Origin of the sequence: Paractinoplanes globisporus DSM 43857 (genome assembly GCF_000379645.1) — a bacterium.
GTDB classification, from domain to species: Bacteria; Actinomycetota; Actinomycetes; order Mycobacteriales; family Micromonosporaceae; genus Actinoplanes; species Actinoplanes globisporus.
The window spans coordinates 1482403-1539306 of the sequence record NZ_KB903294.1; the positions used below are offsets into that span (position 1 = coordinate 1482403).

Genomic DNA, 56904 nt, shown 5'->3' on the forward strand with positions numbered 1-56904 from the left:
GTCCACATCGCCGACCTGGGCGGCTCGGCGCGCCTGCTGGGTCTCTTCTGGACCGTCTTCGGCGTGGGCGCGACGATCGGCGCCCTCTCGGCCGCGCTCCTTCGTTCCCGCCCGCCGTGGCTCGTGGTCATCGCCATCATCATCGGCTGGGGCGCCGCCCTGTTGCCCCTGGGCCTGACCGACGCCATACTTCCCGGCCTGATCGGGCTGGCCGTGGGCGGCCTGATCTACGGCCCCTTCAACGCCATCGTGACGGCCCTCTTCCAGCGAACCGCCCCACCCGAGTCCCTGAGCCGAGTCCTGGCCACCCGTGCCGCCCTGACCATCCCTTCCGCCTCCATCGGCACCCTCCTGGGCGGCCCGCTGGTCACCGCCATCGGCGCCCGCCCGACGATGCTGGCCTCGGCCCTGCTCACGATCGCCCTGGGCCTCGCGGTCGCGGCCGCCCTCCGCGCCCGCACCGCCGCCGCTTAACGCCCGCCTGGTTGCGCGCGGTGAATCGGTCACGGTGGCCGGGTGGCTGGGCTGGCTTGCCATGGCCGGGCTCGCCCATCGCCTCTGTCCAGATCGTGAAGACTTCCCTTCATCCGTCGAGAAGTAAGCATTCGAGTGGCGCATTTAGCCTTCAAAGTCGCGCGATGAGCTCGAGGAATGCCAACCGCGAGCGGCCGCGCCGCCGCAACCAGGCACCCCGGGCCATGGCAAGCCCGGCCCAGTCACCCGCCCACCGCGACCGGCCCGACCCACCACGACCGGCCCAGCCCACCGCGACCGGCCCGGCCCAACCGCAACCGGCCCCGCCCGACCGCGACCGGCCCCGCCCAACCGCAACCGGCCCCGCCCGACCGCGACCGGCCCCGCCCAACCACGACCGGCGCCGCCCAACCGCAACCGGCCCCGCCCGACCGCAACCGGCCCCGCCCAACCACGACCGGCGCCGCCCAANGCGCCGCCCAACCGCAACCGGCCCCGCCCGACCGCAACCGGCCCCGCCCAACCACGACCGGCGCCGCCCAACCGCAACCGGCCCCGCCCGACCGCGACCGGCCCCGCCCGACCCGCGACGGTCACGTCCGACCGCGACCGGCCCCCGAACCGTGACCCGGCCCCGCCCCGCGCGCCGAGGTAAGCAGAGCAGCGCGTATGGGTGCGCAGAGCAAAGCGGCCTGGAGCGGTACGGCAGCACGGGCGCGATCGGCGCGGGCGCGTGCAGCGGCGCGCCGGCCCCGCCCAACCATGACTGGCCCCCCAACCACGACCGGCCCCGCCCAACCGCGACCGGCCCCCGAACCGTGACCCGGCCCCGCCCCGTGCGCAGAGGTAAGCAGAGCAGCGCGTATGGGTGCGCAGAGCAAAGCGGCCTGGAGCGGTACGGCAGCACGGGCGCGATCGGCGCGGGCAGGACGGGCGCGTGCAGCGGCGGGCGCGAGAAGCGCGGGCGGCGCGGGGGCCTGGGCGGCGCGGTGTTTGGCGGCGCGGGGCGCGCGATCGACGCGGGCGGCGTGGGGCCCGGCGGCGCGGGGTGCGCGGGCGGGGCGGGACTGCGGCGTTGCGGTCAGATGAGGTTGGCGGTTGCGAGTTTGGCTATCAGCAGTTGGATCGCGGGGGCGCAGCGGGTGGCGTCGGACGGGGTGAACCAGGCGAGCTCGCCTATCTCGGCGGCCGGCTTGGGGTCGCCGTCGGGGGTGCCGCCAGTAAAGCAAATCAGGCGGACCTCGGTGCCGGGTGGGCGGTTGTGGGCGGGGGCCACAATCTCCGTGTAGAGGGTGAGATCGGCGGGGTTCAGGACTAGGCCGACCTCCTCGCGCACCTCGCGGGCGGCCGCCTCGGGGTAGGACTCGCCGGGCTCGGGCTTGCCGCCGGGGAGGTAGAAGGCGTCGGTGTAGTGGGGGCGCACGACGAGGACGCGGCGGTCCCGCACGCATACCCAGGCCGTCGCGATGATCGTGCTCACGAGGGTGAGCCTACGAGAGGCGGCGAAACGGGCAAACCTTCGCGCCGCGGCTACGATGTGGACTTTCCGGGGGAGGGAGGCCAGTGACGGGACCGGTATCGGATCCGTGGACGCTGGCCGTGCACGGCCGGGAGCGGGACGGCGATCGCGGCTTCGAGCCGTTCGGCACGGCGGTGGCGATCTCGCCGCGGCGGGCCCTGACCTGCGCGCACGTGGTGGCCGGGCGGGACTCGGTCTGGGTGTCGTTTCCGCGGGTCACCTCGCTGTGGAAGGTGCGGCAACTGGTCGAGCGGGTCGAGTACGACCCGGATGAGCCGGGCATCGCCGACGTGGCCGTGCTGCACTTCGCGGAGGACCTTCCGGCGGCGGTCGAGCCGGCGCGGCTGCGGGCGCCCGAGCCGGAGGCGCTGCTCGGCCTGCGCTGGTGGGCGTTCGGGTTCCCGCACAGCAGCCTGCCGCACGGCAACGAGGCGCAGGGCGTGGTGGGCGCCCGGCTCGCGCACGGCTGGGTGCGCCTGGACACCGACTCGCCGTACCCGGTCGAGCCCGGTTTCAGCGGCGGCGGCCTCTGGGTGCCCGACTACGGCGTGGTCGGCATCGTGGGGCGCGCGCGCCTGAGCGGTGACCGGCGCGGCGACGCGCAGGCGCTGACGATCGCGCAGGCCGACGTCTTCCTCCCGGGCGAGAAGCTGCGCGTGCTGGTCGACTGGCGGGCCGCCGACGCGGGACCGGTCGCGATGGCCTCCTGGGGCTGGGAACTGGCCGCCGACCGCGAGGCGGGCCGGCACTGGGTGCCGCGCGGGCGGGGCGTCACCACCGAGGCCGAGCGCGGATACCGCTTCCGCGGGCGCACCGCGGCCCTGCGGCAGATCGTGGAGTGGCTCGACCGCGCCGAGCCCGACCGGCGGGTGCTCGTGGTGACCGGGTCGCCGGGCGTCGGCAAGTCGGCGGTGCTGGGCCGGGTCGTGACGACCGCGGACGCGAAGCTGCGGGCCCGGCTCCCGGCCGACGACGTGGCGGTGCGCGCCTCGCTCGGCTCGGTCGCCTGCGCCGTGCACGCCAAGGGCAAGACCGCGCTCGAGGTGGCCAAGGAGATCGCGACCGCGGCCTCGATCCCGCTGCCGCGCGAGCCCGAGGAACTCGCCGCCGCCATCAAACAACGACTCACCGCGCAAAACACCCGGTTCAACGTCGTCATCGACGCGCTCGACGAGGCCGACACCGCCGACGAGGCCCGCCTGATCATCAGCAAGGTGGTGCTGCCGCTCGTGCAGACCTGCGCGTCGCTCGGCGCGCAGGTGGTGCTCGGCACCCGCCGCAACGACTCGCGTGGGCCCCTGCTGCCGGGGCTGAGCGGCGCCGCCGAGGTGATCGACCTCGACGAGACGCGCTGGTCGGCGCTCGATGACCTGCGCGCGTACGCGTCGGCCACGCTGCGCCTGGTGGGTGACGAGCGCCCGGGTAACCCGTACGAGAATGAGTTGATTGCCGACCCGGTGGCGCGCCGGATCGCCGAGCTTGCGGAGGGAAACTTCCTGGTGGCCGGGCTGGAGGCCCGCCGCCGGGGGATGTACGACGCCGTCGCCGCCGGCCCGTCGAGCGTGACCCTGACCCCCTCGGTCGACGCCGCGCTCGACGCCTTCCTCACTCGGCTCTCCCCGGTCGGCGGCATGCCGGCCCGCGAGGTGCTGACCGCGCTCGCCTACGCGGAGGCGCCGGGCTGGACCACCGCGCTCTGGCGGGTCGCCGCCGAGGCGCTCGGCGGCCGGGTCACTGAGCCGACGCTCGACCGGTTCGCCCGCTCGGCCGCCGCGAACTTCCTGGTGGAGACCTCGCAGGAGGGGCACGAGTCGGTGTTCCGCCTGTTCCACCAGGCGCTCAACGACGCCCTGCTGCGCCCGCGCGGCCAGGGCGGCGCCCGCGCCGACGAGCGGGCCCTGACCGGCGCGTTCCTGGCGCTCGCCCACGAGCACGGCTGGGAGTCGGCCCCGCCCTACCTCCGGCGCTCGCTGGCCGGGCACGCCGGCCGGGCGGGGCTGATCGACGACCTGCTCGCCGACGACGACTACCTGCTGCACGCCGACCTGCTGCGCCTGATCCCGGCCGCGGCCGACGCCACCCGCGAACGCGAGCGCGCCCACCTGCTGCGGCTCACCCCGCAGGCGGTCGCCGCGCCGGCCCCGGAGCGGGCGGCGCTGCTCAACGTCGTACAGGCGCTGCAGCTCTTGCCACCGACGATCACCCACCCGGAGATGCCGTATCGGGCGCGCTGGGCGCACACCGCGCCGCGCATCGAGCACGCCGCCCTCGAGGGCCACACCGACTGGGTGAACGCGGTGTGCGCGGTCAAGGGCCTGCTCGCCTCGGCAGGCGACGACGCGACGATCCGGCTGTGGGACCCGGCCACCGGCCACGAGCAGGCCGTGCTGACCGGGCACACCGGGCCGGTGAACAGCGTCTGCGCGGTCCGCGGGATGCTCGCCTCGGGCGGCAACGACGGCACCGTACGGCTGTGGAACCCGGCGACCGGCCGTCAGCAGAAGTTGCTGCGGGCACACACCGGCCCGGTCACCACGGTCTGCGCGGTCAAGGGCCTGCTCGCCTCGGCCGGCGGCAACGTGGTGCGGCTGTGGGACCCGGGCACCGGCCACGAGGTCGCCGTGCTGACCGGGCACACCGACTGGGTCAAGGCGCTGTGCACGGTGCGGCTGCGCGGCCGCGACCTGCTGGTGACCGCCAGCAAGGACCTGACCGTGCGGCTGTGGGACCCGGAGACCGGCGCCCAGGAGACGATCCTCGAGGAGGACGCGGCCTGGATGACGACGCTGCGCTCGGTCACCGTCGACGGCCGGTCGCTGCTCGCCGCCTCCACGATCGACGGCACGGTGCGCCTGTGGGAGCCGCTGAGCGGCCGCGACCACGCCGTGCTGCGCGGGCACACCGGGCCGGTGAACGCGGTCTGCACCATCCAGGGCCTGCTCGCGACGGCCTCCAACGACACCACCGTACGGCTGTGGGACCCGCACACCGGCCGGCAGGAGGCGATCCTCGAGGGCCACGCCGACTGGGTGAGCAGCGTCTGCGCCGTCGACGGGATGCTCGCCTCGGCCGGCGGCGACCGCACGGTCCGGCTGTGGGACCCGGCGACCGGCCACCGGCACGCGGACGCGGAGGGCCACGGCGACCACGTACGGGCAGTCTGCGCGGCCGGTGCGGACGTGCTCGCGGCGGCCGGCGACGACGGCATCGTGCGGATCCGCGACGCGGCGGACGGCCGCGGCCGGCTCGACCTGCGCGGTCACCACACCGGCGGGGTCAACGCGCTCTGCACGGTCCCGGTGCGCGGGCAGACCCGGCTCGCCTCGGCCGGCGACGACGGCACGATCCGGCTGTGGGACCCGGCCACCGGTCGCCAGCTGATCGCGCTGCGCGGCCACACCGACGTGGTGCGGGCCGTGGCGCCGGTGCTCACCAACGGCCGGGTGCTGCTCGCGTCGGCCGGCGACGACCGCACGGTCCGGCTGTGGGACCCGGCCACCGGCCATCAGCAGAGCGTCCTCAAGGGGCACAACGGCGGCGTCAACTCCGTCTGCGCGATCAACGTGGCCGGCCGGGTGATGCTCGCCTCCGGCGGCGAGGACCGGACGATCCGCCTCTGGGACCTGGCGCCCGGCCGCCGCCCGCGGGTGCTGCCCGGTCACGCCGGCCCGGTCACCAGCGTGTGCGCGATCAACGGCCTGCTCGCCTCGGCCGGCGACGACACGACGGTCCGGCTGTGGAACCCGGAGACCGGCCTGCAGGAGGCCACCCTCGACGGCCACACCGGTCCCGTGCGCGCGCTGTGCGTGATCGACGGCCTGCTCGCGTCGGCCGGCAACGACGGCACGGTCCGCTTGTGGGACACCCGGACCGCGCGCGTCACCACCACGATCCCCATCCATTTCCCGGTGAGCTCCTGCGCGGCGGCCGGCGGCGGTCTGGCCGTCGGCATCACCGCGGGCTTGCTGGTCCTCGAGTCCGTCACGCCATGATCCCGGCGATCCCGTTCAACGAGTTCGTGGTCAAGGTCGCCAGCCGCTGCAACCTGGCCTGCGACTACTGCTACGTCTACGAGGCGGCCGACCAGTCGTGGCGCGACCAGCCGCGGGTGATGACCGACGAGACGTTCGCGCGGGTGTGCGCCGCGATCGCCGCGCACGCCGACGGGCCGGTCAGCCTCGTGTTCCACGGCGGGGAGCCGCTGCTGGCGGGGGCCGCGACGATCGAGCGGTTCGCCGCGCTCGCGCGCGACATCATCGGCCCGGTGACGCTTCGCCTGCAGACCAACGGGACTCTGATCACCGCCGGGTTCGCCGCGGCGTGCGCACGGCAGGGCATCCGGGTCGCCGTCAGCTTGGATGGTGGTTCCGCCGCCAACGACAAGCATCGTGTACGCCCCGACGGAGGCTCGAGCTTTTCCCGCGTACGGGATGGAGTGGCCCTGCTTGCCGCCGAGCGTGACGTTTTCGCGGGGTTTCTGTGTGTCGTGGACGCGTCGAACGACCCGGTCGAAACCTATGAGGCGCTCCTCGAGCACCGTCCGCCGGCCGTGGACTTCCTGCTGCCGCACGCGAACTGGGCCGCACCGCCGCCGCATCCGGGCGCGTACGGGGACTGGCTCGTGGCGGTCTTCGAGCGCTGGTACCGGGCGCCCACCCGTGAGACGCGGGTGCGGCTGTTCGACGACATCGTGACGCTCGTGCTCGGTGGCAGCGTCGCCTCGGAGACGGTCGGGCTCGCCCCGGTGCGGGTGGCGGTCTTCGAGACCGACGGCTCGATCGAGCAGGTGGACGCCCTGAAGACGGCCTATCCGGGCGCGGCGGCGCTGCCGATCGCCTCTCTCGACGCGGCGCTGCGCGAGCCGGGGATCGTGGCCCGGCAGATCGGTGTCTCCGCGCTCGCCGACGAATGCCTGCGCTGCCCGGTGCGCGACGTCTGCGGCGGCGGGAACTACGTGCACCGCTACGATCCGGCCCGCGGCTTCCGGGCACCGTCGGTCTACTGCGCCGACCTGCTCCGCCTGATCACCCACATCGCCGCGGCGGTACGGGCCGACGTGTCCCGCCTCAGTCGAGCACGATGACCGGCGTCCCCGGGCCGATGTTGTCGAGCAGCGCGCGCTGACCGTCCTTCGGCACCCGGATGCAGCCGTTGGAGATGCTGCGGCCGAACGCGGACGAGCTGTACCAACTGTGGATGCCGGTGTGCGCGTCCCGCAGGCCGGGTGCGACCGCGTCCCGATCGTCCGGCACCGCCCCCAGCACCAGGGCGTCCAGCCCGGCGTAAACGCTGCCGTGCGTGCCGGTGCGCCCCAGCACGAAGGTCCGGCCGAGCGGCGTCGGCGTCCGGTCACTCCCGGTCGCGACCGTCCAGCTTTCCTGGCGTACGCCGTCACGCAGCCAGGTGAGCTCGTGCCGTGCCCGATGCAGGACGAGTTGGTCGCGCAGTGCCCGCGCATGCCATCCGGAGTCCGGCAGCCAGCCCACCCGCCGGTTGACCGACGGCAGCAGCACGGCGACCCAGCCCGGGCGGCGCTCGACGATCGGCACGGTGATCTCGACGCCCCGGATGTGCGCGGGCAGGAACGCCCGCGGTTTGCCCCCGGGCGCGTCGTAGAGCGGCAGCCGCCGCGGCGCGTGCAATCCCTCGGTGAGCGGCGCCGCGTCGGCCGGCCCGGGGTCGGCCGGGAAGCCGCGCGGCACATGCCGATAGGTGATGACCGGCAGGTCCTTCGGCGCGGCCACGGCTCTCATCGTGCGCACCGGCGCCGGTTCCACCCGCGGTTCCGGCTGGACGACGACGTGCGCTCGCACCGGCTCGGGGGTGGTCATCCTGCTCAGGCCGGCGATCACGCAGAAGGACAAGACCACCGCGCACACCGGCTTTGTCCGTCGGGTGCGGGCCAGGCTCACTCGGACACCCTAGGTGCCACCCCGTCCGTCGCGTGGGATTTTCCCGAGAGGGGCCATGTCACCATCACGAACGGTCCGCGTGATCGCCGCCGTCACGGCCGGTGCCCTGTCCACGCCGACGTGGTGACCGGCTACTACACCCCCGGCTGCACGCCCTACCACTTCTGACCGTCCCGGCCGGTGGTCCACCCGACCACCGGCTCGGACGCTCGACGGTCAGATCTCGCCGATCAGCTCGGCGACCGAGTCGACGATGCGGGACGGGCGGAACGGGTAGCGCTCCGCCTCCTCGCGGGTGCTGATGCCGGTCAGCACCAGGATGGTCTCGAGGCCGGCCTCGAGCCCGCAGAGGATGTCGGTGTCCATCCGGTCGCCGATCATCGCGGTGCTCTCGCTGTGGGCCTCGATGGTGTTCAGCGCGGAGCGCATCATCATCGGGTTGGGCTTGCCGACGAAGTACGGGTCGACGCCGGTCGCCTTGGAGATCATCGCGGCCACCGAGCCGGCCGCGGGCAGCGCGCCCTCGTTGGACGGGCCGGTCGCGTCGGGGTTGGTGCAGATGAAGCGGGCGCCGCTGTCGATCAGCCGAGTCGCCTTGGTGATCTGCTCGAAGCTGTAGTTGCGGGTCTCGCCCAGGACCACGTAGTCCGGGTCGAACTCGGTCAGCACATAGCCCGCCGCGTGCATCGCCGTCGTCAGACCCGCTTCGCCGATCACGTACGCGGTGCCGCCCGGCCGCTGGTCGGCGAGGAACTGGGCGGTGGCCAGCGCCGCCGTCCAGATCGACTCCTCCGGCACGTCGAAGCCCATCCGGTTGAGCCGGGCCTGCAGGTCGCGCGGGGTGTAGATGGAGTTGTTGGTGAGGATGAGGAAGGGCTTGCCGGACGCCTTCATCCGGTTGACGAACTCGGGCGCGCCGGGGACCGGCTCGCCCTCGTGGACGAGAACCCCGTCCATGTCGGTGAGCCAGCTCTCGATCGCCTTACGCTCAGTCATTGTGCTCCTCGTCGCTGGGGTGCGGGGCAGCAGCCGCCCGGGCAGTCGTCCCAGATCGGGAGCGTACCGAGTCGCTTTCGCGGCTGCCCGGCGGTGCGCTCCTGGACCAACTCGCGGACCATGGTGACGAAGCGCGGGTCGGTGCCGGGGGTGGCCGCGCGGAAGTAGCCCAGGCCGAGCCGTTTCGCCGTGTCGGCGGCCTCATTGTCGAGGTCCCAGATGACCTCCAGGTGATCGGAGACGAAACCGATCGGGCTGACCACGACGTCGGTGACGCCCTCCTTGGCGAGGATCGCGAGGTGGTCGTTGATGTCGGGCTCGAGCCACGGCACCTGCGGCGGGCCGGAGCGGGACTGCCAGACCAGGTCCCACGGCAGGTAGTCGGCGGCCCTCGCGCCGACCAGGCCGGCGGTCTCGCTGAGCTGCGCCGTGTACCGGCCTCCGTCGGGGCCCGCCGTGTCGGCCATCGACACCGGGATCGAATGCGCGGTGAAGACCAGGCGAGTGGTTCGCCGCCGGCTGGGTTCGATCTTTTCCAGAGCTTGCCGTACGGCCGAGACGTGCGGCTCGACGAAGCCCGGGTGATCGTGGAACTGGCGGAGCTTGGAGATCATCGGCGCGCCGGGGCCGACCCTGGCCCGGGCGCGCGCGATGTCCTCCCAGTACTGCCGGCACGACGAGTAGCCGCCGTACGCGCTGGTGGCGAAGCCGAGCGCGTGGGTGACACCGTCGTCCCGCATCCGCGCCACGGTGTCCTCGAGCATCGGATACCAGTTCCGGTTGCCCCAGTAGGTCGGTAGGTCGACGCCGTGGGCCGCGAAGTCGGCGCCGACCGCGGCCAGCAGATCGCGGCACTGCTGGTTGATCGGGGAGACGCCACCGAAGTGCAGGTAGTGCTCGGCCACCTCGGCCAGGCGCTCCTCGGGGACGCCGCGCCCGCGCACCACGTTGCGCAGGAACGGCATCACGTCGTCAGGCTTCTCGGGGCCGCCGAAGGACAGCAGGACGAAGGCGTCGTAAACCACCCGGACATCCTTGCACCAGCTCAGGTGCCGATCGCGTGGAAGCCCCCGTCGACGTGGATCACCTCACCGGAGGTGGCCGGGAACCAGTCGGAGAGCAGGGCGCAGACGGCACGGGCGGCCGGCTCGGCGTCGTCGAGGTCCCAGCCGAGCGGGGAGCGCTCGACCCACGCCTTCTCGAACTGCTCGAAGCCGGGGATCGACCGGGCCGCCATCGTGCGCAGCGGTCCGGCCGAGACCAGGTTGCTGCGGATGCCCCTGGGGCCGAGGTGCAGCGCCAGGTAGCGGGAGGCGGACTCGAGACCGGCCTTGGCCACGCCCATCCAGTCGTAGACCGGCCAGGCCAGGGTGGCGTCGAAGGTGAGGCCGACGATGCTGCCGCCCTTCGTCATGAGCGGCAGGCAGGCGGTCGCGAGCGACTTGTACGAGTACGTCGAGACCTGCAGCGCCTTGGAGACGTCCTCCCACCCGGCGGTGAGGAACTCGCCGCCGAGCACGCTCTGCGGTCCGAACGCGATCGAGTGCACGATGCCGTCGAGCCCGTCGACGTGCTCGCGCACGCGGTCGGGCAGCGAGGCGAGGTGCTCGTCGGAGGTGACGTCGAGCTCGATCACGGGCGCCGGCGTGGGCAGGCGCTTGGCGATCCGCTCGACCAGGGACATCCGGCCGAAGCCGGTCAGCACGACAGTGGCGCCGCTCTCCTGGGCGACCTTGGCCACCGAGAACGCGATCGAGGCGTCGGTGATGACGCCGGTGACTAACAGCCGTTTACCGGCCAGCAAACCAGACACGGAAATACGCTCCTATATCCCGAGAAATCCTCAGTGCCCCATACCGAGGCCGCCGTCGACCGGGATCACGGCACCGTTGATGTACGCGGCGGCGTCGGAGGCCAGGAACGTCACCGCGGCCGCCACCTCGTCCGCGCCGGCCAGCCGACCGGCGGGGACGGCCTTGATGATCTCCGCCCGGCGGTCGTCGGACAAGACCGAGGTCATCTCCGTGTCGATGAATCCGGGCGCCACCACGTTCGCCGTGATGTTGCGGCTACCCAGCTCACGAGTAATGCTGCGGGCCATGCCGACCAGGCCGGCCTTGCTCGCGGCGTAGTTCACCTGACCGGGTCCGCCGTACAGGCCGACCACGGACGAGATGAAGATCATGCGACCCCACTTGGCGCGCAGCATCTTCGAGCTGGCCCGCTTCGCGACGCGGAACGAGCCCTTGAGGTTGGTGTCGACGACCCGCTCGAACTGCTCGTCGCTCATCCGCAGCAGCAGCGTGTCGTCGGTGATGCCGGCGTTGGCCACCAGCACCTCGACCGGCCCGAGCTCCTTCTCGATCTCGGTGAACGCGGCGTCGACCTGCGCGGAGTCGGTGATGTCGCACTGGACGCCGAACAGTCCCTCGGGCGCGCCGCTGCCCCGGTGCGTCACCGCGACCCGGTCGCCCTGCTTCGCGAACGCCTGGGCAATGGCCAGGCCGATCCCCCGGTTTCCTCCGGTCACCAACACCGTGCGAGCCACGACGAAAACGCTCCTCATACCCAGGTAGGGGGTGCCGGTTGGCACCGTGGGGTCACGACGGCACGGCAACACCGCCGTAACCTGCCCGGGTGGAGACTATCGGCCCGGCGACGAGGCGCAACGCCACGGGGCCGTTGCGCCGCCTGTTCTGGCGCATGGAGGATGCCCGGCCCGCGCCGAGGCGCCGTTTCTGGACGTACCTGGCACCGCTCGGCCTGCTGGCCCTGATCGGTCTGGGTTTTACCGCCAACGAGTACTACCAGGACAACCGGGTCCTGCCGGGCATCGTCATGGGGCTCCTCGCGGCCGGCTCGGTGCTGCCGGTCGCCGTGTGCGTCCGCTGGCCGGTCCTGGCCTGGCGGATCGCGTTCCTGATGATGTTCCTCGGGGTGATCAATCAGGGTCGCGTCGAGCCCTGGCCGTGGAACCCGGTACAGATCGTCGGCTTCCTCCTGGTCCTCGCCCGGCTGGCGGTCACCCAGAGCTCGGCCGTCACCGTCTGGGCGACCACGTTCAGCCTGGTCCCGGTCTTCCTCTACACCAAGAGCGCGAACACGGGCGGCGCCGCGGTGCTGCTGGTCGCGATCGCCGCGCTCGGCAACATCGTCTATCGCCGCCGCCGCACCCTCGAGCTGGTCGCCGAGCAGGAGGTGCTCACCGAGCAGGAGCGGGGCAAGCGCGCGGTGCTCGAGGAACGCGCCCGGATCGCCCGCGAGATGCACGACGTGGTGGCCCACCACATGTCCATGATCGCCGTACGCGCCGAGACCGCCCCCTACCGCGTCACCGGCCTGCCCGACGCGGCCCAGGAGGAGCTGGCCGAGATCGCCAAGGCGGCCCGGTCGGCGCTGACCGACATGCGCCGGCTGCTCGGGGCACTGCGGGCCGAGGACGGCGAGTCGCCCACCGTGCCGCAGCCGGGGCTGGCCGACCTCGACGATCTGGTGTCGACCGCACGGGAAGCCGGCGTCGACGTGACGCTGACCGCCGACGGCCTTGCCGCCGTGCCCGGGACGGTCGGGCTCGCGGCGTACCGGATCATGCAGGAAGCCCTGGCCAACGCGGCCCGGCACGCGCCCGGCGGCCCGGTGTCCATCGATGCTCGCGGCCTCGATGACCGGCTCGAGCTGGTCGTGCGCAACCGGCGCACCGGGCCGGCCACCCCGGGCGGCGGGCATGGTCTGATCGGGATGCGCGAGCGGGCCGCCCTGCTCGGCGGGGAGCTGACCGCCGAGCCGGACCAGCTCGATTTCGTGGTGCGCGCCACGCTGCCGTTCGGGAAGGTTGACGAATGATCAAGGTCCTGATCGCGGACGACCAGGCGATGGTCCGCGAGGGTTTCGGCGCGCTGCTCGCCGCCCAGCCCGACATGCTGGTGGTGGGCGACGCGCCGGACGGCGAGACCGCGGTGGCCAAGTCGCGCGCGCTCGGCCCCGACGTCGTACTCATGGACATCCGGATGCCGGTGATGGACGGCCTGGAGGCGACCCGGCGGCTGGCCGACGGCCCGAAGATCCTCATCCTCACCACCTTCGACCTCGACGACTACGTCTACGAGGCATTGCGCGCCGGCGCCAGCGGCTTCCTGCTCAAGGACGCCCCCGCCGCCGACCTGATCAACGCGGTCCGGGTGGTCGCGGCCGGCGAGGCGCTGCTGGCGCCCTCGGTGACCCGGCGCCTGATCGCCGAGTTCGCCTCCCGCGCGCACGGCGACCGTCCCCGCCCGGCCGCGCTGAACGCCCTGACCCCGCGCGAGACCGACGTGCTGCGGCTGATCGCCCGCGGCCTGTCCAATCAGGAGATCGCCGCCGAGCTGGTGGTGGCCGAGCAGACGGTCAAGAGTCACGTCGGCCGCATCCTCACGAAATTCAACCTCCGCGACCGGGCCCAGGCCGTCGTCTTCGCCTACGAGACCGGCTTGGTCATACCTGGGTAGGGGTCCGAAGTGGGCTCTGCGGGGTGACGATCGCGGGGGTTTCGGGGCCGGACCGTGCGGCTCATGCGAATCCTGCCGAGCTTCCTCTCCCTGGCCCTGCTGCTGCCGATCCCGGTCACGCCGGTGGTCGTTGCCGCCGCGCCCGCGGAGACGCACCTGCCCGCGTTCACCGAGGCCTACCGCGAGACCGCGGTGCGCATGCTCGCCACCGGCTGCCCGTACGCGACGTGGGCCGCCGAGGGACGGCATTTCCTGTTCTTCGACCCGGCCGGGGACGGGCGTACCGCCGAGGTCTTCGGCGACCTCAACCAGGCGTCGCGGATCGTCGTTCTGGTGCCGGGCGTCGCCAGCACGCTCGTCGACTTCGACCGGGGGCTGGGCGGGGTGGCCCGGCGCGCACCGGGCGTGCAGGGGCGCACGCTCTACCAGCAGCTCAGCAAGCGGGACACCGACGTCGCGGTGATCTCCTGGCTCGGGTACGACCCGCCCGACGGCCTGGGGCTGGCCGCGGCCACCGAGGGCCGGGCGCGGTCCGGCGCGGCGAAGCTGGTCGCCTTCGTGCGGGACGTGCTGCACCAGCGGCCGGAGGCCTCGGTCACGCTGGTCGGGCACAGCTACGGCTCGCTCGTGGTCGGGCTCGCCGCCCCCGAGCTGCCCGAGGTGCACGACGTGATCGCGCTCGGCTCGCCGGGCATGGGCGTCGCGCACGCCGCCGACCTGGGCGGGGCGCACGTCTGGTCGGCGCTCGCGCCGCACGACTGGATCCGCCGGCTGCCGCAGCTGCGGGTGCTGGGGCTCGGGCTGGGCCGCCGGCCGTCGTCCCCCGGATTCGGCGCCACGGCGCTGCCGACCGGCGGCGTCGACGGGCATGACTACTACCTGGTCGAGGGCAGCGCCACCCTCCGCGCGGTCACCGACATCGTCCTCTCGGGTGGTCCTCGCCACGAGGTGCCGACCCGCGTTTATTAAGTTGAGCTTAAGGGGTACAGTTTCCGACGGCCCGAAAACCGCCGATGCCTTGTCGGCCAACGGATTTCGGGCCGTGAGGCACCCGGCCGCCGGCGATCACGCCGACATTGACCCAGGGAGGTGATCGCTGTGCGAGATAGCGATCCTCCTAGTCGTGGCCGGGCCCCTCGTCAGCCTGTCCGCTGACGTCATCCGCCCCGCATCCCCCGGTCCGCCGCCGCAGTGGCGAGGCCGGCTCGAGTCGTGAGCGCCGCGACAAAGGGATGCGGAAGCGCCGGCCGCGACGTGATCTGAGCGCGTTCCATCGCCAGTTCACCCGAGCGGAGTCTGCCGTGAAGAACTTCGTCGCACCATTGAGCTTCACCATTGCCGCGGCCTGGGTCGTCATCCTGTTCGTGCTCGTGCACAGCAACCCGTGACCGACGCCGCGATACGCCCCTGACCCTCGACCGCGCGCCCGGCGCACGGCCGCCGCTGCCGCGCACGGTAAATCGACTTGATCGATGCCCGGCGGGACCTCGTCCCGCCGGGCATCCGCGTTTTCGCGGCCTCAGCCCAGCCCAGGGAATGCGGTGACGAAGGTGCTGGTGGGGGTGCCGATGCCGGTCACCGGGCCGGTGGCCGCGATTCGTTGCGTGGTCAGGGCAGGCGGGAGGTCCACACCAGACTCATGGCGGCCGCGACCAGCCCGAACAGCAGGGCGGCACCGGCGTACCACTGGGTCACCTCGCGCGGCTCGACGCGGTGGCCGATCGAGCTGCCCATGTCCTCGTAGACCTTCTTGAGCTCGCTGACCGAGGCCGCCTCGTAGAAGTAGCCCTTCGTGTTCTCGGCGAGCTGTTGCAGCGACAACCGGTCGACCGGCACCCGCTGCAGGTTGCCTCGGATGTCTACCACGCCGGTGTCGGTGCCGAACGCGATCGTGGAGACCGGGACGTTCGCCTGCGAGGCAGCGCTCGCCGCGTCCTCGATCGAGCGGCCCGACGTGCGGTAGCCGTCGGAGAGCAGCACAATCCGGGCCGGTGGGGCGCCGTCCGCGCCGTCGGCCGGCACCGTGCGGATCGCGTCCAGCGAGGTGAACACGGCCTCGCCGGTGGCGGTCGCCTCGGCCAGGGTCAGCCCGTCGATCCCGGAGATCACCGCGGACCGGTCCTTGGTCGGCGAGACGAGCACGTTCGCCGATTTCGCGAAAGACACCAGACCCAGGTTGTACGTCGGCGGCAGCTCGTTGACGAAGGCCTTGGCCGCTTCCTGCGCCGCCTCGATGCGGGTCGGCTGCACGTCGTCGGCCTCCATCGACAGCGACACGTCGATCGCCAGCATCACGGTCGCCCGCTCGAGCGGCTCTTTCTTGTCGACCGAGGGCCTGGCCATCGCGGCGCCCAGGATGAACAGGGCGAGCAGGAACGCGGTCGCCGACACGTGCCGGCGCCAGCCCAGGCCCTTCGGGGCGATCGTGCGCAGCAGGTTGACGTTCGTGAAGCGCATCGCGTACGTGCGCTTGCGGAACTGCCGCCACACGTACACGCCGGCCAGGGCGAGCACGGGGAGCAGCGAGAGCAGCCACGCCGGCTGAAGGAAGCGGATCATCGCGTGGTCCCCCGGGTACGTGCGTGTCGCTGGGCGGCCACGAATCGGACCATGTCCAGCAGCCAGTCGGTGTCGGTGCGGAGGCGGAGGTGGGCGGCGCCGGCCGCGCGCAGGGTGCGGGCGATGGTGCCGCGCTGCTCGGCCGCCGCCTCGGCGTAGCGCTGTCGCAGCTTGGCGTCGGAGGTCTGCACCTCGTGCAGCTCACCGGTCTCGGGGTCGGCGAGGGCGAGCACGCCCACGTCGGGAAGTTCCAGCTCGCGCGGGTCGACGACCTCGATGGCGAGCACGTCGTGCCGCACGCCGAGCTTGCGCAACGGGCGTTCCCAGCCCTCGACCGGCGCCAGGAAGTCGGAGATGACCACGGCGACGCCGCGGCGGCGAGGCGGGCGGTTCAGCATGTCGATCAGCTCGCCGAGATCGGCGCGGCCCGGCCGGACCTGGGTGCGGGCGATCGCCCGGAGCAGGCCCTGTGCCTCCTTGCGGCCCGGGCGGGCCGGCAGCCGGTGCACCGGTGGGGTGTCCGGCTGGGCGTTTCGCCGCCGGCCCTTTTCCGGTACGCCCGGGCCGGTGCCCACAACCGCACCGATGCGGTTGCCGCCGCGCACGGTGAGGTGGGCCATCGCGGTGGCGGCGGCGATCACGAGATCGCGCTTGAGCCAGTGCGCGGTGCCGAAGTCGAGGCTGGCCGACAGGTCGATCGCCATCCACGTCTCGAGCTCGCGGTCGGCGACCGTCCGGCGCACGTGCGGCAGCGTGGTGCGGGCCGTGACCGGCCAGTCCATCCGCCGCACGTCGTCGCCGGGGCGGTACTCCCGGGACTCGCCGGCCTCACTGCCCGGGCCCGGCAGCAGGCCGACGTAGTCGCCCTGGAGCAGGCCGTCGAGTTTGCGGGTGACCAGCAGCTGCAGCCGCCCGAGCACCGCCTCCGCCCGGGCGGCACCCTCGATGGGCGACGGCTCTAGCGCTGGCCCGGCCATGCGCCACCTGCCTGGGGAGCGCCCGCGGCCACCGGCTGGCCACCGTTTGGCGAGGTGCCCTGCCGGGACGCCACCGACGGCATCGGAACGCTCTGCATGATCCGGGCGACGATCTGGTCGGCCGGGATGTCGTCGGCCAGGGCGTCGTAGCTGAGCACGAGCCGGTGGCGCAGGATGTCGGGCGCGATGTCCTGCAGGTCCTGCGGGAGGGCGTAGTCGCGGCCGCGGAGCAGGGCCAGGGCGCGGGTGGCACGGACGATGCCGAGCGAGGCGCGCGGGCTGGCGCCGTACTGGATCAGCTGGGCCACGTCGGGCATGCCGTGCTGCGCCGGGGCGCGGGTGGCCAGCACCAGCCGGACCGTGTAGTCGACCAGGGCGTTGTGCACGAACACCTGGTCGGCGCGACGCTGCAGGCCGAGCAGGTCTTCCGGGGTGAAGACCTGCTTGGGCTCGGGGGCGCTCACGCCCATCCGGTAGACGATCTCGCGCTCCTCGGCGTCGGTCGGGTACCCGACGAGGATCTTCATGAGGAAGCGGTCGCGCTGCGCCTCGGGCAGGGGGTAGACGCCCTCCTGCTCGATCGGGTTCTGCGTGGCCATGACCAGGAACGGGTCGGGCACCTCGTGGGTCTGGCCGCCGATCGACACCTGGTGCTCGGCCATGACCTCGAGCAGCGCGGACTGCACCTTCGCCGGCGCGCGGTTGATCTCGTCGGCGAGCAGGAAGTTCACGAAGACCGGGCCGAGCTCGACGTCGAACTTCTCCGACGTCTGCCGGTAGATGCGGGTGCCGACGATGTCGGCCGGGACGAGGTCGGGCGTGAACTGGACGCGGGAGAACGTGCCGCCCACGACCTTGGCGAGGGTCTCGACCGCGAGCGTCTTGGCGACGCCGGGAACGCCCTCGAGCAGGCAGTGGCCGCGGGCGAGCAGCGCCACGAACATCCGCTCGACCATCCTGTCCTGGCCCACGATGACGCGCTTGACCTCGAACATGGCCCGCTCGAGCTGCGTCGCGTCCTGGGCGGGAGGCACCGGGGCGCCTGACGTCGGCTCGTTCTCGGGCGTGAGCGGCTGGGCCACCGGTCCTCCACAGCGGGTCGGCAAAGAGCGGCTATGACGAACAAGACTTACACGACGCACCTGAAAGCGCGCTCGGTGTCCCCGCATAACGCGCTGACGGCGGGCGCCACCATGGTCCGCTTGTGTCGATCTTTCTGCGCGATACGCCGGAACGGGCACCGACGGCGGGAGGATGCGGTTCCGCCGGAACCGTGTAACATCGTCCCCGTCGCCGGGCGACTTCCCCCGTGGTCGCCCGGCGTTCAATCTCTCACCCGCACTAAAGTTGCCGGGTGATCGAGGAGCTTCCACCCCAGTGTTCGGCCAAGGGCTGTCGCGCGGCCGCCGTGTGGGCCCTGCGGTGGAACAATCCGAAACTGCACACGCCCGACTATCGCAAGACGTGGCTAGCCTGCGACGAGCACCGGGAATCGCTGGGCAGCTTTCTGGAGGTGCGTGGTTTCCTGCGGGAAGTGACGCCCTTCGGTGCGATCTCTTAGGCTTCCGGTGTGACTTCGCCGCCCGAGCACGCCGTCGACGCCCTCACGCCCTGGCCCGACACCGTCGCCTGGCGGCCCGTGTCGCCGAAGCTGATCACAGTGGAGCTGATCACCCGGGTCGTCTGGGTCGTGGTGCTGCTCGCGGCGCTGGCCGTCGGCTGGGCGCTCTGGCCCTACTGGCTGTGGCCCGCGGGCATGGCCGTCGTCGTCGCGTACGCGATCTGGCGGTCGTTCGTCACCGTCCGCGCCGTCCGGGCCTGGGGGTACGCCGAGCGCGACCAGGACCTGCTGGTCAAGCACGGCCTGCTGATCCGGCGACTGTCGATCGTGCCGTACGCGCGGATGCAGTTCGTCGACGTCACGGCCGGGCCGCTCGAACGCGCGTTCGGCCTGGCCACGGTGCAGCTGCACACGGCCGCGGCGGCCAGCGACGCCAAGGTGCCGGGGCTGCCGCCCGGGGAGGCTTCCCGGCTGCGCGACCGGCTCACCGCCCTCGGCGAGGACCGGGCCGAGGGCCTGTGACCGGCTTGCCTGCCTCCCCCGAAGCGCCGGGCTCGCCCGAAGCGCCGGGACCGCCCGCCAACGGCGCGGTCGAGGAGCCCCGGCGCCGGCTGCACCCGCTGAGCCCGGTGCTGCACGGCGCCAAGAGCATCGCCGTGGTGGTGGCCGCGCTCTCCTGGCAGACCCTCTCGCAGGTGGGGCTGGAGCGGTTCGCGCTGGTCGTGGCCGTCCTCGCGCTCGGCGTGGTGGTCTTCTCCCTGATCAACTGGCTCACCACCGGCTACCACGTGGTCGGGCGGGAACTGCGCATCTCCGACGGGCTCCTCTGGCGGCGCAACCGGGCCATCCCGCTCGAGCGGCTCCAGGCCGTCGAGCTGCGCCGGCCCCTGCTCGCCCAGCTCACCGGGCTGGCCGAGCTGCGCCTCGAGGTGGTCGGCGGGAGCAAGACCGAGGCCCCGCTGGCCTACCTCACGGTCCGGGACGCGGCCGCCCTGCGGGAACGCCTGCTCGCGCTGGCCGGGCGTACGCCCTCGGTGGAATTGCGACCCGACGCCGGACCGCAAGTCGCGGCACCCAGCCTGGAACAGCCACTGCTCCGCGTCTCGAACCGGGACCTGGTGATCAGCCAGCTGCTCACGCCGCAGGCCTTCCTGCTGCCGGTCGGCGTGGCGTTCGTGGTCATGCAGTTCGTGATCGAGGCGCAGTGGAGCTTCATCGGGATCGCGAGCACCGTGACCGCCATGGCGGGCGTGCTGCTCCAGCCAGCCCGGCGGATCCTGCAGGACTGGGACTTCCGGCTCGCGCGCGACCCGGGCGGGCGGCTGGTCGTGCGGTTCGGCCTGCTGGAGACGCGCAGCCAGGTCGTGCCGCTGCACCGGGTGCAGTCGGTGGGGATCACCTGGCCGCTGCTGTGGCGCGCGCAGAAGTGGCTGCACCTGCGGCTCGACATCGCCGGATACGCGGGCGAGCCGGGCTCGGACAGCAAGCGGTCCGACCGGCTGCTGCCGGTCGGCGACGTGACGACGGCCCGGCAACTGGTGTGGGACGTGCTGCCCGGGGTCGACCTGCTGACGCTGGCCACCTCGCCGCCGCCGGCCCGCGCCCGCTGGCTGCACCCGTTCGCCCTGCGCTACCTGGGGGCCGGCCTCACGCCCGAGGTTTTCGTCTCGCGGTGGGGGCTGCTCACCCGGGAGATGAGCGTCGTGCCGTACGCGCGACTGCAGAGCGTGCGGGTCGTGCAGGGGCCCCTGCAGCGGCTGCTCGGGCTCGCCACTGTTTACGCCGACACGGCGGGCGGACGGTCCGGGCAGGCTCGCGACCGGGACCTGGCCGAGGCATGGGCGCTCGCCGAGCAACTCGCCCTGCGGGCTCGGCATGCCCGCGCGACGTTCAGCCAGCCTTAAGCTCTCTCCATGGAGCTTCCGGAGTTCGCGCCCGGTCTCAGTGCCCGGGTGGAGTTGACCGTCACCGACGCCGACACGGCCCAGGCCCTCGGCTCGGGCGACGTGCCGGTGCTGGGCACGCCGCGGGTCCTCGCGATCGCCGAGGCCGCCACCGTCGCCTGCACGGCCCGGCAGATCCCCGGCGGCGTGACCACCGTCGGCGTCCGGGCCGAGGTGGAGCACAAGGCGCCGACCCCGGTCGGACGGCACGTCACGGCGCTGGCCACGCTCGCCAAAGTGGACGGCCGCAAGCTGCTCTTCGAGGTCGTCGTGCGCGACGGGGAGGACCTGGTCGCCGAGGTCCGGGTCGAGCGGATCATCCTCGACCGTCAGCGGTTCATCGCGAAGGCCCTAGACCAGGGCGCCCCAGCGGGCGACTAGCTCCTCGTTCGTCGGCATCGCGGTGGCGCCGCCCCGGCGCTCGCAGACCAGGCCGGCCACGGCCAGCGCGAAGCGCACGTAGCGGTGCCAGCCGGCCAGGCCCTCCGGGAAGCCGTCGGCGAGCAGCCGGCGGATCAGGGCGCCCATCACCGAGTCGCCGGCGCCGGTCGCGTCGATCGCGGCCACGCTCGGCGCCGGGAGCATCTCGCCGCCGTCCTGGCAGGCGACGTAGGCGCCCTTGGAGCCGCAGGTCACCACCACCGCCCGGGCGCCCAGCTTGCGGATGTGCTCGGCGGCGGCGGCCGGGTCGGCGCCGTCGTAGAGGACGACCGCGTCGGCGGAGCTCAGCTTGACCAGGTCGGCGGTCGCGAAGAACTCCTCGACCAGCTCGCGCAGCTCGTCGACGGACCGCGCGTCGGGCAGCAGCGTCGGGCGGGCGTTGGGGTCGAAGACGCGCAGCGGGCCGGGCGTCTGCCAGGCGGCGCGGGCCGCCGCGCGGAACGGCTCCCGCAGCAGCGCGATCGAGCCGGCGTAGAGCACGTCGGCGCCGGAGACGTCGCCGGCGCTCTCGAGCAGCGAGTACGAGGGCGGCTCGCCGTAGAACGTGAAGGTCGGCTCGGCGCCCACGAACGTCGTCACGGCCAGCGTCGTCGGCGCCGGGACGCGCTGGACGGCACGCATGCCGACGCCGGCGTCGCGGAGGAACGCGGCCAGCCGGTCGCCCAGGATGTCGTTGCTGAGCGAGCCGCCGAACTGCACGTCGCCGCCGAGCTGGGCGATCGCGACGGCGACGTTGAGCGGACCGCCGCCGATCGCCTGCCGGTAGATCAGCTCGCCGTCCAGGTCGGCTTCCTGCAGATCGACCAGTGCCTCGCCGAGCACCACCGCGTAACCCATGCCGACCCCTTCCGCCGTACGGATTCTCAGCCTTCCGTCCCCGGAGGTTTCACGCCAGTGGCCACCCTTTAGATCCACTTTTGGGATGATTTATCCATGATGATCCGCGCTCTGGCGCTGGCTTTGCCGCTGGCCATCCTTCCGCCGCCCTCGGGGACGCTCCTGTCCTACGACCCCGCGGTGGTTCCGCCCGGCGCGACCGCCACGCTCACCATCATCGAGACGGGGTACGGGACCCAAGTGCGTCTCGCGGTCGCCGGGCTCATTCCGAACCGGATGTACGGGGCTCACCTGCACGTCGATCCGTGCGGGGCGGATCCGGCCGCGGCCGGCGGGCACTACCAGAACCACAAGGATCCGGCGGCCACGCCCACGGCGCCGTCGGCGAACCCGGTCTACGCCAACCCGCAGAACGAGGTCTGGCTGGACTTCACGACGGATGCCGCCGGAGCCGCGACGTCGAGCACCAGCCACGGGTGGAATTTCGATCCGGTCTCGCCGCCCCGGGCGCTGGTGCTGCATGCGGATCACACCAAGACCGGGCCCGGGGAAGCGGGAAAGGCGGGAGCTCGGGTGGCCTGTCTCACGCTGCCGCCGCAACCATGATCACGATGGGACGGCGGTCTGCTGTTCGGTAGGGCCAGGCGGTAACGTCGAGGGCGGATCGACGAGCGGAGGCACCATGGCCGAGCAGGGCGCGAAGCAGGCGGCGGCGAAGACGGAGTCGCACGACCCCGACTTTCCGGAGGCGTTTCTGCAGTTCATGCGGGGTGGCTGGCGGGACGATCCGCTCGATGTCGCGGCTCTGCCGGAGGCGCCGAACTACGAGAAGCGGCGCGCGCAGCTGTCGGAGGCGTTCCCCGGCGAGACGCTGATCATCCCGAGCGGGAACGAGAAGGTCCGGGCCAACGACACGGAGTACCCGTTCCGCCCCGGCAGCGACTTCTTCTACCTGACCGGCGACCGGGACCCCGACAGCGTGCTGGTGCTGCGGCCCACCGGCGCCGGGCACGACGCGATCCTGTACACGCGGCAGCGCAACTCGAAGGAGACCGACGCGTTCTTCCGCAGTCGCAACGGCGAGCTGTGGATCGGGCGTACGCACACGCTCGCGGAAAAATCGACCGAGCTGGGGCTGCAGACCGCCGCGCTGGGCTCACTCGGCGAGGTGCTCGCCGACTCGGCGCCGGGGCGGACCCGGGTGCTGCGCGGCTTCGACGCGAACGTGGACCGGGCGATCCTCGCGTTCGAGCCCGACAAGCAGAAACCGCGGGACCGCGAGCTGGCCTGGGTGCTCTCCGAGCTGAAACTGGTCAAGGACGAGTGGGAGATCGCCCAGCTGCAGGCCGCGATCGACGCGACCGTGCGCGGTTTCGAGGACGTCGCACGCGTGCTGCCGGCCGACCGCGGGGTCAAGGAACGCCTGCTCGAGGGCGTCTTCGGCCTGCGGGCCCGGCACGACGGCAACGACGTCGGCTACGGCTCGATCGTGGGCGCCGGGGCACACGCGACGATCCTGCACTGGGTGCGGAACACCGGCGTGACCAAGCCCGGCGAGCTGCTGCTCATGGACATGGGCGTGGAGGGCAACAACTTCTACACCGCCGACGTCACCCGGACCGTGCCGGTGAGCGGGACGTTCACGCCGCTGCAGAGGCAGGTGTACGACATCGTGCACGCCTCGCAGCAGGCCGGGATGGACGCGATCAAGCCCGGCGTGAAGTTCCGCGACGTGCACAAGACCTGCATGCGCGTGCTGGCCGAGGGCCTGCACGACCTGGGCCTGCTCCCCGTCAGCGTCGACGAGGCGATGAGCGAGGACAGCACGATCTACCGGCGCTGGACGCTGCACGGCTTCGGGCACATGCTCGGGATCGACGTGCACGACTGCTCGAACGCCCGCAACCAGAACTATCGGGACGGCGCGCTGGCCGAGGGCTACGTGCTCACGGTCGAGCCCGGCTTGTACTTCCAGCCCGAGGATGACCTGGTGCCCGCCGAACTGCGCGGCGTCGGCGTACGCATCGAGGACGACGTGCTGGTCACCGCCGACGGCTGCCGAAACCTGTCGGCCGGCCTGCCCCGCTCGTCCGCCGAGGTCGAGGCCTGGATGGCGTCGCAGCGTGAGGCCGGCCCCCGCCTGCCGGAGTGAGCCTCATCGGCCGGAGCGAGAGCGCGGCCGGCTGCGGTCAGGAGGCCGGGGCGTAGTCGGCGACCGTCCAGCACTCGGCGCCGGTGGAATCGTCGGTGACGTTGATGACGACCTTGACCGGGTGGCCGTCCTTGCCGTCGTAGGTGGTGGTCACCTGGCCGCCGTCGTCGGTCGCGGTCTGGGCCATGTCGCGCAGCTCGGCCAGAGTCGGGACGTCGATCTCCTCGCCCTCCTGACCCTCGATCGGCCCGAGGTCGACGTCCGAGGAGGCCGAAGCCGACGGTGCCGCCCCACCGATCCGCTGTGCCCCGGTGACGGCGCCGGACTGCACGGTCACCTTGTACTTGCCCTGCGGTGACGCGTCGTTGCAGCCGTGCGTGAGCGTGTACGTGTACGACGCCGGCTCGGTGAACGGCGGCGCCGACTCGGCGGTCACCGGAGCCGCGGTCGCGGGCGCCGACGAGGCCGAGCCGTTCCAGGTCGGGCTGTCCGAGTGCGACGTGCACCCGCCGACGAACGCCACCAACGCAACAAGTCCAACTGGCGCGAGGCGGCCAACTGACGCGAGGCGGCCAACGGGCGCGACGCGGGCACGGGCGACAGGCGCGACGCGGGCACGGGCGACAGGCGCGACGTGGGCACGGCCGACGGGCTCGACGCGGGTGCGGGCGACGGGCTCGACGCGGGTGCGGGCGACAGGCGCGACGCGGGCACGGGCGACGGGCATGAAGCGGGTGACGCCACCCAGAACCGGACCGAGCCGCACCGCTTGCCTCCACTACGCCGAACGCCGAACGCGAAGGTATTTCCGCGCGCGGCGCAATGTAGCGCAGCCCCGCACCCCGCCCGCGCCGGAGGCAACCGCCCGAGGCGAACCCCACCCCCGCCGGCGGTCGTCAGAGGTCGGCGACGAAGACGGCGACCGAGCGGGGTGGGACGGTGAGCACGCCGACGGTGGCGGTGGCGGTGCGGAGGACGGGGTCGGCCGAGGCGGTCAGGTCGGGGTGGGTGTGCAGGGTGAAGGCGGACAGCTCCGGCACCGTCTGGGAGGTGGGGAGCTCGGTGGCGTTGAAGACGACCACGACGCGGCGCCATCGCGGGTCGAGGCCGGTGCCGTCGAGGGACATGACGATCACGCCGGGGGTCTCGGCCGGGCCGCCCAGCGGGAAGGTCAGGCGACGCTGCACCTCCTCGGCGGTGGGCAGGCCGAAGACCGGTGAGGAGCGGCGCACCCGCAGCAGTTCGCGATAGCGCTCGGCGGTCATCGCGACCAGCTCGGGCGACGGGACCAGGGTGGGATCGGCCAGCAGCGGCGCCGCCCACGGCCACTTGTCCTCGTTGTCGTGGGCCGGGGGCAGGCCGAGGCCGAAGCCGTTGCCCTGGCCGGGTTTCCAGCGGATCTGGTTGAACCAGTCGCCGGAGTTGAACGAGTTGCGGTCGAGCGACTTGGACCGCAACCGCTCACTGCCCAGGGCCATGAAGCCGACGCCCTGGCCGAGGACGACCACGGACAGCGCGAGGATCTGCATGCGGGCGCGGTCGACCGGGGCGATGTCGCGGGGCAGCTTGAAGGCGAGCGCGTCGTACAGGATCTCGTTGTCGTGGGCGTCGACGTAGTTGACCGTCTCGCCGGGAGCGAGCGCATAGCCACTCGGTGAGCCGTTGTAGTCGATCTGGGCCCCGGCCTGCTCGGCGCCGGTGTGGGTGACGAAGCGGTACGTCGACAGGGCGCCGGACAGGCCCACCTTTATCCGGTCGTGGATCCACAGCGGGGTGTGCGAGCCGAGCCCGGTCGCGAAGCCCCGCACGGACGGGTCGTCGCCGAACGAGCCGCCACCGCGGACCGCGTCGCGCAGCCGGTCGTTGAACGTGCCGATGCCGGTTCCGGCCATGTTGACCTGGGTGGCCTGGGCGAAGCGGGCGTCGTACGCCACCTCGCCGAAGTTCCACCCCTCGCCGTACAGGTAGATGTCGCGCCCGCCGGGCAGATGGTCGAGCGCGACCCGCACCGCCAGGATGTTGGCCCGCGGGTGGTGGCCCATCAGGTCGAAGCGGAAGCCGTCGACCCTGTACTCCCGGGCCCAGGTGACGATCGAGTCGACGACGAGGCGGCCCATCATCGTGTGCTCGGTGGCCGTGTTGGGGCAGCAGGTCGACTCGGCGGTCGAGCCGTCGAAGAGCTGACGGTGGTAGTAACCGGGCACCACCCGGTCGAGGACCGCGAACTTGTGCAGCCCGTCCTCCATGGCGTGGTTGTAGACGACGTCCATCACCACGCGAAGCCCGGCCTCGTTGAGGGCGGCCACCATCTTGCGGAACTCGAGCACCCGGTACGGCCCGGCCGGCTCGACGGCGAAGCTGCCCTCGGGCGCCGTGTAGTGCCACGGGTCGTACCCCCAGTTGAACCCGTCCTCGTCGGCGACCGCCATCACCTCTTCCTGCTGGCGAGGCGAGTCGGGCGGGAAGGAGGCCAGGTCGCACGCGGGCTGGGCCTGGTCGGAGCGCCGGTCGGGGACGGTCGCGAAGTCGAACGCCGGCAGCAGGTGCAGGTGGGTGAGACCGGCGTCGGCCAGCGACCGCAGGTGCCGCATGCAGGCGGCGTCGGGGCGGGTGAACGCCGCATACGTCCCCCGCTCGGCGGGCGGCAGCGTGCCGTCGAAGATCGAGAACTCGCGGATCGACACCTCGGCGATCTGCGCGCGGGCGGGGGCGACCACCGGCGGCTTGGCCAGCGCGTCCCAGCCGGGCGGCTTGAGCGCCGGGTCGGCGAGGTCGATCAGCAGGCTGTGCGTCGAGTCGACGGCCAGGGCCAGCGAGTACGGGTCGGTGACGCTGGTGGTGACGATGCGCTGGGCGGCCGGGTGCCACACCTCGACGCGGTAGCGGTAATAGCGGCCCAGCCATTTGCGCTTACCGGCGACCGACCAGACGCCGGTGATCGCGTCCCGGTCCATCGGGAGCACCTTGGGCTCGTCGCGCAGGGTGCGGAACAGCTCGAGCTCGACCGTGCGCGCGGTCGGCGCCCAGACCGACAACTGGGGGCGGTCGTCGGTCATGACCAGGCCGAGCTCGGCGTCGGCGGCCTCCGCGTACAGATCGTCGAGGACGCCGGGCAGCTGCACGCCGGTGAGGGCGGTGACCCGGCCGTCGGCGTCGCGGCCGGCCACCAGCAGCTGGCCGCGCAGCAGGTAGCCCAGGGCGGCGTCGCCCAGCTCGCGCACCGAGAACGCGCGATAGGCCCGCAGGTGCGGGAAGCGGCGGCTCTGCGCCTGGAAGAGGCCGCCGGGGCGGGCGGTGAGCGGCAGCGTGGTGAACTCGCCGGCGATCTCGTCGCCCTCGCGCCGCACGCTGCCACCGGCGGAGGCGACCAGCGTGAACCCGGCGGCACGCTGGGCGAACCGCTCGGGCAGGGCGATCGTCGTCCGGTCGAGGAAGACGGCGAGCTGGCGGGCCGGGTCGAGCTCGGGACCGAGCGTGCCCACATCGGGCCGCACGGGCGCGACCGTCTCGGCGAGCACCCAGGCCTCGCGGGCCACGGTGAGATCGAGCCGCTGGTCGTCGGGGAGGTCCTTGGTTTCGCCGCGGTGCAGGACGAAGCGCAGGCCGGCGGCATCGGCCCGGACCGGCACACGGAAAACGGCGCCGAAGGCGTCGTAAGAATCCGGAGAAATCGGGCGATCCCACGAGGGTTTTCGCGGGGTCCCCTCCCAGGCATGCATGCCCCAGCCCGCATAGTCGCCACCGGGGCGGCGATAGTGGATGACCGCGACCTGTTCCTCAGGATCAGAAAAAGAGGGCACGGCGGTATAAATCTCGGCGTCGCCCGGGCGCAGCCAGATCTCCGGCGTCACCGAGGGGTCGACATGGCGATCAACCTCGACATCCTTCCCGCCGGCGTGGTCGACCAGCAGGAATCCCACGTTGCGGGCCCCCTCGGCCAGCCGCACCCAGGCGAAGCGGCCGTAGGAGTCCTCACCGACAAAAGGGGCGCCACCCGGATAGTGACCGTTCTGGCCGGGGGCGATGTCCCCCCAGGCGTGCAGCCACCAGGGTGAGTAGTCCCCGTCGGGTCGTGCGTAGTGCACGACGAGCCACTGCGGTCGGCACCGGGTGGTGGGAGCGGCGGGGGCGATCTCGATCGTGGTCACCGGGTCATCCTCGCACCGGCGTACGACAGTTTCAGTGGGTCGCGACGACCGTGGTGATCCGAGGGCCGCTCGTGTCCGTACGGAGCAGGTAATGGAAGCGCTCCCCGCTGAGCGCCTGGCCCTCGCTGTCGAGGTATTCCCACTCGACCTCGACCATGATCAGCGCCTCGGAGAGCTGCCGCACGTCGAGGAACTGGGCGTTGGCGGCGACGATCCGCTGCTCCCGGTAGCCGGGAGCGGCGCCGAGGAAGGACAGGGCCACCGCGGCGGGAGAGGTGAAAGTGAAGCTGTAGGAGTCGGCGACCACCATGCCGGGCAACGCGTAGCAGCCGGCCACCGCCGTGACGTCACCCGTCGTGAGGGCGGCGCCGTAGCGGTCGAAGAAGTCGGAGAGAACGGTGAGGTCGGTAGGAGCCCGCACGAGGCCCCGTGTACCCCGCCGCGCGCCCGGGGTAAACATGGCACCCCGCCTTGCGGCGTATTACAAGACGGACGTACGGTTTACAGGAAACGTGAACCGAGAGTTAGGTTCGCCTAACTCCGGGAGCGCCCGAGCCGGTGCGCAAGACTGACTTGACTTCCAGTCGCTGGGTGAAGGAGATGACGTGGCCAGCCTCGACACCTTTGGTGCGAAGAGCGAGCTGCGCGTCGGAGACGCGAGCTACGAGATTTTCACGATCGACAAGGTCGAGGGGCATGACCGCCTGCCCTACTCCTTGAAGATCCTCCTGGAGAACCTGCTCCGGACGGAGGACGGCGCCAACATCAAGGCCGACCACATCCGGGCGCTCGGCGGCTGGGACTCGTCCGCCGACCCGAGCGTGGAGATCCAGTTCACGCCGGCGCGGGTGCTGATGCAGGACTTCACCGGCGTGCCGTGCGTGGTCGACCTGGCCACCATGCGCGAGGCCGTGAAGGAGCTGGGCGGCGACGCTACCAAGGTCAACCCCCTCGCACCGGCCGAGCTGGTCATCGACCACTCGGTGATCGCCGACCTGTTCGGCCGCGAGGACGCCTTCGCCCGCAACGTCGAGCTGGAATACCAGCGGAACCGCGAGCGCTACCAGTTCCTCCGCTGGGGCCAGACCGCGTTCAACGAGTTCAAGGTCGTCCCGCCCGGCACCGGCATCGTTCACCAGGTCAACATCGAATACCTGGCCCGTACGATCATGGAGCGCAACGGTCAGGCCTATCCCGACACGGTCGTGGGGACCGACTCGCACACGACGATGGTGAATGGCCTCGGCGTGCTGGGCTGGGGCGTCGGCGGCATCGAGGCCGAGGCCGCGATGCTCGGCCAGCCGGTCAGCATGCTGATCCCGCGGGTCGTCGGCTTCAAGCTCTCCGGCGAGATGCCGGCCGGCACCACCGCGACCGACCTGGTGCTCACGATCACCGAGATGCTCCGCGAGCACGGTGTGGTCTCGAAGTTCGTCGAGTTCTACGGCCCCGGCGTGAGCGCGGTTCCGCTGGCCAACCGGGCCACGATCGGCAACATGTCGCCGGAGTACGGCTCGACCTGCGCGATCTTCCCGATCGACGGCGAGACCATCAAGTACCTCCAACTGACCGGCCGCTCCGACGAGCAGGTCGCGCTGGTCGAGGCGTACGCGAAACGCCAGGGTCTCTGGCTCGACCCGCAGGCCGAGCCCGACTACTCGGAGCGCCTCGAGCTCGACCTGTCGACGATCGTCCCGTCGCTGGCCGGCCCGAAGCGCCCGCAGGACCGCGTCCCGCTGAACAGCGCGAAGCCGATGTTCCGCGACGCCCTCACCAACTATGTCCAGGCGACGGGCCATGCCGACGAGGCCAGCGAGGAGTCCTTCCCGGCCTCCGACTCGCCCGCCAACGCCATCTCCGATGATTCGGACAAGCCTCACAAGTTCGAGAGTGCGGCCAAGGGCGCCAATGGCCGGCCGTCGAAGCCGACCCGGGTCACCGACGAGGACGGCGTCGAGTTCGAGCTCGACCACGGCGCCGTCGTGATCGCCGCGATCACCTCGTGCACCAACACCTCGAACCCGCAGGTCATGATCGGCGCCGCGCTGCTGGCGAAGAACGCGGTCGACCGTGGCCTGACCCGCAAGCCGTGGGTCAAGACCACCCTCGCACCGGGCTCCAAGGTCGTCATGGACTACTACGACCGGGCCGGCCTGACGCCGTACCTCGACAAGCTCGGCTTCAACCTGGTCGGCTACGGCTGCACGACGTGCATCGGCAACTCCGGCCCGCTGCCCGAAGCGATCTCGGCGGCGATCAACGCGGAAGACCTGACCGCGGTCAGCGTGCTCTCCGGCAACCGGAACTTCGAGGGCCGGATCAACCCGGACGTGAAGATGAACTACCTGGCCTCGCCGCCGCTGGTGGTCGCGTACGCGCTGGCCGGCACGATGGACCTGGACATCACCTCGGAACCGCTCGGCACCGGGAGCGACGGTCAGCCGGTCTACCTGAACGACATCTGGCCGAGCGCCAAGGAGGTCGACGACGTCATCGCCTCCGCGATCGGCGCGTCCGGCTTCTCGTCGGCGTACTCGGACGTCTTCGCGGGCGACGAGCGCTGGCAGTCGCTGCCCACGCCCGAAGGCGAGACCTTCGACTGGGCGGACGATTCGACGTACGTGCGGAAGCCCCCGTACTTCGAGGGCATGGCCGCTCAGCCGTCCCCGGTCGAGGACATCGCCGGCGCCCGGGTGCTCGCGAAACTCGGCGACTCGGTGACCACCGACCACATCTCGCCGGCCAGCTCGATCAAGACGGACTCGCCCGCCGGCAAGTACCTCGCCGAGCACGGCGTGCCGCGCCACGAGTTCAACAGCTACGGCTCGCGCCGGGGCAACCACGAGGTCATGATCCGTGGCACGTTCGCCAACATCCGGCTGCGCAACCAGCTGGTGCCGGGCGTCGAGGGTGGCTTCACGGTCAACCACCTGACCGGCGACCAGACCACGATCTACGACGCCTCGGTGGCCTACCAGGAGGCGGGCATCCCGCTGGTCATCCTGGCCGGCAAGGAGTACGGCTCCGGCTCGTCGCGGGACTGGGCGGCCAAGGGCACGATGCTGCTCGGCGTCCGCGCGGTCATCGCCGAGAGCTACGAGCGCATCCACCGCTCCAACCTGATCGGCATGGGCGTGCTGCCGCTGCAGTTCCCGCCCAAGACGAACGCGGAGTCGCTGGGCCTGACCGGCACCGAGACCTTCACGATCACCGGCGTCACGGCGCTGAACGACGGCGCCGACATCCCGTCGACCGTCAAGGTCCGTACGGACACGGGCGTCGAGTTCGATGCCGACGTCCGCATCGACACCCCCGGCGAGGCGGACTACTACCGCCACGGCGGCATCCTCCAGTTCGTTCTCCGGAAGATGCTGCACAGCTGACCAAAGGCCCCGCCCGCACAGGGCGGGGCTTTTTTGGCACACCTAGTCCAGCTTGACCTATGTCAAACTGGACGGCATGTACATGGACATCGTGATCCTCAGCCACCTCCAGCGCGGGCCGGTGCACGGGTACGAGCTCAAACGCAAGGTCAGCGAGACCACGGCGTACGCGTTGCACAACAACACGCTCTATCCGGCGCTGCGTCGCTTCGAGGAGGCGGGCGCCGTCACCAAGACCGCCGAGGCTCAGGAGGGCCGCCCGCCTCGGCACGTGTATGAACTGACCGAGGTTGGGCGTGAGCTGCTGCACGACATGCTCGCCGACCTGCCGGCCGACCAGGCGGCCGACGAGCCCGAGTTTCTCACCCGCCTCGGCCAGTTCGAGCAGCTCACGCCGGAGGAACGCCGGCGCGTGCTCGCCGCTCGCGCCGAGGCCGTCCGGAAACAGCGGGCCCACATGCACGACCTGGCCGGCCGCACCGCCGCCAGTCCCCGCAACCACCGCTGGGGTGGTCTGGTCGTGGCCGAGCTGACCGATCGCATCGACCGCGAGCTGTCCTGGATAGCTCGGCTCACCGAGCTGGCCGACGAATGAGGCTGAGCCCTCTCATGCAGCTGGGCCTGCTGGCCGGCCCTCTGCTGACCATGGTGGACTCGTCGATCGTCAACGTCGCGGTCCCCGACATCGCCCGCGAGCTGAACGCCGGCCTGGCCACCACGCAGTGGGTGGTCAGCGGCTACCTGCTGGCCCTGGCGGCCGGCCTGACCACCACGTCCTACCTGGCCCGGCGCTTCGGCACGATGCGCGTCTACGCCATCGCGCTGGCGGCATTCCTCCTGGCGTCGGCCGCCTGCGCCGCGTCCCCGGGCATCGGCGCGCTCATCGCCGCCCGCGCCGTCCAGGGCTTCTCCGGCGCGCCGCTCGTCCCCCTCGCGATGAGCATTCTGCTCGGCCGCCAGGGCGCCGCCCGCCAGATCCCAGTGGCCGCCGGCATCCTGTTCTTCCTGGCCCCGGCCATCGGGCCGTCCCTGGGCGGGCTGCTGATCGCGGCCGGCGGCTGGCGCTGGATCTTTCTGATCAACGTGCCGGTCGGCGCCCTGGCCCTGCTCGGCGTGCGTCGCCTCCCCGCCGGTGTGGCCCCTGCCGCCGACGGCCACGCACGACCCGACCCGCTCGGTCTCGTCCTGCTCAGCGCCGGCCTGGTCAGCACCCTCTTCGGCGCCAGCCGCGCCACCACCGCGGGCTGGACGAATCCCCTGGCGATGGTCACCCTCACCGCCGGCCTCGCGCTCCTTTTGCTGTACGCGTGGTGGGGCGCACAAACGCAGGAACCGGCCGTCGACCTTACGGTGTTGCGCCATCACCGCTCCGCCCTGGCCCTGGCGCTGAGCGTCTGCTCCTCCGTGGTCGCGTTCGCGGCGGTCTTCCTGCTACCGGTCTTCACCCAGTCGGTGCAACACCACACGGCCTTCGCCACCGGTCTGGCCCTGCTCCCCCAGGGCCTGATCACCGGCGTCGGCACCGCGCTGGGCCAACGCCTGAGCATCCGTTACGGCACCCGCTACCTGGTCGTTTCCGGCTTCGCGGTCCTGGCCGTGGCCAGCGCCGGCCTGCTCCTGCTCACCCCGGCCACCCCGTTGTGGGCGACGGCCCTGATCCTGTCCGGCCGGGCCGCCGCCATCGGCTTCGGCATCACTCCCCTGCTGGCGGTGATGCTCGCCCCGCTGCCGGACACCAAGCTCGCCGACGGCAACACCCTCTTCAACATCGCCCAGCGGCTGGGCGGCTCCCTCGGCGTGGGCATCCTCGGCTCCCTGCTGGCCGCCCGGGCCGTCCACACGGGCGCGGTGCCCGCCTTCCACGAGATCGGCCTGATCCTCACCGCCGTCGCCGCGGGCGCGGCCCTGCTGTCGTTGCGCCTCCCCGCCCGTACGCCCGAGGTGGCGCTCGACACGATCAGCGCGAGATCGGACTCCGGGGCTGGTGGGAAAGCCGCCGGTGAATAGGCTGCGGTCATGGATGACAACAATGTGCTGGACCGGATCCACGGTCTGGTCGATGAGGAGCACAAGCTGCGGCAGCAGCTGAGCCAGGGCAAGATCTCCTCCACGGAGGAGCACGCCCGGCTGCAGGAGCTGGAAGTGGCGCTGGACCAGTGCTGGGACCTGCTTCGCCGGCGCCGGGCCGCCCGCGAGGTCGGCAACGACCCGAACTCGGAGCAGGCCCACAGCGTCACCGAGGTCGAGGGCTACCTGCAGTGATGCGGCCCGGCCGCGGCCGCCTCGGACTGGGCGGCCGCGGGCCGGGGCGCGTGCGGCGGGTCATCGCAGGCCCGCCTCGTGCAGCAGGCGGTCCAGCAGATCGTCGGCGTCGACCCGCAGCCCGCGCTGGGTGAACCAGCCGGCGACGTTGCGCACGTCGCGGGCGATGAAGTCGGCGCCCTGCGGGTTGGCGATGACGTCGACGATCTGCGGCAGGTCGATGAGCACGAGCGTGCCGTCGTGCACCAGCGTGTTGTACGGCGACAGGTCGCCGTGTGCCACCTGCGCCCGGGAGAGAACCGACAGCGCGTCGGTCATCTGCCGCCACAGGTCGGCCAGCGTGTCGTGGTCGGCGCGCACCTGGGCGAGCCGCGGCGCGGCCTCCCCGGTCTCCCAGTCGCCGATGAACTCCAGCATCAGCTCGGTGCCGATGAGCTGCACCGGGTAGGGCACCCGGACCAGCCCGCTGGCCCGCCCGATCTCCCACAGCCGGGAGAGGGCGCCGAACTCGGCCTCCGCCCACTGCCCGGCGATCATCTGCTTGCCGAACGAGGTGCGGTTGGTCATGGCCCGCATCTCCCGGGAGCGGCGGACCCGCCGGCCCTCGAGATAGCCGGCATCGCGGTGGAACAGCCGGTGGTCGCCGTCGCGGTACCGCTTGGCGGCCAGCATGCTGATCTTGTCGGTGTCGGGAACGTGCCGGCGTACCAGGAAGACGTCGGCTTCCTTGCCGGTCTTGAGCATGCCCAGCTCGTCGTCGACCGCGCCGTGCTCGGTGCGGACCCACTCGGGGCGGGGCTCGGGGCCGTGGAGCGCGCCGTCCCAGGTGGACCAGTTGTCGCCGGTCTCGGGCAGGTCGGGCTCTTCGGAAAGCTGCGGCTCGAGGCGGCCGCGTTTCAGGAAGTCTGGCTCGTCGTCGTCGAACTTGCGGCGGCGGCGGAAAGTCTCGTGCGAGCGCACTGGAGGGTCTCCTCAGAGAAAGAAGGAAGGAAGATCTGGACAGCAGGCATCACAAAGACGGCCATCTGGTCCACCCCCTTCTCTCCCGAAGAAACGAACGCGCCCAGACTGCCGGGCGCCAGGAACAGCCGCAACCTATTTATTGGGCGGCCATGATGGCGGAGATCCCCTGGATCACGTTCCCCACCACCTTGGTCGGCGCGAACCGGTTGTCCACCCAGTCCCGCCCGCGGTGCAGCCACACGCTGGGCAGGCCCATCGCCGCCGCCCCGCCGATGTCGGCCTCGGGGCTGTCGCCCACCACCCAGGCGCCGCCGAGCCGCATCCGCACCCGCTGCGCGGCCAGCGCGAAGATCCGCGGGTTCGGCTTGCTCACCCCGGCCCGCTCGGAGATCACCCAGTCCGCGATGTACCGGTCGAGTCCCGTACGCCGGATCCGGGAATCTTGAATCTCGGACTGCCCGTTGGTGACCACCACCGGCACGAGCCCCGCGTCGCCGGCGATCTGCAGGGCGCACCCGACGAGCGGGTCGAGCCGCTCGAACGCCAGCGGCCCCTCGCGCAGCTCGTCGAGCACGTCGATCGAGGGAACGTTCAGCTGGTACCGGTCGCGGATCAGATCGGCCAGGTCCCAACGGGGAGTAAGGCCGTCAGCATCGACGGAGAGTAACCAGTCGAGATCGTCCTGTGGCGCGCCGATCTCGTCCAGGAAACCCTTGGCCCACAGCCTGAACGCACCGCTGCGGTCGAGCAGGGTGTCGTCGAGAGCGATGAGCACGAGGGGCACCCGCGCACTTTACGTGAGGTGGGGCGGAAGCGAACAGTCCAGGACTGTTAACAACTTCTGGACCGGATGGTGGATTTCGCATCATCCGGTCGTGACGGACGTCGTCGTTGACAAGACGTACGTACGGATTGCAGAGCGAACCGCCAGCGTGACACGATCCAAGGCGTGCCCAGAGTAAGTCAGGACCAGCTGGAGGCGCGACGCCACGAGATCCTCGCGGCGGCGCGCGACTGCTTCGCGCGGTTCGGCTACGAGGGTGCCACGGTTCGTCGCCTCGAGGATGCCACCGGACTGTCCCGGGGCGCGATTTTCCACCATTTTCGCGACAAGGAATCGCTGTTCCTCGCCGTCGCCGAGGACGACGCCGCCGCCATGGTCGAGACCGTCGCCCGCAACGGCCTGGTCCAGGTGATGCGCGACCTGCTCGAGCGGGCCGGCAGCAGCGACGGCGACACGGCCGGCTGGCTCGGCACCCAGCTCGAGGTGTCCCGCCGGCTGCGCACCGACCCGGCGTTCGCCAAGCGCTGGGCCGAGCGCTCGGCGGCCATCGCCGACGCCACCCGCCACCGCCTCCAGCGCCAGCGCGAGGCCGGCGTGCTGCGCGACGACGTCCCGGTCGAGGTGCTCACCCAGTTCCTCGAGCTGGCGTACGACGGGCTCGTCCTGCACCTGGCCACGGGCCGTCCGCCCGGCGAGCTGAGCCGCGTCCTCGACGTGGTCGAAGAAGCCGTACGGCGAAGATAGAAAGACGGCGTTGCGAGCCTCTGCACAATGAGGCCATGCAGGACACCTGGGGGATTCCTGGCCCGACCTTCATCGTCGGGTTCTTCATCGCGCTGATCGCCATCGCGGCCGCGGCCGCGATCCACCGTCGGATCCTCTTCCGGGGCGACAAGAACGCCCGGGTCGACGACCTCGGTCCGCAGCAGATCGCCTACCTCAACGGCGGCGACCGGCTGGCCCTCTACGCCTCGCTCGGCGGCCTCCGCGCAGCCGGCGCCCTCGGCACCACCGGGCGCGCCCTCGTACAGACCGGACCCATTCCGTCCGGCGTCACCCCACTCGACTCCGCCGTCCACCACGCCGCGAGCCGGCAGATCCGCACCCGCGAGCTCACCGACGATCAGTGGGTGCGGTCCGCCCTCGACGACCTGCGCGCCGGCCTCGAGCGGCGCGGCCTCGCCGTTTCCCGCGAGACGATCAAGCGGGCCCGGCTCTGGGGCTTCGCGGGCGGCGCGCTGCTGCTGATCTGCGTCCTCCGGCTCGTCGCGGGCGCCCAGAACGGCAAGCCGATCGGCTTCCTCTTCCCGGCCCTCTTCTTCACCGCGATCTTCACGTTCGCGGCGTCCCGCACCAAGCGGATCGCCACCACCACGGCCGTCACGCGGCTGCGGGAACTGCGCACCGAGCACGGCTATCTCGCTCCGGCCCAGTCGCCGGCCTACGCGACCTACGGCGCGGCGGGTGCCGCGATGGGGGTGGCGCTGTTCGGGGCGGCCTCGCTCTACGCCATGGACCCCGCCTTCGCGGCCGAGGCCGAGATCCAGCGGGCCATCGCGGGCGGCCTGTCCACCGGCTCCACCGGCGCGGCCGGCGGCAGCTGCGGAAGCAGCAGCTCGTGCGGGGGCAGCAGCTCCTGCGGCGGGGGCGGCTGCGGCGGGGGCGGTGGTTGCGGTGGCTGAGACCGCGTACGGGGTGGGCATCGGCTGGCGTCCGGAGATCGCCGGGTTCGTCGCCGGCCTGCCCGGCCTGCGCTTCGCCGAGGTCGTCGCCGAGTCCGTGCACGCACACGGCGACCTGCCCGAGGGCCTGCCCGCGCTGCTCGACCGCGGCGTCACCGTCGTCCCGCACGGGGTGCGGCTGTCGCTGGGCGGAGCCGACCCGGTCGAGCCGCAGCGGGTCGGCCACCTGGCCGCGGTCGCCGAGCGGCTCGGCGCGCCGCTGGTCAGCGAGCACATCGCGTTCGTGCGGGCGGCCGGCATCGAGGCCGGCCACCTGCTGCCGATCCCGCGCAGCCGGGAGGCGGTCGACGCGGTGGTGGCGAACGTGGCCCGCACGACCGCCGAGCTGCCGGTGCCGCTGGCCCTCGAGCCGATCGCGGCGCTGTTCGACTGGCCGGACGACGAGATGTCCGAGGCCGATTTCCTCACCGAGATCCTCGACCGTACGGGCGCGCTGCTCCTGCTCGACATCGCCAACGTCTACGCGAACGCCCGCAACCGCGGCGAGGACCCGCTCGAGCTGCTCGACAAGCTGCCGCTCGACCGGGTCGCCTACGTCCACGTGGCCGGCGGCGCCGAGCACCAGGGCCTCTACCACGACACGCACACCGACGCGGTGCCGCCGGCGGTACTCGACCTGGTCGCCGAGCTGTGCGCGCGACACCGTCCGCCGGCCCTGATGCTGGAGCGCGACGGCGACTATCCCCCGGCCGCGGAGCTGCGGTCCGAGCTGGACGCGATCGCCGCCGCGGCCGGATGTCCGGCGGTCACCGGATGAGTCTCGCCGCTCGGCAGGCCGAGCTCGTCGAAGCGCTGACCTCGGGCAAACCCGTACCACCTGGCTTTGATCCTGATCGGGTGAACGCGGCGCGAGTCGCGTTGCTGCGCAAGCGGGCCGGTGAGGTCGCGCGGCAGTGGCCGATGCTGGCATCGGCCCTCGGTGACGGCTGGAAGCGAGAGTTCACGGCCTGGGCACGGACTCGCCCGACCCAGGGATCGCTGCGGGACGGCTGGGATTTCGCCCGCGACCTCCGGGCCGATCTTCCGGCCGCGGCCGGGGAGGAGCTGGCCGAGCGGGAGGCGCGGTGGATCTATGACGGCGCCTCCGCACCCAGACCGCGTCGTGGTCCGGCCGTGCGGTCCGCTTCCGGCACCGTCGTGGTGCACATCGCAGGCCGCGTACGCGTGATGCGCCGCTCCCGCTGAAAGCGGACCGCACGAGGCCTCATCGTCAGCCCGGGACCTTGTCGAGGAAGCCGAGCACCTGGCGGATGCGGCCGTCGGCGTCCAGCTCGGCCACGTCGAAGCCCACGACCAGCGGCTCGGCGGCCGGGTCGGCGCCGAGGTGCCAGGTGAAGCGGGCCTGGTCGTGGTGCGCGTCGACCGGGTGATCGCCGAGGCTGAACGCCAGGCCCGGGAACTGCCCCTGGGCCGCGGCGATCAGCCCGTCCAGCTCCTCCCGCCCGCTCACCGAGGCCAGCGGGTCGATGTATCGGACGTCGTCGGCGAACAGGTCGTCGATCGCCGCCCGCCGCTTCGCCGGGTCGGTCTCGTTCCAGACGTCCAGGTACCGCTTCACCACGCTGTCGAAGTCGCTCATTGTCGTTTCCTTCCCTCGTGTCTTGTCCTCGCGTCGTTTGACAGGGAAGAGCCTCGCCCCGGCCCGGGAGTGCCGTCGATTACCCCGGAGGTAATGGCGGCGACTCCCGCCCGGTCCCTACGCTGCGGGCATGAGCGACGTGGGAACGCTGCTGCGGACGTGGCGGACCGATCGGCGGATGAGCCAGCTCGAGCTGTCGTCGCGGGCCGGGGTGTCGGCGCGGCACCTGTCGTTCGTGGAGACCGGCCGGGCCCGGCCGACCCGCGAGATGATCCTGCGGATCGCGTCGCGCCTGGAGGTGCCGCTGCGCGGGCAGAACGAGCTGCTCCTGGCCGGCGGGTACGCGCCCGCCTGGGCCGAGACCGGGCTGGGCGACGCGCCACTGGCCGACGTGCTGTCGTCGCTGCGGGATGTGCTCGACGGCCACGACCCCTACCCGGCGGTGCTGGTCGACCGGCACTGGACCATGATCGACTCGAACGCGGCGGTCGTGAGGTTCCTCGACGGGTGCGCGGACTGGCTGCTCGAGCCGCCGGTGAACGTGCTGCGGCTCTCGCTGCACCCCGACGGGATGGCGCCGCGGATCCGGAATCTCGCCGAGTGGCGGACGCATGTGCTGCACCGGCTCGACCAACAGGCCGCGCACACGGCCGACCCCGAGCTGCGCGCCCTGCACGAGGAGCTGGCCGCGTACCCGGGCGGGCGGGTCTCCGGAACGCCGAGCGGGCTGGTCGTGCCGCTGCGCTTCGGCGATCTCGCGTTCTTCAGCATCACCGCGGTGCTGGGCACGCCCCTCGACGTCACGCTGGCCGAGCTGGCCATCGAGTCGTTCCTGCCCGCCGACGCCGCGACCGCCTCCGCTCTGCGCCACCGCTGAGTGGCAGGATCGACGCTATGGATCTCGGACTCGACGGACGCGTCTACATCATCACCGGGGGCTCGCGCGGTCTGGGCTTCGCCACCGCGCGGGCGCTCGTCGCGGACGGGGCGCGGGTGGTGCTCTCCTCCCGCGACGCCGGCCACGTGGCCGCGGCGGCCGAGTCGCTCGGGCCGCAGGCCGCCGGGGTGGCCGCCGACCTCACCGACCAGGAGACGCCCGGCCTGCTGATCCGCGAGGCGACGAGCCGTTTCGGCCGGATCGACGGCGCGCTCGTGTCGGTGGGCGGGCCCACGCCGGGCACCGCCGCCACGATGACCGACGAGCAGTGGCGATCGGCCTTCGAGACCGTGTTCCTCGGATCGGTGCGCATGATGCGAACCGTCGCCGGCACGCTGTCCGAGGGCGGCTCGATCGGCGTGGTGCTGTCGACGACGGCGAAGGAGCCGGCCCCCGGGCTGGGCCTGTCCAACGGGCTGCGGCCCGGCCTCGCGATGGCGGTCAAGGACATGGCCGACGAGTACGGCCCGCGCGGGATCCGGATCGTCGGGCTGCTGCCCGGCCGGGTGATGACCGACCGCAACCGGGAGCTGTTCGGCGCCACCGGCGACCCGGCGGCGGCCGCGGCCCGAGCCGCCGAGTCGATCCCGCTGCGCCGCCTCGGCGAGCCGGAGGAGTTCGGGAAGGTGGCCGCGTTCCTGCTCTCCCCCGCCGCGAACTACCTGACCGGCCTGATGGTCCCGGTCGACGGCGGGTCGATGCGTGGCCTCTGAGCTGCCGGATCTTCGACGCCCGACCGCGGACGAGGTCGCCGCCGCCGCGGGCCGGACCATCCCCGACCTGCTCGGGCCCGGCCTGCGGGTGCTGTTCTCGGGCATCAACCCGAGCCTCTACTCGGCGGCCACCGGCCACCACTTCGCCCGGCCGGGAAACCGCTTCTGGCCGGCGCTGCACCGCTCCGGCTTCACTCCCCGGCTGCTGCACCCGTCGGAGCAGTTCGGACTGCCCGCGATGGGTCTCGGCATCACCAACGTGGTCGCCCGGGCGACGGCGCGTGCCGACGAGCTCTCCCCCGCCGAGCTGATCGAGGGCGGCGAGATCCTGGCCGCTCTCACCGCCCGCTGGCAACCCCGATACCTGGCCGTCCTCGGCGTGACCGCCTACCGCACGGCCTTCGCCCGGCGCACGGCGAAGATCGGGCCGCAGCCGGAGACGGTCGGCGGCGTCCCGGTCTGGGTGCTGCCCAACCCGAGCGGCCTCAACGCGCACTTCCAGCTCGACGGGCTCGCGGCGGAGTTCGCCCGCCTGCGGGAAGCCACTAGCGTGACCAGTCATGACGACCAGGATCAGCGAGTTGATGGCGGCCGCCGCTGAGCGGACCGTCCCCGTGGTGCGTGGCATCGGCGACGAGCAGCTCTCCGACCCGACGCCGTGCGCCGAGTTCCAGGTCCGCGACCTGATGAACCACCTGTACGACGTCGTGGTGCGCTTCCAGGCGATCGCCGCCAAGCAGTCGCCCGACCGCTCCGCCAACCCGGACCACCTGCACGGCGACTGGCGGGCGCAGTTCGCCGACGAGACCCGCAAACTGGTCGAGGCGTGGTCCGACCCGGCCGCCGTCGAGGGCGACAACCCGGGCCGGGGCATGCCGCAGGCGATGGTCGCCAACCTCGCGCTGGTCGATCTCACCGTGCACGGCTGGGACCTGGCCCGGGCCACCGGCCAGGCCTACACCCCGGACCCCGAGGTCGTCGCGGCCGTCGGCCCGTTCACCGAGAAGATGGCGCCGATGGGCCGCGAGCGAGGCGCCTTCGCCGAGATGACGGAGTTCCCGCCGGACGCCGACGAGTTCGCCCGCCTGCTCGCCTACACCGGCCGCAAGGCCGGCTAGAGGCCCCGCCGCCGCAGGCCCGGCCCACCGCAAGGCCGGCTAGAGGCCCCGCCGCCGCAGGCCCGGCCCACCGCAGGGCCGGCAAGTGGCCCCGCCGCCGGCGGCGCGGCCCGCGGCAGGGCCGACGCCGGCGCGGCCCGCCCATCGGCGATGGACGGGCCGGGCACTCACGGTTCGATCGAGACGGCCGGGACCGTCACGACCTCGACGTCTCCCTGCTCGTAGGGCGGCGCCTCGCCGGACGCCACCGCGAACTGGGTGCGGTAGAGCTCCGCGTACAGCCCGCCGGCCGCGACCAACTCCTCGTGCCGGCCGCGCTCGACGATGCGGCCCTCGTCGAGGACGAGGATCTGGTCGGCGTCGCGCACGGTGGAGAGCCGGTGGGCGATGACCAGCGCCGTGCGCCCGGCCAGCGCCGCCGACAGCGCCCGCTGCACGGCCGCCTCGGACTCGCTGTCGAGGTGGGCGGTGGCCTCGTCGAGAATGACGATCGACGGGTGCTTGAGCAGCAACCGGGCGATCGCGATCCGCTGTTTCTCGCCGCCGGAGAAGCGGTAGCCCCGCTCGCCCACCACCGTGTCGAGCTTGTCGGGCAGGCCGCGGACGAGGTCACCCACCTGAGCACCCTCGAGCGCCGCCCACATCTCCTCCTCGGTCGCGTCGGGCTTCGCGTACCGCAGGTTTTCCGCGATGGTCTCGTGGAACAGATGCGAATCCTGGGTGACCACGCCGATGGTGTCGCGCAGCGACCCGAGCGTCGCGTCGCGCACGTCGACGCCGCCGACCAGCACCGCGCCGCCGGTGACGTCGTAGACCCGGGAGACCAGCATCGAGGTGGTCGACTTGCCGGCGCCGGACGGGCCGACCAGGGCGACCATCTGACCGGGCTCGACGACGAAGTCGACGCCCTTGAGGACCGGCGCCGTCTCGGTGCGGTCGAGAGTGGCGACGTCCTCCAGAGTGGCGAGCGACACCTCGCTGGCGGCCGGGTACCGGAACTCGACGTCACGGAACTCGACGCGGCCCGCGCCGGCCGGGACGTCGACGGCGTCGGGTTTCTCCTCGATGCCCGGTTTCAGGTCGAGCACCTCGAAGACCCGGTCGAACGAGACCAGCGCGCTCATCACGTCGACCCGCACGTTGCTGAGCGCGGTGAGCGGTCCGTACAGGCGGGTGAGCAGCAGCGCGAGCGTCACGACCGTGCCGGCGGTGACGCTGCCGGTGACCGCGAGCCAGCCGCCCAGGCCGTAGGTGAGCGCCTGGGCCAGCGACGCGACCAGCAGCATCGCCACGAAGAACGTGCGGGAGAACATCGCCTGCTGGACGCCGATGTCGCGGACCCGCTCGGCCCGCGAGGAGAAGTGCTGCGCCTCGGAGTCGGGCCGGCCGAACAGCTTGACCAGCAGCGCGCCCGAGACGTTGAACCGCTCGGTCATCGTCGCGTTCATCTTCGCGTCGAGGTTGTACGACTCGCGGGTGATCTCGGCGAGCCGCCGGCCGACCCGGCGGGCCGGGATGATGAAGATCGGCAGCAGTACGAGGGACAGCGCGGTGATCTGCCAGGACAGGCTGAACATCACCGCGGCGGTGAGCACGAGCTGGATGACGTTGCTGACCACGCCGGAGAGCGTCGAGGTGAACGCCCGCTGGGCGCCCATCACGTCGTTGTTGAGGCGGCTGACCAGGGCGCCGGTCTGGGTACGCGTGAAGAACTGCAGCGGCATGCGCTGGACGTGGTCGTACACCCGGGTGCGCAGGTCGAGGATGATGCCCTCGCCGATGCGGGCCGAGTACCACCGCTGGGCGAGCGACAGGAACGCGTCGACCACGGCGAGGATCGCGATGGCCAGGGCGAGGCGGATGACCAGGGCGGCCGCGCCGGAACCGCCGCCGGTGATCGCGTTGACCACGTGACCGGCCAGCAGCGGCGTGGCCACGCCGATGCAGGCGTCGAGGACCACGGTGATGAGGAAGACCACGATGTCGCGGCGATAGGGACGGGCGAAATGGAGGATCCGGCGGGTGGTGCCGCGCGTCAGGCGGTGCTTGGTGACGCTGTCGGAATTCTGAATCGAGCGCAGCATGGTCCAGCTGGACATGCTCGTGGACGGGCCCATCGGTTCACCTCCCGGGCTGTCGTTGGTGCGGGCAGGTGACAGTCTGCCCGGCGGGTACGACAACCCGGGACGCGCTCGATTTACTCCCCGGTACCGAGGAGATCGCGAATGCGACGGGTCTGCGCCTCACGCTCGACGCGATCCTGGTCGGCATAAGATCGCTGACCGATCCCGGCGAACAATCCCTTGATCTCCGGAACGGCGCCGTCGGGGGCGGCCAGAATGGCCGCGGCGAGATCATTTACCGAGTCGGCGAGATCGGAAACGGGTACCACCGCGGTGGCCAGACCGATCCGCTCGGCCTCCTCCGCGGGGATGCGGCGGCCGGTGACGCAGATCTCCAGCGCGCGGGACGGCCCGACCAACTCGGCGAGCCGCTTGGTACCGCCCAGATCGGGCACGAGGCCGAGTGTCACCTCCGCCATCGAGAACCGTGCGTCGTCCGCCAGAACGCGCATGTCGCAGTTCAGCGCGAGCTGGAATCCGGCGCCGATGGCATGTCCCTGTACCGCCGCGATCGTCACGATCGACGGGTTACGCAACCAGGTGAACGCCGACTGGAAGCCCGCAATCCGATCGGCGCACTCCTGTGGTGACAAGTGCGCGAGTCGCGTCAGAGAAGAATCGCCGTCGCCACGCGCCACCGACAGATCCAGGCCTGCGGAAAACGCGCGTCCCTCGCCACGGACAATGACGACTCGCACGTCACCCGGTAATTTCCGTGAAATGTTCGCGAGCTCGGCCCACAACGCCGGAGTCTGCGCATTGAGGACCTCGGGCCGGCACAACGTCACCGTTGCGACCGGCCCGTCCAGGTCGAAGCGAACACCTGCCTCGTCGGCAGGAACGGCACCGGGCTCGGCGTTGTCCGCTGTCACGCCTTCTTGCGCCGGCGAGCGCCGCCGCGCTGGCGGAGCTGCACGCCCGACTCGGTGAGCACCCGGTGCACGAATCCGTAGGAACGTCCGGTCGAAGCCGCGAGCGCGCGAATGCTCTCGCCACCGGTGTAACGCTTGACCAGATCCTTCGCTAGTGACTGGCGCTCGCTGCCGACGATTCGGCGACCCTTCTCTGTGCTGGTGGCTGTGCCCGTGGCTGCCATGTTGAATCCTCACGTCCCAGACTGTGCGGTTCGATACGGTCCCACCTATTAGACCGCCTCCAACGATCATGCGCTAGGTATCCTGGCTTAGCCAACGTGCCCATTTAGCACTGTCAGGAACTTGACCCTGACCACCGGCATCAATGTCAGACAGTTAACTGACGTTAGGCAGAGTACGATTCCGACCACTCGGTAGGTAGCCGGGCCACAAGTCCCAAGACCATCGATCACCTGCGGAAACACTCGATCGAGGGCGCCCGGCGGCCAGACATGACGCACCGTCGATGTAACGAACACGCACCGCCGTCACGCCGAGTGTGCCAACTTTGGGTCGCCCGGGCCGTTGCCCGGCCTGACCGCAAACGCCCGAACGTCGCACTGTCTGTGTGGGCACCAGTTGACAACTCGCGAAGGTCAGGCCAGTTCGACGAGCTCCAGAAGATCGTCGCTCCACGCGTCCTCGTCGCCGTCCGGCAGCAGGATCGCCCGGTCGGGCTTGAGCGCCTGCACCGCGCCGGCATCGTGTGTGACCAGCACAATCGCGCCCGGGTAGTTGGCGATCGCGTCGAGAACCTGCTCGCGGCTGACCGGATCGAGGTTGTTCGTGGGCTCGTCGAGCAGCAGGACATTTGCCCCGGAACAGACGAGCGTGGCCAGGGCGAGCCGGGTCTTCTCGCCGCCGGAGAGCACGCCGGCCGGCTTGTCCACGTCGTCGCCGGAGAACAGGAAAGCACCGAGAATCTTGCGCAGGTCGGTGTCGGTCTGGTCGGGGGCGGCGCTGCGCATGTGCTCGAGGATCGTGCGGTCGACGTCGAGCGTCTCGTGCTCCTGGGCGTAGTAGCCCAGCCGCAGGCCGTGGCCGGGCCGCACCTCACCGGTGTCGGAGTCGAGCAGGCCGCCGAGGATTCGCAGCAGCGTGGTCTTGCCGGCGCCGTTGAGGCCGAGGATGGCCACCCGGGAGCCGCGGTCCACCGCCACGTCGACATCGGCGAAGATCTCCAGTGACCCGTACGACTTCGACAGGCCCACGGCCGTGAGCGGCGTCTTGCCGCACGCGGCCGGCTGCGGGAAACGCACCTTGGCCACCTTGTCGGAGACGCGGGTCTCCTCCAGGCCGCCGAGCAGTTTCTCGGCGCGGCGGGCCATGTTCTGCGCGGCGACGGTCTTGGTGGCCTTGGCGCGCATCTTGTCGGCCTGGGCCATCAGGGCGCCGGCCTTCTTCTCGGCGTTGGCCCGCTCGCGCCGGCGCCGGCGCTCGTCGGTCTCGCGCTGCTCGAGGTACTTCTTCCAGCCGACGTTGTAGATGTCGACGACCGAGCGGTTGGCGTCCAGGTACCACACCTTGTTGACCGCGGCGTCGAGCAGTTCCACGTCGTGGCTGATCACCACGAGGCCGCCCTTGTGCTGCGCCATGTACCCGCGCAGCCACGAGATCGAGTCCTGGTCGAGGTGGTTGGTGGGCTCGTCGAGAAGCAGGATGCCCTTGCCGTTCTGCCCCGAGTCGGCGAACAGGATGCGGGCGAGCTCGATGCGCCGGCGCTGGCCACCGGAGAGCGTGCCGATGGTCTGCGCGAGCGCGCGATCGGGCAGGCCGAGGTTGGCACAGATGCGGGCGGCCTCGGCCTCGGCGGCGTACCCGCCCAAGGCCGAGAACTGGTCCTCGAGGTGGCCGTAGCGGCGGACGAGTTTGTCGTCGGCGCTCTCCTCGAGCTCGATCTCGAGTTTCTGCATCTCGGCCAGGATCGCGTCGAGTCCGCGGGCCGACAGCACCCGGTCGCGACCGGTGACGTTCAGATCTCCCGTACGCGGATCCTGCGGGAGGTAGCCGACCTCGCTCGTGCGGTCGATGGCGCCCGCGTACGGGATGCCCTCGCCGGCCAGCACCTTGAGGGTGGTGGTCTTGCCGGCGCCGTTGCGGCCGACCAGGCCGATCCGGTCGCCGGGCTGAACGCGCAGCGTGGTCGGGGACAGCAGGATCCGGGCGCCGGCACGCAGTTCAAGTCCGGTGGCGGTGATCATTTCGAAACTCGCTCTCGAGAGGAAGGCTGACTCCGGGCACACGAAAGCGCCGGCCAGGCTAGTGGTCGGCGCGGGGCCAAATTGCCCCTAAAGACTCAGTCAGCCTTCGCAGAGCAGCACTCCGCCATACTACCGGGCATGCGGTAGCACCTCCCACCCGATTACCGATCAAGATCAACGGGTATCGGAGCGGCAACCCCGCGTCAGTGAGGATGAGATGGAACTCAACGAGAACGCTGATATCGACACCAGCCAGGTCGAGGACCAGCGCGGCTCCGGCGGCGGGGGCGGCGGCTTCGGCGGCCTGCCCATCCCGATCGGCGGCGGCGGCATCGTCGGCCTCATCATCACCGTCGTCCTGCTCGTGGCCGGCGGCTATTTCGGCGTCAACCAGCTCGGCGGCGGAAACAGCAACAGCGGGAACAACACCAACATCAACAAGGAGTGCGCCGACAAGAACACCCGGCGCGACAGCCTCGACTGCCGCAACGTTCTCTACATCAACTCCATCCAGGCCTTCTGGAAGGACGCGGAGCCCAAGTACTTCGGCCGGCAGTACCAGCCGGCCAAGACCGTGCTCTTCTCCAACCGGGTGAACACCGGCTGCGGCGCCGCCGACTCGGGCACCGGCCCGTTCTACTGCCCCGCCGACGACCGGGTGTACATCGATCTCACCTTCTACAACCTGCTGGCCAAGCAGCTCGGGGCGCCCGGCGAGTTCGCCCAGCCGTACGTGCTGGCCCACGAGTACGGCCACCACATACAGGACCTGATCGGCACCGAGGCCAAGATGCGGCAGGCGCAGCAGAGCGCGTCGTCGTCGGCCGAGCAGAACCTGCTGTCGGTCAAGCTCGAGCTGCAGGCCGACTGCTACGCCGGCGTCTGGGCCAACCACGCGACCGAGACGAAGACGTCGAGCGGTCAGCCGATCTTCAAGAGCATCACCGACCAGGACATCCAGGAGGGTCTCGACACCGCCAAGCAGATCGGTGACGACACGCTTCAGCAGCGCTCGGGTCAGCAAGTCAACCCGGCTGAGTTCACCCACGGCACGTCGGCCGACCGGCAGAAGTGGTTCAAGCGCGGCTTCGACTCGGGCGACCCGGTCAAGGCCTGCGACACCTTCGCCTCAGGCGCCGTCAAGCAGGGCGACTAGGCTCTCGCACCAGCACGGACACGGCTCGGGCCCCGGCGATCGCGGACATCAGCACCGCGTGCCGGGGCTCGGGCACGTCCAGGAACCGTTCGGCACGCAAGGCGGCCACCGGCGCCAGCGCGGGTGCGGCGAGGATCGCGTCGACCGCCGTCCGGTCGCCCCCGGTGACGAGCGCGGTCAGATCGCGTACGCGCGGAAGAAGAATGCGACCCACGATGCCGGCGCCGTCCGCGGTCGCCGCTTTTGCCTGGTTGTCCCGCCGGCGCGCGAACCGCTGCTGGGACCAGCCACCGGCGGCCGTGCGCCCCTGCACATAGTGGGTGTCCACCTTGGACGCGACCAGTTCCGGACCCTCGGCTATGCCTACCGCCACGGCGCCCTTGCGCGCCAGCAGCAGACCCAGCCGCCGCGGCGTCCGCGCCTCCCGGATCAAATCGGTCATCGTCGCGGCCTCGGGCGCTCCCGGGGGCGTCCGCCACTCCGCCGAGGCGCCGTCCTCCGCAATCAAGATCAAGCCCTTTTCCGTGTACGCCCCGTGCCGGGTCACGAAGTTCTCGAGCCAGCGCGGCACCCGGTCGGGTCCGACGTCCACCCATTTCCCGCCGCCCGCGGCCGCCCGCTCAACCATTCTTGTCACACTACGGTGGCACACTGAGTCTGCCAGAATTGGCAGGCGTGACAGACCTGGCGGGCACCTTGCTCAGTCGGCTCGACGCCGGCTTCTCGGCGCGACGCGACCCCGAGCGCGCGGTCGCGATGGCGGCCTACATGCGCGACCAATTCGAGTACTTCGGCCTGCCCGCGCCGACCGTCCGGGCGGTCGAGCGCGCGGCATTTGCCGATCTCCCCGGGCCTACAGCTGACGATCTGGCGGCTGTCGCCCTCTCCTGCTGGGAGCGCGACGAGCGCGAGTTCCAGTACGCCGCCTGCGACTACCTCCGAAAACACGTCGCGGCCGCCGACGCGCGGTTCCTCCCGGTCGCTCGCACCCTGATCACCACGAAATCCTGGTGGGACACGGTCGATCCGCTGGCCACCCGCTTCGTGGGCGACCTGGTGAGCGCTCATCCCGAGTTGGTCGAGGTGATGGACGCCTGGTCCACCGACGACAACATGTGGCTGATCCGCACGGCGATCCTGTTCCAGCTGCACTACGGCGCCGCCACCGACACCGACCGCCTGTTCCGCTATTGCACGGTCCAGGCGGGGCATCGGGATTTCTTCGTGCGCAAGGCCATCGGCTGGGCCTTGCGTCACTACGCCCGCACCGACCCGTCGGAGGTGCGGGCGTTCGTGACGGAGACTCCCTCCTTGTCGCCGCTCTCGCGCAAGGAGGCGATGAAGCACCTGTAGTCCTTGGCGCCCCGCCGCCGCGCCGCTCCGACCCGCGGGTCGGGGCGCCCCGACCTGCGGGCGCCCCGGCCGCTCAGAGCAAGCGGACGGCGAGGATGGCGATCACCGCGGCGGAGACGAGGGCGGTGATCATGCGGCCGCGTTCGCCGGTCAGGAGGCGGCCGATGACCGAGCCGCTGCCGGCGATGAGCAGTTGCCAGCTCGCGGAGGCCAGAAAAGCGCCGATCACGAACCAGGCGCCGCCGCCCTCGCCGGAGCGGCCGAGCACCAGCGCGGCGAAGTAGATGACGGTGGCCGGGTTGAGCAGGGTCAGGGCGAGGATGCCGGAGTAGGCGCGCAACGGCGTCGCCGGTCTCTCCTCGCGAGCGGCGCCCGGCTTGCGGAAGGCGCTGCGCGCGGTGAGCACGGCCAGGCCGAGCAGCACGACGGCGGCGGCCCAGCGCAACGGGGTCGCGATCGGAGCGATCAGGCCCGCGACGGCCGCGCCGCCCACGACGGCGATCAGCGCGTAGATGCCGTCGGCGGTCGCCGCGCCCATTCCGGCGGCCGCCCCGACGCGCAGCGACGTACGGGCACTGAGGCCGGCGATCAGGACGCCGATGGCGCCCACGGGCATGGCGACGCCGTAGCCGGCGACGACGCCGGCCAGGAACGGCGCGCTCACGACAGCTGCTGACGAACCGACCCTTCGGCGACGGCCGTCTGCTGTCGGGCGGCCCGATCGGCCGCGGCGACACAGACGGGATGAGGCTTCAGCAGCATGGTCATGCGCAACAGGATGAGGTCGGACGGTCGGGAAGCGCCAGCGAATTTACGGGTTGCCGATCAGCCAGTTGGTGATGCGCTGGTCGACGTAGGCGAGCACGGTCTCGATGTCGCCGACCATGTCGGGCATGCGGGCCAGGGCCACCAGCGAGGCGTGCAGTTGTTCGGAGCCGGAGGCCAGCCAGCTGTACTCGTCGAAGAGGGCGTTGAGCTCGGCCAGCCAGCGCTGGTTGGTGGTGCGGAGGCTGTCCAGCCGGACGCGGAACGCCTCCAGCTCGGCGCGGGTGTCGTCGGCGCTGGCGGCTCGGGTCTGGCCGAGTTTCTCGAGCACGTCGGGGACGCGGCGGCGGCGTTCCAGCAGGGCCACGGCGCGTGCGGCGGCGACGATCGCACTCCGTCGGTCGGTCAGCGACCCCCAGCCGTCGGTGACCACGCGCAGGACGCTGTCGGCCAGCCAGGCGGCGTCGGGGTCGTCCCGCTCGGCGCGGTCGAGCACCGCCGTGGCCGTGCGCAGCCAGACGTCGGGCGAGGCCGCGCGCAGTCCGCCGAGCACCTCCACCGCGGCCTCGGTGGGCGCGTCGTGGTGGCCGGCAAGCGTCATGAGCAGCTGATCGGCGTACGCGATCTGCACCTCGGGGTCCCACCCGGGGAAGTCGGCCGCGATGCGCACGCAGCGCCGGTAGGCCTCGGCGGGGTCGGCGCCCGACTGCGGCAGCAGCCACACCTCCAGCAGCGCCTGCGCGGCGGACGGGCAGTTCTCCTGCCACCAGGAGGCGAACATCGTGGTGGTCGGCGCGAGCCGCGAGTCGAACAGCGGCTCGAGGGTGTGCCAGGCCAGCTCGTTGTTCATGCAGGCCTGGAAGAGCAACCGCCGGCGCCGGGCCTCGAGCTCGAGCCGGTCGACGAACGTCTGACTGCCGCGCGACGCCTCGGGCTGCCGGAACAGCCAGTGCGGGTCGATCTTCGGAGTCCGGAACGTGCCGTCGTCGAGGGTCAGCCGCACGTCCCGGCCGGCCGGGCCGACGCATCGCTCCACGGCGAAGGCCTCGACCAGCGTGCTCGCACCAGTGTTGTCGAGCTGCCCGTGCCACAGCGACGCATAGTCATGCCATTGCCGGTACGGATCGTAGTGGGCCGGCTCGGCCAGCTCACCGAAGCGCAACCCGCCGGAGGTGACGACCGCGAGGAGGGTGAGGTTGGCCGTGTACGCGGCGAAGCGGGCCGCCACGTTCAGCGCGGGGGCCGGGCGGTAGGCCGACGCCGGCCACACCCCGCTGCGCTCGCACTGCCGGAACAGCCGCACCACGACGTCGGTCCAGCGCTCCCGCTCGGCCGGGGCGAGCCGGCCGGCCATCTCGGCGAGGAACTGCACGATCGGCGCGCGCACCGTGAGCGGCACCGCGGAGAGGAGGTCGGCGAGCAGGTCGTTGCCGGTCAGCGGCCGCACGGCGACGGTCACCGAGTCGCGCGCGACCGCCTCGGCCAGCAGTTGCCAGGTGAGCCGGGCGACCAGGTACTCCCCGAACGTGGAGTGCAGAAACTCGTACGTGCGCCGGGTGGAACCGCCCCGGACGGCCTGAGCCCGATGCACGAAGAAGAACCGGCCGAAGATCAACTCGGACTCGGTGAGCGCGCCGGCGCTCACCGAGGGTGGGCGCACCGGCGCCGAATCGCCCAGGGTGACCCGCAGATCCGCGCCGACCGCCTCCTCCGTGACCCACTGTGCCGAGCGGTTCAACATCGCGAACGCGACCACGGCCAGCCGGCTCAGCTCCTGCTCGACGAGCACCTCGAGCCCGCGCGCCGAGACGTTGGCGTACGCCTTGCCGACCTCGCGCCGGGCGAACCCGACCAGCAGCTGCTCGTAGAGCTCGCCCGTGGTCAGCGGACCGGCCGGGCCGTTCCGCAGCGCGTGGCCGTCCCCGTCGTAGAGGGCCAGCATCAGCAGCAGCAACGGCTGCCCGGCCAGGTCACGGTGGGCGAGCACGTCGTCGGCGGCCAGGTGGGTGGCGTTCACCTCGTTCCACGTGTCGACCCAGCCCCGGATCCGCGGCTCGTCGAAGGGCTGCAGCCGCAGCAGCATGGTCCCGGGCGGCAGGGTCGCGCGGTCGGCGACGCTGGTACGGCTCGTCACGATCACCGCGGCGGCCCGGCCCTGCTCCCGTTCCCGCTGCTGGAACTCGGCCGCCCGCTGCAGGAAGTCCTCCTGGCTGACGCCGGTGGCCTGCAGCAACTCGTCGAAGCCGTCGAAAATGATCACCGGAACCGCGTCGATCGAGCGGGCCAGCGCCGGCCAGGTCGTCTCCTCGGTGGTGGCGGCGAGCACGGCCTGCTCGATCTGCTGCTGCAACCGCTGGGAGGTGTCGACGTCGCGCAGCGGCACCCGGATCGGCAGGAAGCGGGTGCTGGAGAGGCGAGCCGCGAGGATCCGGGTGAGCACCGACTTACCGGCGCCGGGCTGGCCGAGCACGAGCATCGGCGCGCGAAGGGCGCGCGGGGTGCCGAGGTACCCGGCCAGGAAGCGGTCGATGTCGTGGCGAACCCCGACGTCCTGCCAGAACGCCTCGTCGGCCGGCGAGACGCCCTCGGGCCGCTCGGCGACCTGAAATGCGGGCGGGACGTAGCCACTGTCCAGAGTGGGCACGCCGAGGCCCTCGGGAAGGTCGATCGACTCGACGATCCGGTGCTCGAGCATGGCGGCGTGCGCGCGCTGCAGGGCCTTGGCCACACCCTCGGCCGTGTTCTCCGCCGCGACCTCGCGCAGCAGCCGCTCCAGCTCGCGCAGGGACGGTTCGAGCGAGTCGAGGCGGCCCTCGATCGCGTTCCGGTGCCGGTGGTCGATCCACAACGCCATGTCGGGACAGTCCGCCATGAGGCTGAGCAGCATCTCCTCGTACCGCTGACGGGCGCGGCGCCCGCCGGCGCGGATGTCCCGGAGCAGGATGGTCCGCTCGCCCTCGCTGAGGTCGTCGAACGGGGCGAGTCCGGTGAGGAAGCGGCCGAGGTCGGCGGTGAGCCCGTCGTAGAAATCCTCGAGAGCGGCCAGGAACTTCTCGTTCGGGATGTGCGGCTCGGGCATGGGTACGCCGGCCCGCAGCGCCGCCGAGGTGAGGTCGCGCGCGCCGTCCGCACCCTGGCCGGCGAGGCGGAGCTGGTCGGCGCGGCTGAGCCGGGCCCAGGACAGGTCGACCTCGGCGATGGCGTCGAAGTATGCCGCGATCACGATGACCGTGTGCGCGGCGGCGACCCGGTCGGTGCGGTCGCGCCGCCCCGAGCCGCTCATCGCGCGGGTCGCGGTGTTCACCAGCTCTCCGGAGACCCGAGCCAACTCCGTACGCAGGTCAAGCAGCGCAAGCAGCTGCGGAGCGGCCACCGCGGCACCCGCCAGAAGCCCACCGGTCATCGCGTTGACCCGCCGGAAGACGGCGGACTCCGGCCCGCCGCCGAGGATGCGCACCGCGTCCGCGTAACTGATCGTCCTAGCCACGCCACCGATTGTCGCATCCGTCATTCATCGTGGCCGATGCACGGCATGTACGGAACGATCATCCTATAAGTGGCAGTATCCGGTTTATGGGTGAGGAGTTGCTGTACCGCGGAGAGCGGACGCAGGTCTCCCGCCAGACCGCACCCGACGGCGACGGCCCGGTCATCTGCAAGCGTGCCCTCGGCCCGGGCGCGACCCGCCGGGTCGAGCACGAGCGGTCCACCCTGCGGAAACTCGCGGGCATCCGGGGCGTGCCCGCGCTCGCCGGCCGGCAGCCGCGGCAGGTGCTCGTGCTGCGCGACGCCGGCGGCCGATCGTCGGCCCAGGTCAGGCTGCCGGTCGCCCGTCTGATCGAGGTCGCGCGGTCCCTGGCGGAGACGGTCGCGGGCATCCACCGGGCCGGTCTCCTGCACCGCGACATCACCCCGGACAACCTGATCGTCCCGGCCGCCGGGACGCCCGTGCTCATCGACTACGACCTGGCGCTGCCGGCCCGGACCGGGTCGGCGCCGCCGGGCGAGCCGGTCGGAACGCTCGGCTACCTGCCACCCGAGCAGACCGGGAGGCTGCGGCTTCCGATCGATCGCCGATCCGACCTGTACGGGGTCGGCGCCACCCTGTACGCCCTGGCCACCGGGCATCCGCCGTTCCCCGGCGACGATCCGCTGGAGCTGATCCGCGACACGCTCGTGCGGGTGCCGGAGGCGCCCGCCGGACGGCTCCCGCCCGGCCTCTCCGCGATCATCATGCGGCTGCTGGAGAAGGACCCCGACCACCGCTATCAGAGTGCCGAGGCCCTCACGCACGACCTCGCCCGCTTCGACGCCGGACCGGAGTCCGGCTGGCGGATCGGCGAGCGCGACTTCCCGGCCGTGCTTGCCGGCCCGGTCCACCTGGTCGGCCGCGGCGCCGAGATGCGGCGGCTGGCCGGGGCGCTCGACCGGGTGCAGAGCGCCGGCGGCCCGGCCGTGCTGATCTCCGGGCCGCCCGGGGTCGGCAAGAGCGCGCTGGCCTCGGCCCTGCGCGCGGTGGTGACGGCCCGGGGTGGCTGGTTCTCCACCGGCAAGTACGACCAGTTCCGTACCGGCACCGGCAGCGGCGGCATCCGGCGGACCCTGACCCACCTGGCCGGGCAGCTGCTCGCCGAGCCCGCGCCGGAGATGGCCGCGCACCGGCAGCGGCTGATCGCCGACCTCGGCCCCAACACCGCCACCATCGCCGCGGCCATCCCGGACATGGCGACCCTGCTCGGTCCGCAGGAGGAGCCGGCCGGCGACGACCCGGGCGCCGCGCCCGGCCGGCTCAGCGCCGCGATCGTCGCGCTGCTGCGGGCCGTCGCCGCGCGCCACCCGCTCGTGCTCGTCATCGACGACCTGCAGTGGGCCAGCAGCGCCTCGCTGCGGATCCTGGACGGCGTCCTGTCCGCCGGCGCCATTCCGGGCCTGCTCATCCTCGCCACGTACCGCGACCAGGAGGTCGACGAGAGCCACCCGCTCGCGCCGCTGGCCGCTCGCTGGGAGCGGGACGGCGAGATCGGACCACCGATCCGGCTCGATGGTCTGACCACCGACGGGCTGGCCGAGCTGATCGGGACCGTGTTGCGGATGGCGCCGGCCGCGACCGCCGGGCTGGCCGAGCTCATCGGAGAGGCGAGCGAGGGCAACCCCTACGCCTCGATCGAGCTGCTCAACGCGCTACGCGCCGACGGGCTGCTCGAGCTCGCCGACGACGGCTGGCGCTGGGACGACGAGGCGGTGCGCGGGTTCGTGTCCCGCAACCGCGTGCCCGAGCTGCTGGCGGCCCGTCTCGAGCAGCTGCCCGAGCCGTCCCGCCTGGTGCTGACCGCCCTGGCCTGCCTCGGCGGCGACACCCGGCCGAGCCTGCTCGCGAGCGGCCTGCGCATGCCGGAACCCACCGTGGTCCAGCATCTGGCGCCGGCCGTCCGCGAACGGCTGATCATCATCGACCGGGCCGGGTCGCCCAGCGCGGCGGTCCACTTCCGGCACGACCTGATCCTGCGCGCGGCCCGGGACGGTTTCGACGCCGACGACCGCGACCGGCTCCAGCTCGACCTGGCCCGCCGGCTCGCCGCCGGCGAGGAGGGCCGGCAGGAGGCCGCCGAGCAGTACCTCGCCGTCGCCGACAAGATCGACTCGCCCCGGGAGCAGCGGATCGCGGCGCTGCTGCTGCACGAGGCCGGCCGCCGGTCCGCCGAGCTGACCAACTACCCGGTCGCCGAGGAACTGATGAGCTGCGCCGCCACGCTCGCCGCGGCCGGCGACGCCGACGACCCGGCCCGCAACGCCATCGCGCTCGACCGGCACGCCACGCTCTACTGCCTGGGCCGGCTCGCCGACGGCGACGACGTCTACCACGACCTCATCGGCCGTACGCCCGACCTGCTCACCCTGGCCGCCGCGACCACCGTGCAGATCAACAGCCTCGCCCAGCGCGGCGCGAACACCCCGGCCACGGAGCTCGGGCTCGGCGTGCTCCGCCGGATGGGCATCGTTCCGCCACGCGACCTGGCGCGATCCGTCTCCGCCCGCCTGGAGAACCTCTACCGGTGGGTGTCCTCCCCCACGGCCCGGCACGACCAGACCACCGATCCTCAGATCATTGCCGCCGGCCGCCTGATCAACCGGCTGCTCGCGCCGGCCTTCCAGCTCGACGCCCTGCTGCACGCCTGGCTCGTGCTGGAGGCCCACGACCTCTGGGTACGCCACGGTGTCTGCGCGCCGTTCGTCGGGACGCTCGGCGCCGGGATCGCGGTGACCATCGACCAGCGGGAGGACTACCGCACCGGATACCTGCTCACCCGGCACGTGGTCGACGTCGGCCGTGAGCGCGGATACCGGGCCGAGACGGCGGTAGCCCGGTACATGCACCTGTGCCTGGCCGCGCACTGGTTCGAGCCCATCGAGGACGTCGCCGAGGCCGCCCTGCAGGCCCGCGACGACCTGGTGTCGGCCGGCGACGTGCAGGTCGCCGGGCTGCTCTCGATCCGGCTGATCGCGATCCTGGTGGACTGCACCGAGACCCTCGAGGCGGTCAGCGACGAGCTGGGCGGGTACCTGGCGTTCAGCGAGCGCACCGGCGGCCGGTACGCGCACCTCATGATGATCAGCTACCAGCAGCTGATCCTCGCCCTGCAGGGCCGCACCGCCGCGCCCGGCTCGTTCACCACCGCCGACCTCGACGAGGAGGCGTACCGGAAGGAGGCCGCGGCGTACGGCACCGGGCTGGGCACCTATCACGCCAATCGCGCGTTCTCCGCGTTGATCTTCGACGATGCGGCGGCGCTCGACGAGCACTCGGCCGCGGCGATGGCCAACATCCGGTCGATCCGCGGCTTCCCGGTGTCGGTGGTGGCCTGGCTGACCCGGGCGCTCTGCCTCGCCCGGCAGCTCTCCACCGCGCC

Annotated in this window: 51 protein-coding genes (2 of these 51 cut by a window edge); 28 read left to right on the forward strand and 23 right to left on the reverse strand. The window is 71.9% G+C overall.

All coding sequences use genetic code 11. The features are described 5' to 3' along the window. A protein-coding gene (locus A3CQ_RS0106515) for an MFS transporter (protein WP_020510117.1) crosses the window boundary here: on the forward strand, positions 1-474 show its 3' end. The gene continues 738 nt to the left of window position 1, outside the view; the window shows 474 of its 1212 coding nt (coding positions 739-1212); the start codon falls outside the window, past its left edge; it ends in the stop codon at positions 472-474. A gap of 1081 nt (positions 475-1555) precedes the next feature. Here the strand turns inward: A3CQ_RS0106515 and A3CQ_RS0106520 are convergent. Next, entirely contained in the window at positions 1556-1954 is a 399-nt protein-coding gene (locus A3CQ_RS0106520) for an NUDIX hydrolase (RefSeq protein ID WP_026205398.1), read from the reverse strand. Positions 1955-2037: 83 nt separating this feature from the next. Between A3CQ_RS0106520 and A3CQ_RS51725 the strand changes: the two genes are divergently transcribed. Then, positions 2038-5985, forward strand: coding sequence for a trypsin-like peptidase domain-containing protein (locus A3CQ_RS51725; protein WP_051115145.1), 3948 nt, complete (start codon positions 2038-2040; stop codon positions 5983-5985). Further along, on the forward strand, positions 5982-7076 hold the full coding sequence (locus tag A3CQ_RS0106530; RefSeq protein WP_020510119.1) for an FxsB family cyclophane-forming radical SAM/SPASM peptide maturase: 1095 nt from the start codon (positions 5982-5984) through the stop codon (positions 7074-7076). The genes A3CQ_RS51725 and A3CQ_RS0106530 overlap by 4 nt, the downstream gene beginning before the upstream one ends. On the opposite strand, the gene A3CQ_RS0106535 is transcribed toward A3CQ_RS0106530, so the two are convergent. The 5 genes from A3CQ_RS0106535 to A3CQ_RS0106555 form a co-directional block, all read right to left on the reverse strand. Continuing rightward, positions 7060-7905, reverse strand: a complete 846-nt coding sequence (locus A3CQ_RS0106535; RefSeq protein ID WP_245577013.1) for a L,D-transpeptidase — start codon at positions 7903-7905, stop codon at positions 7060-7062. The two genes, A3CQ_RS0106530 and A3CQ_RS0106535, sit on opposite strands and share 17 nt — an antisense overlap. A gap of 216 nt (positions 7906-8121) precedes the next feature. Continuing rightward, positions 8122-8901, reverse strand: coding sequence for an HAD-IIA family hydrolase (locus A3CQ_RS0106540; protein ID WP_020510121.1), 780 nt, complete (start codon positions 8899-8901; stop codon positions 8122-8124). Further along, positions 8898-9926, reverse strand: a complete 1029-nt coding sequence (locus A3CQ_RS0106545) for a ferrochelatase (protein WP_020510122.1) — start codon at positions 9924-9926, stop codon at positions 8898-8900. The genes A3CQ_RS0106540 and A3CQ_RS0106545 overlap by 4 nt, the downstream gene beginning before the upstream one ends. Positions 9927-9946: 20 nt before the next feature. Continuing rightward, on the reverse strand, positions 9947-10714 hold the full coding sequence (gene fabI, locus A3CQ_RS0106550) for an enoyl-ACP reductase FabI (RefSeq protein WP_020510123.1): 768 nt from the start codon (positions 10712-10714) through the stop codon (positions 9947-9949). Between the two features lie 30 nt (positions 10715-10744). Continuing rightward, positions 10745-11449: a beta-ketoacyl-ACP reductase gene (locus tag A3CQ_RS0106555; protein WP_026205399.1), complete on the reverse strand. Its 705-nt coding sequence runs from the start codon at positions 11447-11449 to the stop codon at positions 10745-10747. An 89-nt stretch (positions 11450-11538) separates the two neighbouring features. Here A3CQ_RS0106555 and A3CQ_RS0106560 point away from each other — a divergent pair, with 89 nt between their 5' ends. The 4 genes from A3CQ_RS0106560 (at position 11539) to A3CQ_RS60560 (ending at position 14773) form a co-directional block, all read left to right on the forward strand. Then, positions 11539-12744, forward strand: coding sequence for a sensor histidine kinase (locus A3CQ_RS0106560; RefSeq protein ID WP_245577020.1), 1206 nt, complete (start codon positions 11539-11541; stop codon positions 12742-12744). Then, the gene (locus A3CQ_RS0106565; protein ID WP_020510126.1) at positions 12741-13385 is read left to right on the forward strand and encodes a response regulator; all 645 of its coding nucleotides are present in this window, start codon (positions 12741-12743) and stop codon (positions 13383-13385) included. The genes A3CQ_RS0106560 and A3CQ_RS0106565 overlap by 4 nt, the downstream gene beginning before the upstream one ends. Before the next feature lie 63 nt (positions 13386-13448). Next, a complete protein-coding gene (locus A3CQ_RS0106570) occupies positions 13449-14354 on the forward strand; it encodes an alpha/beta hydrolase (RefSeq protein ID WP_020510127.1) in 906 nt (301 codons plus the stop codon). A gap of 263 nt (positions 14355-14617) precedes the next feature. After that, positions 14618-14773 (forward strand): hypothetical protein, encoded by a 156-nt coding sequence (locus A3CQ_RS60560; RefSeq protein WP_020510128.1) that lies wholly within the window; start codon positions 14618-14620, stop codon positions 14771-14773. A 220-nt stretch (positions 14774-14993) separates the two neighbouring features. Here the strand turns inward: A3CQ_RS60560 and A3CQ_RS0106585 are convergent, their stop codons facing one another. The 3 genes from A3CQ_RS0106585 to A3CQ_RS0106595 are packed head-to-tail and all read right to left on the reverse strand — an operon-like array spanning position 14994 to position 18003. Next, complete coding sequence (locus A3CQ_RS0106585; protein ID WP_020510130.1) at positions 14994-15944, reverse strand: VWA domain-containing protein; 951 nt, start codon at positions 15942-15944, stop codon at positions 14994-14996. Further along, entirely contained in the window at positions 15941-16921 is a 981-nt protein-coding gene (locus A3CQ_RS0106590) for a DUF58 domain-containing protein (RefSeq protein ID WP_020510131.1), read from the reverse strand. The genes A3CQ_RS0106585 and A3CQ_RS0106590 overlap by 4 nt, the downstream gene beginning before the upstream one ends. Further along, positions 16903-18003, reverse strand: coding sequence for an AAA family ATPase (locus A3CQ_RS0106595; protein WP_020510132.1), 1101 nt, complete (start codon positions 18001-18003; stop codon positions 16903-16905). Before A3CQ_RS0106595 ends, A3CQ_RS0106590 begins: the two co-directional genes overlap by 19 nt. Before the next feature lie 272 nt (positions 18004-18275). Between A3CQ_RS0106595 and A3CQ_RS58815 the strand changes: the two genes are divergently transcribed. From A3CQ_RS58815 to A3CQ_RS0106610, 4 genes are read left to right on the forward strand one after another with little or no spacing between them, the layout of a single operon-like run. Continuing rightward, positions 18276-18482, forward strand: coding sequence for a hypothetical protein (locus A3CQ_RS58815; RefSeq protein ID WP_084698939.1), 207 nt, complete (start codon positions 18276-18278; stop codon positions 18480-18482). Positions 18483-18491: 9 nt separating this feature from the next. Further along, positions 18492-19004 (forward strand): PH domain-containing protein, encoded by a 513-nt coding sequence (locus A3CQ_RS0106600; RefSeq protein WP_020510133.1) that lies wholly within the window; start codon positions 18492-18494, stop codon positions 19002-19004. Then, on the forward strand, positions 19001-20386 hold the full coding sequence (locus A3CQ_RS51730) for a PH domain-containing protein (RefSeq protein WP_020510134.1): 1386 nt from the start codon (positions 19001-19003) through the stop codon (positions 20384-20386). Before A3CQ_RS0106600 ends, A3CQ_RS51730 begins: the two co-directional genes overlap by 4 nt. A 9-nt stretch (positions 20387-20395) precedes the next feature. Next, positions 20396-20806, forward strand: coding sequence for a thioesterase family protein (locus A3CQ_RS0106610; RefSeq protein WP_020510135.1), 411 nt, complete (start codon positions 20396-20398; stop codon positions 20804-20806). Here the strand turns inward: A3CQ_RS0106610 and A3CQ_RS0106615 are convergent. After that, entirely contained in the window at positions 20777-21703 is a 927-nt protein-coding gene (locus tag A3CQ_RS0106615) for a carbohydrate kinase family protein (protein WP_020510136.1), read from the reverse strand. The genes A3CQ_RS0106610 and A3CQ_RS0106615 overlap by 30 nt on opposite strands. Before the next feature lie 96 nt (positions 21704-21799). On the opposite strand from A3CQ_RS0106615, the gene A3CQ_RS0106620 reads away from it, so the two are divergent. Further along, positions 21800-22309: a superoxide dismutase family protein gene (locus A3CQ_RS0106620; RefSeq protein ID WP_020510137.1), complete on the forward strand. Its 510-nt coding sequence runs from the start codon at positions 21800-21802 to the stop codon at positions 22307-22309. Between the two features lie 76 nt (positions 22310-22385). Continuing rightward, positions 22386-23855 (forward strand): aminopeptidase P family protein, encoded by a 1470-nt coding sequence (locus A3CQ_RS0106625; protein ID WP_020510138.1) that lies wholly within the window; start codon positions 22386-22388, stop codon positions 23853-23855. A gap of 37 nt (positions 23856-23892) precedes the next feature. Here the strand turns inward: A3CQ_RS0106625 and A3CQ_RS0106630 are convergent, their stop codons facing one another. The 3 genes from A3CQ_RS0106630 to A3CQ_RS0106640 all read right to left on the reverse strand — a co-directional run bounded on the left by A3CQ_RS0106630 (position 23893) and on the right by A3CQ_RS0106640 (position 28424). Then, positions 23893-24378 (reverse strand): DUF6174 domain-containing protein, encoded by a 486-nt coding sequence (locus A3CQ_RS0106630; RefSeq protein WP_245577086.1) that lies wholly within the window; start codon positions 24376-24378, stop codon positions 23893-23895. A 373-nt stretch (positions 24379-24751) separates the two neighbouring features. Beyond that, positions 24752-28003: a pullulanase-type alpha-1,6-glucosidase gene (pulA, locus tag A3CQ_RS0106635; protein ID WP_020510140.1), complete on the reverse strand. Its 3252-nt coding sequence runs from the start codon at positions 28001-28003 to the stop codon at positions 24752-24754. Positions 28004-28034: 31 nt separating this feature from the next. Continuing rightward, complete coding sequence (locus A3CQ_RS0106640) at positions 28035-28424, reverse strand: DUF6841 family protein (RefSeq protein WP_020510141.1); 390 nt, start codon at positions 28422-28424, stop codon at positions 28035-28037. A 184-nt stretch (positions 28425-28608) separates the two neighbouring features. Here A3CQ_RS0106640 and acnA point away from each other — a divergent pair, with 184 nt between their 5' ends. From acnA to A3CQ_RS0106660, 4 genes are read left to right on the forward strand one after another with little or no spacing between them, the layout of a single operon-like run. Then, entirely contained in the window at positions 28609-31386 is a 2778-nt protein-coding gene (gene acnA, locus A3CQ_RS0106645; RefSeq protein ID WP_020510142.1) for an aconitate hydratase AcnA, read from the forward strand. 52 nt (positions 31387-31438) lie between these two features. Further along, positions 31439-31981 carry a PadR family transcriptional regulator gene (locus A3CQ_RS0106650; protein WP_211216460.1) on the forward strand — a complete coding sequence of 181 codons (543 nt, stop codon included), beginning with the start codon at positions 31439-31441 and terminating at the stop codon, positions 31979-31981. Beyond that, a complete protein-coding gene (locus A3CQ_RS0106655) occupies positions 31978-33393 on the forward strand; it encodes a DHA2 family efflux MFS transporter permease subunit (RefSeq protein WP_157295365.1) in 1416 nt (471 codons plus the stop codon). Before A3CQ_RS0106650 ends, A3CQ_RS0106655 begins: the two co-directional genes overlap by 4 nt. Positions 33394-33402: 9 nt before the next feature. Then, the gene (locus A3CQ_RS0106660; RefSeq protein WP_020510145.1) at positions 33403-33648 is read left to right on the forward strand and encodes a DUF2630 family protein; all 246 of its coding nucleotides are present in this window, start codon (positions 33403-33405) and stop codon (positions 33646-33648) included. Positions 33649-33708: 60 nt separating this feature from the next. Here the strand turns inward: A3CQ_RS0106660 and A3CQ_RS0106665 are convergent, their stop codons facing one another. Further along, positions 33709-34608, reverse strand: a complete 900-nt coding sequence (locus tag A3CQ_RS0106665; RefSeq protein WP_020510146.1) for a serine protein kinase RIO — start codon at positions 34606-34608, stop codon at positions 33709-33711. Positions 34609-34747: 139 nt separating this feature from the next. Next, entirely contained in the window at positions 34748-35395 is a 648-nt protein-coding gene (locus A3CQ_RS0106670; protein ID WP_020510147.1) for an HAD family hydrolase, read from the reverse strand. A 165-nt stretch (positions 35396-35560) separates the two neighbouring features. On the opposite strand from A3CQ_RS0106670, the gene A3CQ_RS0106675 reads away from it, so the two are divergent. From A3CQ_RS0106675 to A3CQ_RS0106690, 4 genes are read left to right on the forward strand one after another with little or no spacing between them, the layout of a single operon-like run. After that, positions 35561-36139, forward strand: coding sequence for a TetR/AcrR family transcriptional regulator (locus A3CQ_RS0106675; protein ID WP_020510148.1), 579 nt, complete (start codon positions 35561-35563; stop codon positions 36137-36139). Positions 36140-36174: 35 nt separating this feature from the next. After that, complete coding sequence (locus A3CQ_RS0106680) at positions 36175-37077, forward strand: TIGR04222 domain-containing membrane protein (RefSeq protein WP_020510149.1); 903 nt, start codon at positions 36175-36177, stop codon at positions 37075-37077. After that, positions 37070-37894, forward strand: a complete 825-nt coding sequence (locus A3CQ_RS0106685) for an MbnB/TglH/ChrH family RiPP precursor modification enzyme (protein WP_020510150.1) — start codon at positions 37070-37072, stop codon at positions 37892-37894. Before A3CQ_RS0106680 ends, A3CQ_RS0106685 begins: the two co-directional genes overlap by 8 nt. Next, the gene (locus A3CQ_RS0106690) at positions 37891-38322 is read left to right on the forward strand and encodes an SCO6045 C-terminal-like domain-containing protein (protein WP_370657602.1); all 432 of its coding nucleotides are present in this window, start codon (positions 37891-37893) and stop codon (positions 38320-38322) included. The genes A3CQ_RS0106685 and A3CQ_RS0106690 overlap by 4 nt, the downstream gene beginning before the upstream one ends. Before the next feature lie 25 nt (positions 38323-38347). Here the strand turns inward: A3CQ_RS0106690 and A3CQ_RS0106695 are convergent, their stop codons facing one another. After that, positions 38348-38716 carry a nuclear transport factor 2 family protein gene (locus A3CQ_RS0106695; protein WP_020510152.1) on the reverse strand — a complete coding sequence of 123 codons (369 nt, stop codon included), beginning with the start codon at positions 38714-38716 and terminating at the stop codon, positions 38348-38350. Between the two features lie 130 nt (positions 38717-38846). Between A3CQ_RS0106695 and A3CQ_RS0106700 the strand changes: the two genes are divergently transcribed. From A3CQ_RS0106700 to A3CQ_RS0106715, 4 genes are read left to right on the forward strand one after another with little or no spacing between them, the layout of a single operon-like run. Further along, positions 38847-39593, forward strand: a complete 747-nt coding sequence (locus A3CQ_RS0106700) for a helix-turn-helix domain-containing protein (RefSeq protein ID WP_020510153.1) — start codon at positions 38847-38849, stop codon at positions 39591-39593. 17 nt (positions 39594-39610) lie between these two features. Then, positions 39611-40366 carry an SDR family oxidoreductase gene (locus A3CQ_RS0106705; protein ID WP_020510154.1) on the forward strand — a complete coding sequence of 252 codons (756 nt, stop codon included), beginning with the start codon at positions 39611-39613 and terminating at the stop codon, positions 40364-40366. After that, on the forward strand, positions 40356-40967 hold the full coding sequence (gene mug / locus A3CQ_RS51735; protein ID WP_020510155.1) for a G/U mismatch-specific DNA glycosylase: 612 nt from the start codon (positions 40356-40358) through the stop codon (positions 40965-40967). Before A3CQ_RS0106705 ends, mug begins: the two co-directional genes overlap by 11 nt. After that, positions 40927-41484: a TIGR03086 family metal-binding protein gene (locus A3CQ_RS0106715; RefSeq protein WP_026205401.1), complete on the forward strand. Its 558-nt coding sequence runs from the start codon at positions 40927-40929 to the stop codon at positions 41482-41484. The genes mug and A3CQ_RS0106715 overlap by 41 nt, the downstream gene beginning before the upstream one ends. A gap of 167 nt (positions 41485-41651) precedes the next feature. Here A3CQ_RS0106715 and A3CQ_RS0106720 read toward each other — a convergent pair whose 3' ends face one another. From A3CQ_RS0106720 to A3CQ_RS0106735, 4 genes are all read right to left on the reverse strand, one after another. Beyond that, entirely contained in the window at positions 41652-43601 is a 1950-nt protein-coding gene (locus A3CQ_RS0106720; protein ID WP_020510157.1) for an ABC transporter ATP-binding protein, read from the reverse strand. 80 nt (positions 43602-43681) lie between these two features. Next, a complete protein-coding gene (locus tag A3CQ_RS0106725) occupies positions 43682-44479 on the reverse strand; it encodes an enoyl-CoA hydratase/isomerase family protein (RefSeq protein ID WP_026205402.1) in 798 nt (265 codons plus the stop codon). Then, on the reverse strand, positions 44476-44703 hold the full coding sequence (locus tag A3CQ_RS0106730) for a helix-turn-helix domain-containing protein (protein ID WP_020510159.1): 228 nt from the start codon (positions 44701-44703) through the stop codon (positions 44476-44478). Before A3CQ_RS0106730 ends, A3CQ_RS0106725 begins: the two co-directional genes overlap by 4 nt. 414 nt (positions 44704-45117) lie before the next feature. After that, positions 45118-46722 (reverse strand): ABC-F family ATP-binding cassette domain-containing protein, encoded by a 1605-nt coding sequence (locus A3CQ_RS0106735; protein ID WP_020510160.1) that lies wholly within the window; start codon positions 46720-46722, stop codon positions 45118-45120. A gap of 217 nt (positions 46723-46939) precedes the next feature. Here A3CQ_RS0106735 and ypfJ point away from each other — a divergent pair, with 217 nt between their 5' ends. Next, positions 46940-47878, forward strand: a complete 939-nt coding sequence (ypfJ, locus tag A3CQ_RS0106740) for a KPN_02809 family neutral zinc metallopeptidase (protein WP_020510161.1) — start codon at positions 46940-46942, stop codon at positions 47876-47878. Here the strand turns inward: ypfJ and A3CQ_RS0106745 are convergent. Continuing rightward, positions 47862-48506 carry an acVLRF1 family peptidyl-tRNA hydrolase gene (locus tag A3CQ_RS0106745; protein ID WP_020510162.1) on the reverse strand — a complete coding sequence of 215 codons (645 nt, stop codon included), beginning with the start codon at positions 48504-48506 and terminating at the stop codon, positions 47862-47864. The two genes, ypfJ and A3CQ_RS0106745, sit on opposite strands and share 17 nt — an antisense overlap. A gap of 47 nt (positions 48507-48553) precedes the next feature. Here A3CQ_RS0106745 and A3CQ_RS0106750 point away from each other — a divergent pair, with 47 nt between their 5' ends. Then, positions 48554-49231, forward strand: coding sequence for a DNA alkylation repair protein (locus tag A3CQ_RS0106750; RefSeq protein WP_020510163.1), 678 nt, complete (start codon positions 48554-48556; stop codon positions 49229-49231). A gap of 73 nt (positions 49232-49304) precedes the next feature. Here A3CQ_RS0106750 and A3CQ_RS0106755 read toward each other — a convergent pair whose 3' ends face one another. Both A3CQ_RS0106755 and A3CQ_RS51740 read right to left on the reverse strand, forming a co-directional pair. Further along, a complete protein-coding gene (locus tag A3CQ_RS0106755; protein ID WP_051115176.1) occupies positions 49305-49847 on the reverse strand; it encodes a LysE family transporter in 543 nt (180 codons plus the stop codon). A gap of 195 nt (positions 49848-50042) precedes the next feature. Next, positions 50043-53483, reverse strand: a complete 3441-nt coding sequence (locus A3CQ_RS51740) for an NACHT domain-containing protein (RefSeq protein ID WP_157295367.1) — start codon at positions 53481-53483, stop codon at positions 50043-50045. A gap of 86 nt (positions 53484-53569) precedes the next feature. Between A3CQ_RS51740 and A3CQ_RS0106765 the strand changes: the two genes are divergently transcribed. Next, positions 53570-56904, forward strand: partial view of an AAA family ATPase gene (locus tag A3CQ_RS0106765; RefSeq protein ID WP_020510165.1) — the 5' portion only. 2098 nt of this gene lie beyond the right edge of the window; the window shows 3335 of its 5433 coding nt (coding positions 1-3335); the start codon lies at positions 53570-53572; the stop codon falls past the right edge of the window.

Bases quoted from the DNA above. Each gene is read 5' to 3' on its own strand.
- A3CQ_RS0106530 (WP_020510119.1), top strand. From the start codon at position 5,982: ATGATCCCGGCGATCCCGTTCAACGAGTTCGTGGTCAAGGTCGCCAGC.
- A3CQ_RS0106540 (WP_020510121.1), bottom strand. From the start codon at position 8,901: ATGACTGAGCGTAAGGCGATCGAGAGCTGGCTCACCGACATGGACGGG.
- A3CQ_RS0106565 (WP_020510126.1), top strand. From the start codon at position 12,741: ATGATCAAGGTCCTGATCGCGGACGACCAGGCGATGGTCCGCGAGGGT.
- A3CQ_RS0106570 (WP_020510127.1), top strand. From the start codon at position 13,449: ATGCGAATCCTGCCGAGCTTCCTCTCCCTGGCCCTGCTGCTGCCGATC.
- A3CQ_RS60560 (WP_020510128.1), top strand. From the start codon at position 14,618: ATGCGGAAGCGCCGGCCGCGACGTGATCTGAGCGCGTTCCATCGCCAG.
- A3CQ_RS0106585 (WP_020510130.1), bottom strand. From the start codon at position 15,944: ATGATCCGCTTCCTTCAGCCGGCGTGGCTGCTCTCGCTGCTCCCCGTG.
- A3CQ_RS0106590 (WP_020510131.1), bottom strand. From the start codon at position 16,921: ATGGCCGGGCCAGCGCTAGAGCCGTCGCCCATCGAGGGTGCCGCCCGG.
- A3CQ_RS0106610 (WP_020510135.1), top strand. From the start codon at position 20,396: ATGGAGCTTCCGGAGTTCGCGCCCGGTCTCAGTGCCCGGGTGGAGTTG.
- A3CQ_RS0106615 (WP_020510136.1), bottom strand. From the start codon at position 21,703: ATGGGTTACGCGGTGGTGCTCGGCGAGGCACTGGTCGATCTGCAGGAA.
- A3CQ_RS0106620 (WP_020510137.1), top strand. From the start codon at position 21,800: ATGATGATCCGCGCTCTGGCGCTGGCTTTGCCGCTGGCCATCCTTCCG.
- A3CQ_RS0106625 (WP_020510138.1), top strand. From the start codon at position 22,386: ATGGCCGAGCAGGGCGCGAAGCAGGCGGCGGCGAAGACGGAGTCGCAC.
- A3CQ_RS0106655 (WP_157295365.1), top strand. From the start codon at position 31,978: ATGAGGCTGAGCCCTCTCATGCAGCTGGGCCTGCTGGCCGGCCCTCTG.
- A3CQ_RS0106660 (WP_020510145.1), top strand. From the start codon at position 33,403: ATGGATGACAACAATGTGCTGGACCGGATCCACGGTCTGGTCGATGAG.
- A3CQ_RS0106680 (WP_020510149.1), top strand. From the start codon at position 36,175: ATGCAGGACACCTGGGGGATTCCTGGCCCGACCTTCATCGTCGGGTTC.
- A3CQ_RS0106690 (WP_370657602.1), top strand. From the start codon at position 37,891: ATGAGTCTCGCCGCTCGGCAGGCCGAGCTCGTCGAAGCGCTGACCTCG.
- A3CQ_RS0106695 (WP_020510152.1), bottom strand. From the start codon at position 38,716: ATGAGCGACTTCGACAGCGTGGTGAAGCGGTACCTGGACGTCTGGAAC.
- A3CQ_RS0106700 (WP_020510153.1), top strand. From the start codon at position 38,847: ATGAGCGACGTGGGAACGCTGCTGCGGACGTGGCGGACCGATCGGCGG.
- A3CQ_RS0106705 (WP_020510154.1), top strand. From the start codon at position 39,611: ATGGATCTCGGACTCGACGGACGCGTCTACATCATCACCGGGGGCTCG.
- A3CQ_RS0106715 (WP_026205401.1), top strand. From the start codon at position 40,927: ATGACGACCAGGATCAGCGAGTTGATGGCGGCCGCCGCTGAGCGGACC.
- A3CQ_RS0106720 (WP_020510157.1), bottom strand. From the start codon at position 43,601: ATGGGCCCGTCCACGAGCATGTCCAGCTGGACCATGCTGCGCTCGATT.
- A3CQ_RS0106730 (WP_020510159.1), bottom strand. From the start codon at position 44,703: ATGGCAGCCACGGGCACAGCCACCAGCACAGAGAAGGGTCGCCGAATC.
- A3CQ_RS0106735 (WP_020510160.1), bottom strand. From the start codon at position 46,722: ATGATCACCGCCACCGGACTTGAACTGCGTGCCGGCGCCCGGATCCTG.
- ypfJ (WP_020510161.1), top strand. From the start codon at position 46,940: ATGGAACTCAACGAGAACGCTGATATCGACACCAGCCAGGTCGAGGAC.
- A3CQ_RS0106745 (WP_020510162.1), bottom strand. From the start codon at position 48,506: ATGGTTGAGCGGGCGGCCGCGGGCGGCGGGAAATGGGTGGACGTCGGA.
- A3CQ_RS0106755 (WP_051115176.1), bottom strand. From the start codon at position 49,847: ATGCCCGTGGGCGCCATCGGCGTCCTGATCGCCGGCCTCAGTGCCCGT.